Origin of the sequence: Furfurilactobacillus milii (genome assembly GCF_009864005.1) — a bacterium.
Taxonomy (GTDB): Bacteria; Bacillota; Bacilli; order Lactobacillales; family Lactobacillaceae; genus Furfurilactobacillus; species Furfurilactobacillus rossiae_B.
This window is the reverse complement of the sequence record NZ_WEZQ01000018.1, coordinates 1-57,671: the sequence shown is the minus strand read 5'-3', so window position 1 is coordinate 57,671 and position 57,671 is coordinate 1. Positions and strand designations below refer to the sequence as shown.

At 42.8% G+C, this 57,671-nt stretch carries 47 protein-coding genes, 2 pseudogenes and 1 CRISPR repeat array (1 of these 50 running past the window's edge); of the genes and pseudogenes, 32 read left to right on the top strand and 17 right to left on the bottom strand.

Going from position 1 to position 57,671, the window contains the following annotated elements:
- From GB993_RS09900 to GB993_RS09885, 4 genes are all read right to left on the bottom strand, one after another.
- Positions 1 to 49: the 5' portion of an MFS transporter gene (locus tag GB993_RS09900; protein ID WP_161004169.1), read on the bottom strand. The gene continues 1,376 nt to the left of window position 1, outside the view; the window shows 49 of its 1,425 coding nt (coding positions 1-49); its start codon is at positions 47 to 49; its stop codon lies beyond the left edge, outside the window.
- 58 nt (positions 50 to 107) lie between these two features.
- Complete coding sequence (locus GB993_RS09895) at positions 108 to 320, bottom strand: hypothetical protein (RefSeq protein ID WP_017261358.1); 213 nt, start codon at positions 318 to 320, stop codon at positions 108 to 110.
- A gap of 66 nt (positions 321 to 386) precedes the next feature.
- Positions 387 to 968 carry a hypothetical protein gene (locus GB993_RS09890; protein WP_161004168.1) on the bottom strand — a complete coding sequence of 194 codons (582 nt, stop codon included), beginning with the start codon at positions 966 to 968 and terminating at the stop codon, positions 387 to 389.
- A 17-nt stretch (positions 969 to 985) separates the two neighbouring features.
- The gene (locus GB993_RS09885; protein ID WP_017261356.1) at positions 986 to 1,408 is read right to left on the bottom strand and encodes a MarR family winged helix-turn-helix transcriptional regulator; all 423 of its coding nucleotides are present in this window, start codon (positions 1,406 to 1,408) and stop codon (positions 986 to 988) included.
- 353 nt (positions 1,409 to 1,761) lie between these two features.
- On the opposite strand from GB993_RS09885, the gene GB993_RS09880 reads away from it, so the two are divergent.
- Positions 1,762 to 2,715: an aldo/keto reductase gene (locus GB993_RS09880; RefSeq protein ID WP_161004167.1), complete on the top strand. Its 954-nt coding sequence runs from the start codon at positions 1,762 to 1,764 to the stop codon at positions 2,713 to 2,715.
- A gap of 166 nt (positions 2,716 to 2,881) precedes the next feature.
- On the opposite strand, the gene GB993_RS09875 is transcribed toward GB993_RS09880, so the two are convergent.
- Positions 2,882 to 3,439, bottom strand: coding sequence for a TetR/AcrR family transcriptional regulator (locus GB993_RS09875; RefSeq protein ID WP_161004166.1), 558 nt, complete (start codon positions 3,437 to 3,439; stop codon positions 2,882 to 2,884).
- Between the two features lie 114 nt (positions 3,440 to 3,553).
- On the opposite strand from GB993_RS09875, the gene GB993_RS09870 reads away from it, so the two are divergent.
- The 3 genes from GB993_RS09870 (at position 3,554) to GB993_RS09860 (ending at position 9,025) form a co-directional block, all read left to right on the top strand.
- Complete coding sequence (locus tag GB993_RS09870) at positions 3,554 to 4,588, top strand: SDR family oxidoreductase (protein ID WP_161004165.1); 1,035 nt, start codon at positions 3,554 to 3,556, stop codon at positions 4,586 to 4,588.
- Between the two features lie 191 nt (positions 4,589 to 4,779).
- Positions 4,780 to 5,895, top strand: coding sequence for an exonuclease SbcCD subunit D (locus GB993_RS09865; protein ID WP_161004164.1), 1,116 nt, complete (start codon positions 4,780 to 4,782; stop codon positions 5,893 to 5,895).
- A 1-nt stretch (position 5,896) separates the two neighbouring features.
- Entirely contained in the window at positions 5,897 to 9,025 is a 3,129-nt protein-coding gene (locus tag GB993_RS09860; protein ID WP_161004163.1) for an AAA family ATPase, read from the top strand.
- A gap of 65 nt (positions 9,026 to 9,090) precedes the next feature.
- Here GB993_RS09860 and GB993_RS09855 read toward each other — a convergent pair whose 3' ends face one another.
- The 3 genes from GB993_RS09855 to GB993_RS09845 form a co-directional block, all read right to left on the bottom strand.
- Positions 9,091 to 9,678, bottom strand: a complete 588-nt coding sequence (locus GB993_RS09855; RefSeq protein WP_161004162.1) for a helix-turn-helix transcriptional regulator — start codon at positions 9,676 to 9,678, stop codon at positions 9,091 to 9,093.
- A gap of 110 nt (positions 9,679 to 9,788) precedes the next feature.
- Positions 9,789 to 10,883 carry a DNA alkylation repair protein gene (locus tag GB993_RS09850; protein ID WP_161004161.1) on the bottom strand — a complete coding sequence of 365 codons (1,095 nt, stop codon included), beginning with the start codon at positions 10,881 to 10,883 and terminating at the stop codon, positions 9,789 to 9,791.
- Positions 10,884 to 10,959: 76 nt separating this feature from the next.
- Entirely contained in the window at positions 10,960 to 11,865 is a 906-nt protein-coding gene (locus GB993_RS09845; protein ID WP_161004160.1) for a helix-turn-helix transcriptional regulator, read from the bottom strand.
- Between the two features lie 217 nt (positions 11,866 to 12,082).
- On the opposite strand from GB993_RS09845, the gene GB993_RS09840 reads away from it, so the two are divergent.
- Entirely contained in the window at positions 12,083 to 12,514 is a 432-nt protein-coding gene (locus GB993_RS09840; RefSeq protein ID WP_161004159.1) for a nuclear transport factor 2 family protein, read from the top strand.
- 133 nt (positions 12,515 to 12,647) lie between these two features.
- Complete coding sequence (locus GB993_RS09835) at positions 12,648 to 13,439, top strand: class I SAM-dependent methyltransferase (protein WP_161004158.1); 792 nt, start codon at positions 12,648 to 12,650, stop codon at positions 13,437 to 13,439.
- 100 nt (positions 13,440 to 13,539) lie between these two features.
- On the opposite strand, the gene GB993_RS09830 is transcribed toward GB993_RS09835, so the two are convergent.
- Positions 13,540 to 14,073: a PadR family transcriptional regulator gene (locus GB993_RS09830; RefSeq protein WP_161004157.1), complete on the bottom strand. Its 534-nt coding sequence runs from the start codon at positions 14,071 to 14,073 to the stop codon at positions 13,540 to 13,542.
- Positions 14,074 to 14,135: 62 nt separating this feature from the next.
- Positions 14,136 to 15,863, bottom strand: a complete 1,728-nt coding sequence (locus GB993_RS09825; RefSeq protein WP_284142843.1) for an MFS transporter — start codon at positions 15,861 to 15,863, stop codon at positions 14,136 to 14,138.
- A gap of 173 nt (positions 15,864 to 16,036) precedes the next feature.
- Between GB993_RS09825 and GB993_RS13095 the strand changes: the two genes are divergently transcribed.
- The 11 genes from GB993_RS13095 to GB993_RS09775 all read left to right on the top strand — a co-directional run bounded on the left by GB993_RS13095 (position 16,037) and on the right by GB993_RS09775 (position 25,550).
- A complete protein-coding gene (locus tag GB993_RS13095; protein WP_238331651.1) occupies positions 16,037 to 16,468 on the top strand; it encodes an alcohol dehydrogenase catalytic domain-containing protein in 432 nt (143 codons plus the stop codon).
- Positions 16,469 to 16,471: 3 nt separating this feature from the next.
- Positions 16,472 to 16,981, top strand: coding sequence for a zinc-binding dehydrogenase (locus GB993_RS13090; RefSeq protein WP_238331650.1), 510 nt, complete (start codon positions 16,472 to 16,474; stop codon positions 16,979 to 16,981).
- Between the two features lie 267 nt (positions 16,982 to 17,248).
- Positions 17,249 to 17,851 (top strand): TetR/AcrR family transcriptional regulator, encoded by a 603-nt coding sequence (locus GB993_RS09815; RefSeq protein WP_161004155.1) that lies wholly within the window; start codon positions 17,249 to 17,251, stop codon positions 17,849 to 17,851.
- Between the two features lie 288 nt (positions 17,852 to 18,139).
- Entirely contained in the window at positions 18,140 to 19,594 is a 1,455-nt protein-coding gene (locus GB993_RS09810; RefSeq protein ID WP_161004154.1) for a YhgE/Pip family protein, read from the top strand.
- Positions 19,595 to 19,931: 337 nt separating this feature from the next.
- The gene (locus tag GB993_RS09805) at positions 19,932 to 20,096 is read left to right on the top strand and encodes a hypothetical protein (protein WP_161004153.1); all 165 of its coding nucleotides are present in this window, start codon (positions 19,932 to 19,934) and stop codon (positions 20,094 to 20,096) included.
- Positions 20,097 to 20,108: 12 nt separating this feature from the next.
- Entirely contained in the window at positions 20,109 to 20,312 is a 204-nt protein-coding gene (locus GB993_RS09800; protein WP_161004152.1) for a hypothetical protein, read from the top strand.
- A 101-nt stretch (positions 20,313 to 20,413) separates the two neighbouring features.
- A complete protein-coding gene (locus GB993_RS09795) occupies positions 20,414 to 20,578 on the top strand; it encodes a hypothetical protein (protein WP_161004151.1) in 165 nt (54 codons plus the stop codon).
- A 12-nt stretch (positions 20,579 to 20,590) separates the two neighbouring features.
- Positions 20,591 to 20,791 carry a hypothetical protein gene (locus tag GB993_RS09790; protein WP_161004150.1) on the top strand — a complete coding sequence of 67 codons (201 nt, stop codon included), beginning with the start codon at positions 20,591 to 20,593 and terminating at the stop codon, positions 20,789 to 20,791.
- Positions 20,792 to 20,990: 199 nt separating this feature from the next.
- On the top strand, positions 20,991 to 21,449 hold the full coding sequence (locus GB993_RS09785; RefSeq protein WP_161004149.1) for a hypothetical protein: 459 nt from the start codon (positions 20,991 to 20,993) through the stop codon (positions 21,447 to 21,449).
- 301 nt (positions 21,450 to 21,750) lie between these two features.
- The gene (locus GB993_RS09780) at positions 21,751 to 23,523 is read left to right on the top strand and encodes an ABC transporter ATP-binding protein (protein WP_161004148.1); all 1,773 of its coding nucleotides are present in this window, start codon (positions 21,751 to 21,753) and stop codon (positions 23,521 to 23,523) included.
- A 101-nt stretch (positions 23,524 to 23,624) separates the two neighbouring features.
- Entirely contained in the window at positions 23,625 to 25,550 is a 1,926-nt protein-coding gene (locus GB993_RS09775; protein WP_161004147.1) for an ABC transporter ATP-binding protein/permease, read from the top strand.
- A gap of 191 nt (positions 25,551 to 25,741) precedes the next feature.
- Here GB993_RS09775 and GB993_RS09770 read toward each other — a convergent pair whose 3' ends face one another.
- Both GB993_RS09770 and GB993_RS09765 read right to left on the bottom strand, forming a co-directional pair.
- Entirely contained in the window at positions 25,742 to 26,644 is a 903-nt protein-coding gene (locus tag GB993_RS09770) for an agmatine deiminase family protein (protein WP_161004146.1), read from the bottom strand.
- A 214-nt stretch (positions 26,645 to 26,858) separates the two neighbouring features.
- Positions 26,859 to 27,671, bottom strand: coding sequence for a MerR family transcriptional regulator (locus GB993_RS09765; RefSeq protein ID WP_161004145.1), 813 nt, complete (start codon positions 27,669 to 27,671; stop codon positions 26,859 to 26,861).
- A gap of 93 nt (positions 27,672 to 27,764) precedes the next feature.
- On the opposite strand from GB993_RS09765, the gene GB993_RS09760 reads away from it, so the two are divergent.
- The 9 genes from GB993_RS09760 to csn2 all read left to right on the top strand — a co-directional run bounded on the left by GB993_RS09760 (position 27,765) and on the right by csn2 (position 41,551).
- Complete coding sequence (locus GB993_RS09760; RefSeq protein WP_161004144.1) at positions 27,765 to 28,373, top strand: NAD(P)H-dependent oxidoreductase; 609 nt, start codon at positions 27,765 to 27,767, stop codon at positions 28,371 to 28,373.
- Between the two features lie 340 nt (positions 28,374 to 28,713).
- A complete protein-coding gene (locus tag GB993_RS09755; RefSeq protein ID WP_161004143.1) occupies positions 28,714 to 29,631 on the top strand; it encodes an aspartate carbamoyltransferase catalytic subunit in 918 nt (305 codons plus the stop codon).
- Complete coding sequence (locus tag GB993_RS09750; protein ID WP_161004142.1) at positions 29,615 to 30,934, top strand: dihydroorotase; 1,320 nt, start codon at positions 29,615 to 29,617, stop codon at positions 30,932 to 30,934. Before GB993_RS09755 ends, GB993_RS09750 begins: the two co-directional genes overlap by 17 nt.
- A complete protein-coding gene (locus GB993_RS09745) occupies positions 30,921 to 32,006 on the top strand; it encodes a carbamoyl phosphate synthase small subunit (RefSeq protein WP_161004141.1) in 1,086 nt (361 codons plus the stop codon). The genes GB993_RS09750 and GB993_RS09745 overlap by 14 nt, the downstream gene beginning before the upstream one ends.
- Positions 31,999 to 35,175 (top strand): carbamoyl-phosphate synthase large subunit, encoded by a 3,177-nt coding sequence (carB, locus tag GB993_RS09740; RefSeq protein WP_161004140.1) that lies wholly within the window; start codon positions 31,999 to 32,001, stop codon positions 35,173 to 35,175. The genes GB993_RS09745 and carB overlap by 8 nt, the downstream gene beginning before the upstream one ends.
- A 192-nt stretch (positions 35,176 to 35,367) precedes the next feature.
- Positions 35,368 to 39,489 carry a type II CRISPR RNA-guided endonuclease Cas9 gene (cas9, locus tag GB993_RS09735; protein WP_161004139.1) on the top strand — a complete coding sequence of 1,374 codons (4,122 nt, stop codon included), beginning with the start codon at positions 35,368 to 35,370 and terminating at the stop codon, positions 39,487 to 39,489.
- A gap of 208 nt (positions 39,490 to 39,697) precedes the next feature.
- On the top strand, positions 39,698 to 40,603 hold the full coding sequence (gene cas1 / locus GB993_RS09730) for a type II CRISPR-associated endonuclease Cas1 (RefSeq protein ID WP_161004138.1): 906 nt from the start codon (positions 39,698 to 39,700) through the stop codon (positions 40,601 to 40,603).
- Positions 40,581 to 40,886 (top strand): CRISPR-associated endonuclease Cas2, encoded by a 306-nt coding sequence (cas2, locus tag GB993_RS09725; RefSeq protein WP_017261329.1) that lies wholly within the window; start codon positions 40,581 to 40,583, stop codon positions 40,884 to 40,886. The genes cas1 and cas2 overlap by 23 nt, the downstream gene beginning before the upstream one ends.
- Entirely contained in the window at positions 40,883 to 41,551 is a 669-nt protein-coding gene (gene csn2, locus GB993_RS09720; RefSeq protein ID WP_161004137.1) for a type II-A CRISPR-associated protein Csn2, read from the top strand. The genes cas2 and csn2 overlap by 4 nt, the downstream gene beginning before the upstream one ends.
- A 29-nt stretch (positions 41,552 to 41,580) precedes the next feature.
- A CRISPR array of direct repeats spans positions 41,581 to 43,002; the repeat unit is 36 nt; unit sequence GTTTTAGATGTATGTCAGATCAATAGGGTTAAGAAC.
- A gap of 47 nt (positions 43,003 to 43,049) precedes the next feature.
- Here csn2 and GB993_RS09715 read toward each other — a convergent pair.
- A complete protein-coding gene (locus tag GB993_RS09715) occupies positions 43,050 to 43,928 on the bottom strand; it encodes a DMT family transporter (protein ID WP_161004136.1) in 879 nt (292 codons plus the stop codon).
- A gap of 170 nt (positions 43,929 to 44,098) precedes the next feature.
- Between GB993_RS09715 and GB993_RS09710 the strand changes: the two are divergent.
- Positions 44,099 to 44,460: pseudogene (locus GB993_RS09710) on the top strand (bacteriocin immunity protein).
- Positions 44,461 to 44,555: 95 nt separating this feature from the next.
- Here GB993_RS09710 and GB993_RS09705 read toward each other — a convergent pair.
- The gene (locus GB993_RS09705; protein ID WP_017261324.1) at positions 44,556 to 45,728 is read right to left on the bottom strand and encodes an iron-containing alcohol dehydrogenase; all 1,173 of its coding nucleotides are present in this window, start codon (positions 45,726 to 45,728) and stop codon (positions 44,556 to 44,558) included.
- Between the two features lie 267 nt (positions 45,729 to 45,995).
- Positions 45,996 to 47,240 (bottom strand): peptidoglycan bridge formation glycyltransferase FemA/FemB family protein, encoded by a 1,245-nt coding sequence (locus tag GB993_RS09700; protein ID WP_161004135.1) that lies wholly within the window; start codon positions 47,238 to 47,240, stop codon positions 45,996 to 45,998.
- A 269-nt stretch (positions 47,241 to 47,509) separates the two neighbouring features.
- On the opposite strand from GB993_RS09700, the gene GB993_RS09695 reads away from it, so the two are divergent.
- The 5 genes and pseudogenes from GB993_RS09695 (at position 47,510) to GB993_RS09675 (ending at position 54,626) form a co-directional block, all read left to right on the top strand.
- Positions 47,510 to 49,750: a glycoside hydrolase family 3 C-terminal domain-containing protein gene (locus GB993_RS09695; protein ID WP_161004134.1), complete on the top strand. Its 2,241-nt coding sequence runs from the start codon at positions 47,510 to 47,512 to the stop codon at positions 49,748 to 49,750.
- A 5-nt stretch (positions 49,751 to 49,755) separates the two neighbouring features.
- A complete protein-coding gene (locus tag GB993_RS09690) occupies positions 49,756 to 51,126 on the top strand; it encodes a PTS transporter subunit EIIC (RefSeq protein WP_161004133.1) in 1,371 nt (456 codons plus the stop codon).
- A 242-nt stretch (positions 51,127 to 51,368) separates the two neighbouring features.
- Positions 51,369 to 51,965: a helix-turn-helix transcriptional regulator gene (locus GB993_RS09685; protein ID WP_161004132.1), complete on the top strand. Its 597-nt coding sequence runs from the start codon at positions 51,369 to 51,371 to the stop codon at positions 51,963 to 51,965.
- A 415-nt stretch (positions 51,966 to 52,380) separates the two neighbouring features.
- Positions 52,381 to 54,037: pseudogene (locus tag GB993_RS09680) on the top strand (peptide ABC transporter substrate-binding protein).
- 124 nt (positions 54,038 to 54,161) lie between these two features.
- A complete protein-coding gene (locus GB993_RS09675; RefSeq protein WP_161000705.1) occupies positions 54,162 to 54,626 on the top strand; it encodes a MarR family winged helix-turn-helix transcriptional regulator in 465 nt (154 codons plus the stop codon).
- A 152-nt stretch (positions 54,627 to 54,778) separates the two neighbouring features.
- On the opposite strand, the gene GB993_RS09670 is transcribed toward GB993_RS09675, so the two are convergent.
- Positions 54,779 to 56,476: a hypothetical protein gene (locus GB993_RS09670; protein ID WP_161004131.1), complete on the bottom strand. Its 1,698-nt coding sequence runs from the start codon at positions 56,474 to 56,476 to the stop codon at positions 54,779 to 54,781.
- Positions 56,477 to 57,250, bottom strand: coding sequence for an ABC transporter ATP-binding protein (locus tag GB993_RS09665; RefSeq protein ID WP_161004130.1), 774 nt, complete (start codon positions 57,248 to 57,250; stop codon positions 56,477 to 56,479). It abuts the gene before it with no gap.
- Positions 57,251 to 57,671: the final 421 nt, after the last annotated feature.

The following is a 57,671-nucleotide window of genomic DNA, read 5'->3' as shown; positions in this document are numbered from 1 at the left end:
ATGAGCCGAGAATACTTAAAATAAGCCATCTTTTAAGCAACGGTCCCACTTCCTTTCTTTCACCTATTTTTTAAACAGGATTGTGTAAAGTGGACGGGGACAGGCGGTTATTCGCCGTCTTCATCGAGTTCACGTTCCAGTTGGCGAATCTGCTGCTCGAGATCCTTGATGGTGTCCCGAACTTCATCCAGCGTTAGGCCTTCTGAACTGTAGCCCTTGTAGTAAGCGGTGACGTAATCGTTGTCTTCGAGACGTTGCAGTTCATCCCGCAATTGGCCTAAGCGTTCGACATCGTAATCGTACTTATCTTCGTTTAACATGATGATGCCTCCTTGGAATTGTGTGGTTTCAAACGGAAAATAGTGAGCGGAGCAGGGCCGATGGTGCTAGCCCAATGGCTGTGGTGCCGGTAATTGCCGGCGTTTGCCTTCACGAACCAAAACCCAGTCGTCAAAGTTCCACTCTTCGGTTGAACGGCGGGAGAGTAGGTAGTTCCAGCGGGAGTCACGCTCAACTTCAACGATTTGTCCGCCGGGCCCTACAGAAACCCAGTTATATGAGCCATTACGGTGTGAGAATTTGACCCAGAGAATTGGTGTTTGAACGGTTCGGCCACCTTCTGTAAACGTTCGTGTTTGCTTATCAATGCGCATGAAGCGCAAATGGCGAGCAAAGTTCGGATCAATCAATTCAAAGGTTTGTTGTGCAATCTGTAATGCTTCTTCGCCACGTGGCAACGGTGCGTCACTATCGATACTGAAGTTGTTGTAGCTTAGTAGCCGACCGTCGTTGCCGAAGATGACTGTGACGTGGGCATTGTTTGGAACGACTTTGCCAGCACGTTGATAGCGAATTACCGTCACGGTTTTGTGATTTCGTGGGCGTAGATCACGGGCGACTTCCACGAAGTCATCTGGTAACGTCAACATCTTGTTTGGTTCATGGTGAATATCAACAAATTTTGTCATCAGGTATGCCTCCTTAATTACGTTAAACTAACGGCAATTTGGACTAAAGACTCTGTAAACGCGTCCACCTGTGCTGCAGACAGGGCGCCTAAACTTTCCTGATTAATGTGGGCCAACACATGTTTAAGAGCTGGAATCAAACGAGTGCCTTTGTTGGTCAAACTGATATTCCAGGATCGTTTATCATCTGTGGCCCGGGTCTTTTTGACTAGTCCCAGCCGGATCAGTTCATCCAAACGACGCGTGACGTTGCTTGGACTGAGATAAATCTGGTGAAATAACTGATCCTGTGTCATTTGTCCTACCAGGTTCAGTTTTAAGAGAAAATAGTAGTTACTGGCGGTTAGTTGAAGCGGCATGAGTTCATTGTTTAACTGCATCTGCAACTTGCGAGAAACAATATTGAGTTGTGCTAAAATCCCGTCATCTGTTGCCAGCATTGGTTTCACCTTCCTTACCTTTTTAGTGTTTAGAATTATAAAGCCAAAGATTTATTTGCGCAAGCAAGCAATTATCAAAAACTTCGCAAATACAAATCTTTTTGTATTTGGCGATGTTCAGTTTACTTATTAAGTCAGTTAATGATTCATCACGCCTTGATGGGACGGCTTTTTGACGGTTTTCTATTTGGCTAACTAGAGGGGACTGTTTTTAACAAGGTTAGTTACGGCGTTGAAATCGGTTTGTTGATTTAAAGGTTCCATAACAGGGGCAACCACTTGACCGCCCCCCCCCATTGTTAGTTTTATAGTTGAGGCGAATACACAATAACTTTTGATTTGGAGGAAAAACTATGAAACAACGCAACATTGGCGGTACCGACTTTAAGGCATCCGCAGTCGCCTTGGGAATTATGCGAATGGAAGCATTATCCGCTGACGACGCTGCAAAAACGCTAGACAGTGCGTTTGACGCTGGCATCAATTACATTGATTCAGCTGATATTTATGGGATGGGTAATTCTGAAAAGGTCTTCAAACAGGCTTTGGCAAAGTCATCTGTCAAACGTGATCAGCTCTACATTCAATCGAAGGGTGGGATTATTTTTGATCCTGCTCGCAGTCATGGCAGTTTTGTGTTTGGCCAACGTTATGATTTTTCAAAGCAGCACTTGATTGAATCAGTTGATGGTATCTTGGAACGGATGGGCATTGATTATTTAGATGCCTTTCTGTTGCACCGGCCAGATCCACTGATGGAGCCTGACGAAGTGGCAGCTGCCTTCGATGAACTGCAGGCCTCTGGTAAGGTGCGTCATTTTGGTGTATCAAACTTCAATCCTGAACAAATTGAAATGTTGCAAGCAGCAACGAGTCAACGTTTGCTCATCAACCAATTACAGTTCAGCATTATGCATTCTGGCATGATCGATGAAGGATTGCACGTCAACATGACGGACGATCGCAGTGTAATGCATGATGGCGGACTGTTAGAATATTCACGTCGTAAGCATATGACTGTCCAGACATGGTCACCATTCCAGTACGGTTTCTTCGATGGAACGTTCATTAATAACGATAAGTTCAAAGAGTTAAATGACAAACTACAAGAACTGGCTGAAAAGTACGATGTTTCTAAGAATGCTATTGCCACAGCCTGGATTTTACGTCACCCAGCTAACATGCAAGTGTTGTTAGGTACAATGACTCCGGCACACATTGTTGATAGTGCCAAAGGTGCCGACGTCGATCTCACTAAGCAAGAATGGTACGACGTATACTTTGCGGCAGGAAATGATTTGCCATAGGATAGCGTTATGTAAATAAGCGCAAAATAAACCCCCATCATTCGCCAATAATGATGGGGGTTTGACGACGCATTTCAATTTTAGTGTGATAATACCAGCGTTATTATGGAAAAGCAATCATTAGGCTGATCATTGATTGACATCCTTGGACGACATAGAAAGGTTTTTACTCTTTAAGGGCCGCCAACGTTGATTGTTGAAACTTTGCTAGAATTTCATGAATTGTTTCTATAGATTCCCTTTGTCCGTTACTCAGCCATTCACGCCAGATTGCGTAGACGCCGGCGCTCATGAACTTAACCCAGTAGGTTTGTTGGGCAACGCTAATATCATTCCAATTGATGGTCTCCTTATAGAAAGTGGCCATGTTTTCGTTGAACACAGTTTGAATAATGGGTTCAAATCCACGTTTGACAGCCAGATTAAAAGTATCAGTCATGTCCGTAAAAAATTGTCCTAATGCGGCTATTTTCTCCTTTTGTGGCGTGTTGGTCATGATGTCATTAAAGCGTGCGTCAATCTGCGGTTTAAAATACGCAGTCAGAACATCCGCTAGTGTTTCAAAGTTTCGGTAGAATGCCATGCGACTGACGCCGGCTCGGCGGACGACCTGAGCGATAGTAATCTCAGCTAGGTCTTTGGTTTCCAACAGTTGCAGTAAAGCTGTGGTGAGATATTCTTGCGAGTCCTGTTTGATTTGTTGCGCATGTTTGGTGGCTGCCATTACAATTCTCCTATTCTGTCACAGATGCCTGTTTTTGGCTTGTTTAGCTATAAGAAACACTCTACAATTCCTCTACATATGTTACAAGTATAACGTAAGCGGAGGAATTCAAAAATGAATAAGAAATTAGTTGTTGTTACAGGTGGTAGCGGGTTTATCGCTGTTCATATTATTTTGCAATTATTGCAGCAGGGTTATGCGGTTCGGACAACTGTTCGATCAATGAAGAAGACTGACTTAATCCATGAAATGTTAACAAACGGTGGTGTGACGGATTTTAGCGATTTATCAATTGTTGAAGCTGATCTCACGAGTGATGATGGTTGGGCCGAGGCTGTAAAGGGTGCAACCTATGTGATCCATCCCGCATCACCAACGCCAACATTAAACTTTAAAAATGAAGACGAAATGATTCGTCCGGCCGTGGATGGCGTACTTCGCGTTATGCGTGCCTCACGTGATGCTGGGGTCAAACGTTTTGTATTGACCTCCGCTTATGGCGCGATTTTTGCCGGTCACAAGAACCGGACCACACCATACACCGAAAAGGATTGGACGGATCTGTCGGCCAAGAATATTCATCCTTACCAAAAGTCTAAGACAATGTCTGAACACGCGGCGTGGGATTTTATTAACAGTGAAGGTAATGGGATGGAACTGGCCACGGTTAACCCAGTTGGTGTTATGGGCCCCGTGTTGTCCTCAGATTACTCACATTCAAACATTCAAATTCAAGATTTATTAGAAGGTAAAATCAAAGCTGTACCAAAGGTTGATTCTGGTTATGTTGATGTTCGTGATGTCGCTAGTCTGCATATTTTGGCGATGACATCACCTAAAGCCGCGGGTGAACGTTTCTTAGCAACGACGGGTGAAACATTGTCGATGTTGGATGTGGCAAACATTCTTCGTGAGGCCTTTCCACAATTTGCGTCAAAGCTACCAACGAAGACAATGCCAAACGCACTGGTGAAAGCTGCTGCACTGACTAATCCGATGTTGAAGATGATTGCCTTGCTGGTTGGACAATATGCGGGTACGAGCAATGAAAAAGCAGTGACATTGCTTGGCTGGCATCCACGTTCAGCTCGTGAAGCAATTATTGCCACCGCGCAGTCAATGATTGATTTAGGAATTGTGAAGGCTTAATTTAAATAGCAACGCAGGCAAAATCTGAAAAAAGATTTTGTCTTTTTTAGTTTGGCAAACATTGCGCTATCAAAATGCGTATGTAAATGTGTAAGAACCTAAATTACTCGACGTAAAAAGACTGTTCCACGATATTTGGGCTTGGGTGTAAACTTGTAGCACACGATTAACTCGGAAAATAGGAGACCATTATGAAATTTTTGCACACGGCTGACTGGCATATTGGTAAAAAGTTGCATGGTTTTGATTTACATGAAGAACAGGACGATGCGTATCAACAAATTTTACAAATTGCGTTAGCAAATAAAGTCGATGCGGTCGTTGTTGCAGGCGATTTATATGATCGATCATTGCCCAGCGAAGACAGTGTCAAACAACTGAATCATATGTTGATTGATTTAAATTTAACTAATCATTTTCCGGTTTTGGCGATTAGTGGTAATCACGATAGTGCCACACGTTTGCATGTCGGCAGTGAGTGGTATGCCCAAACCAATTATTTCTTAAATACCGAGTTGGCGGATGCATTCGAGCCAGTTGAACTGGGCAATACGCAGTTTTTCTTGTTGCCATATTTTGAGCCCTGGCAAGCTCGAAATGTGTTTGAAGACGATAGCATTAAGACGGTTGAACAAGCGATGACATTGGTCGTAAATCGTCAGCAAAAAGCGTTTAAAGCGGGGATGAAACACGTCCTAATCGCCCATTTCTTTGCCGCAGGAAGTAGTCAAACGGACTCTGAAACGAAAGTCGTTGTTGGTGGGCTTAACGCGGTGCCGCTCGATTTGTTGGGTGCATTTGATTATGTTGCACTTGGGCATTTACACAATCATCGAGCGCTAACCGACGACAAGATTAAATACAGCGGTTCACCCGTCAAGTTTTCATTGTCAGAGGCTGACGAGCAAAAAGGCGTTTGGATCGTCGACACAGATGCGAATACAACAACGTATGTGCCAATTAAACCGTTGCGAGATGTCGTTAATTTAACGGGTTCTTTTGAAGAATTAACCGATCCGGAAACGTATGACAAGCTGGATCGGGATGCCTATTATGGTGTGACACTGACAGACAAAGCCATTATTCCAGATGTCATGAATCGCTTGCGTCAGGTTTATCCACGAATTGTTAGTTTAGATCGACAGAATGGCCGTGATGAGCTACCGACCGTCCAAACAGTGGACCCAACCTTGGCACCAATGGCGTTGTTTGGAAAGTTCTTTGAGCACGTTAATGATGACGAAATGAGCGAGCAACAACAGAAGTGGGCAGAACAAGGCCTGCAGGAAGCTGAACACGAGGATTAAAATGCGACCATTACGAATTCGCTTAGTAAATTTTGGTCCTTATAAGGACCAAACAATTGATTTTGAAGATTTTAATGATGCCCCATTGTTTCTGATTAGCGGTAAAACGGGGAGCGGTAAAACAACCATTTTTGATGCAATGTGTTTTGCACTGTTTGGTCGTTCCTCTGGTGGTGATCGCAATCCCGATGAAATGCGCTCGGACTTTGCTGACCAAACGGAAGAGACGTTTGTCACATTCATTTTCGAGCATCATGGTCAACAATATGTGATCAATCGCAAACCGAAGCAGATTCTTGCTAAAAAGCGCGGTACGGGGACGACTGAACAAGTTGCCAGCGTAGATTTGACCGTTACTGATCGGGATGGTAAGGAACAAAGCTGGACGAAACGGGGAACGGTGGATCAGAAACTATTTGATTTACTCCACCTGACGCCGGCACAATTTACTCAGATCGTCCTGTTACCTCAAGGCCAGTTTAGACATTTCCTTGAGGCAAACAGTAATGATAAAGAAGCCTTGTTGGCCGATTTGTTTGGGACCGATTTATACAAACGCTGGGCCAATAATTTGAATGATCAGTTAAAGGCCATGCGTCAGGCATCAAAAGACCAGAGTACGCAATTGGCGACGTATGCAAAAATGATTAAGTGGCAAGATGATACAGAAATCCCAGTCGCCGATGCGCCAGCAACAGACATTTTGGCCGCTCTGATTCGGCAAAATGAAGCGATGGAGCCGGAGTTAGCACAAAGACGGCAAGTAAACGACAAGGAATCAGCCCGGTTGAGCCAATTGACTACCCAGGTTAAAACCGAAGAAAGTTTGCTAGCTATCTTTAATCAACGTGAGCAAGCACAATTGGCGCTGTCCAAACTCAATCAACAGATGGCTTATATGGACAAACTGGCAGCTCATATGAAACAGTTGGAGTGGGTTCAACAAACCTTGCCACTGCAAGAAAAGGCAGTAGAAACGAAACAACAGGAAACGCGGACCACGGAACGGTTGGCATCGACTAAAACTAGTTTGATCACTGCTCAACAGACATTGACTGACGCGGTAGCGGTTGTTGAACAGTTAAATGCGCAGAAACCGGAAGAGGCTAAACGACAATCTGAACTGACACGCCTCAAACAGGTGCGACCATTGTTTGAAACCGTGGCGACGTTGAGTAAACAGCAAGTGGCACAACAGCAGCAGTTAAAGGCAGCTCAAACAAACGCTGAGCTAACGACTAAGCAACTCAGCGAGCAACAGCAGTTACGTGATCAGCTGGATCAGCAACTCACGACGTTACAATCATTAGACGCTAAGCAGTTAACAGTTAGAGATCAACAGCATGCGTTAAAAACATTAACTGATCAACAAGCAGACCTCGATCAACAACAGCACGCGTTACAAATGCGACATCAACGAACAGATAAAACAGCGCAACAATTGGCTGAACTGATCGCCAAGCAAAAAGATGCGGCGGACCGTTATCAACAGTTAGATCACGATTGGACTGTCGGGCAAATTCAGCGTTTGAGTGCGAAATTAGAAGATGGTGAACCTTGCCCTGTATGTGGTTCTACAGAGCATCCTAAGGTTGCGGTAGCGACAGTAACAGACGTAACCGAAGATGAACTGAAGGAAGCGGATAAACAGCGACAAGACATAAATCAGCGTGTCGCTAATGTTACAGGACAGCTCAATGAATTAAAGGCAGCGCAAGAAAAGGATCAGTCTGCTTATGAGGAAAACGAGTCAAATTGGGCAAAACGTATTGCTCAGTTAACAGACCAGTCTGTGACTACTGATAATGCCCGTGATGTATTGTCACAATTTAAGCAACAACTAGCCAATGCAGTTCAGCAGCTGAACGATGCTTTGGAGCACCGTACGCAACTCCAACAACAATTAGCCGTCGTCAAACCGCAGTTAGAAACGTTGACCGCTCAGCGCGATGAGGCCAATAAAAAGGTACAACGTGTGCAAACGGAATTAACTACCGTGACGGCACAGCTTGCAGACCGCCGGCATGATCTTCCGGACCAATTCAACGATTTGGCTTCCTTGGATGCGCATATTAAGCAAGTTGAACAGGCAAGTCAGTCTTATATAGAGCAGACGACCAAACAACAAACTGTCCAAAATAAGGCACAACAGAACGTTACACAATTACAAACTCAGGTAACGAGTCTGACTCAGACTCAAGCCGAACAGCATAAGAATGCCGTGGCCGCACAGCAAACATTTGATGAGGCCTTGAATAAACATCGTCCTGTTGTGGAACTGGCAGCGTTCAATCAATTGGCAAATGAAGTTACTGAACTTGATGAGCAACGAAAAGTTCATCAACGCTTCCTAACCGATAAGAGTCGGGCTAGTGCACAAGTTGAAACACTGACGAAACAGATTGGTGACCAGACCAAGCCAAATGTGGAAGAAACTGTCAAAGCCCGTGAAGCACAGACTGAAAAGCAACGCACTGCACAGCAAGCATTCTATGAATTTCAACAGATGGTCCAAAGCAATGAAGATGTGGCCACCAAGATGAAGACGCTGATGGATGAAAGTCGTGAAGCGCAACAGCAATTGGCCGAAATGGCCGAGTTAGCTGACACCGCCACTGGTAGAAGTGACATGCACCTGAGTTTGGAACGGTATATTTTACAAACTTATCTTCAGAAAGTGCTGACAGTGGCTAATGTTCGGCTAGCTGTATTGACGAATAAACGCTATCAGTTCCGGTTGGACACGTCAGCTGGTTCACGGGCTACAGATACTGGGTTAGAGATCAACGTGTTTGACGATCAGGCTGGCAAAGTCCGTAGCGTGCATACCTTGTCCGGTGGCGAAAGCTTTATCGCAGCATTGTCACTGGCCTTAGCACTAGGCGAGGTTATTCAAAGCGAAGCGGGCGGAATCACAATTGAAGCACTCTTTGTGGATGAAGGCTTTGGCTCACTGGATGGTGAAGCTTTGCAGATGGCGATGGAAGCTTTACAGACCATTGAAGGCAATAATCGGATGATTGGTATTATCAGCCACGTGACAGAAATGCAGGAACAAATTCCTGATCAACTGCAGGTTGTTTCGTTAGCGAATGGGCAGAGCACGATTAAGTATCAGCATGAGCTGTAGTTAAAGATATTTCCCGGGAAATAAAAAATCGACCAATTTGAGAAAATTGGTCGATTTTTTGAATTCTATTTTAAGAAAATTGACTTAAAAAGAAGGATTACGCCTAGATAACCATCTTTTTCACTTTGCATGATACCAGCCCACATTCCTGAAATCATATCATGAATAGACTGCGTTATGCTCGGAATAAGCAGAAATGTTAAACAGAGTCCGCCGATTATTAACGTTTTCTTTGACAAGATTCGGTTCATTTGTGTCCAGTTGATTGTACAAAGAAGCCAAATCAATGTCACAATGAAAGGCAATTCTAACCAATCACGAAGGTTACTAGCAGACATGTGAAGCGCTAGGCCAATCAAATACCCGACAATAGATAGGCCTGCAACGCTAAGAACGAATTTGCTTAGTCTAGATAACGGTTCTGGCTCATGTGACTCAAAGTTGTGAATCAACTTATCATCGCCCTTAATCAAATCATCTAATGATAAATCAAAAAGTTCGCCTAATTTAATGACGTTGGTGAAACTTGGTAACGCAGTGTCACTTTCCCATTTCGAAATAGATTCGCGTGAAATATTCAAACGTTTAGCCAGATCAGCTTGTGACCAATGTCGTTGTTCACGTTGTTGCTTGATTTGTTGACTGATTTTCATACTCTTCGCCCCCTCAATTTCTCCTATGACCTAAGTGTAAAGAGTATTTCGCAGAAGAGGTAGGACTTTATAGTTACATCAAGCTGTTATTGATATAAAAAATTAGTTAACTAGGAAATTGTTAAATCAACATTTGTGTCGGCGACTGGCACTGTATTGACCAGTAGCTCAATGTGATGCACCCCTGCATATAATGTGCGGGTGGTAAGCTGCTTCCACTTCATTGAAAAATGCCCGTTTATCGCTTGTTGTGTCTTTAAGTTGACACGTTTGATAAAGAAATCCTTGGCAGATGTTTGCTGGTTCTTCTTAACATAGTGTACGCGGTAACCGAGATAAAGTGGTAAATCGCTCTTTGTTGAATTCGTGAGCTGATAGCTAAAGTCAGAATTTTGATTTAGGGAAACGGTCGGTGAGGATGTTGTTAACGAGATGTTTGTCAGTAATGCTGCATCACGTTGGCTGTAGCCCAGCAGTGCCAATACATCCGGATGTCCCGCCTTAAACAGCGTTCGCAGGGCTCGGTTAATAATCCAGTCTGTCGTTTGGGAGTCATGCCAGTGTGTCTTACAGAAATCGATGACCAACTGGGGATGATCTTTGCTAATGTCATTTAGGTTATTAGCGACACTTTTTTGAACGTACGTGCTTTGATCGTTAATTAAATTTTCTAGAATTGGGAAAATTGGTGTTGGATTTTCCACAAACTGTTTGAGACGAATTCCCCATGGTAGACGTGGCCGAATGCCTTCACTAGCAAGGCGACGCTGATCTTCATTTTGACTCTGAGACCAAGTGACCATTTGCTGAATTGTTTGTTTTGGTGAGTCGACTAGAAAGGGACGGATGGCAAATTCTGCCGAGGATGTTTTGGTCAGAACGCCCAGCGTACTCATGGAGGTTTGCCAATCGTTGCGGCCATAAAGCGCCACGTAGTTTGGCAGACATAGTGCGGCAAAACCCGTAATAGTTGTACTAATATCACACAGGATACCGGCGACCTCTGTAAAGTCGCTTGGCAACTGATGGTGCAGCGCCCGTGTTATTTGGTCGCGACGTTCCATCAACTTGAGTGCTGGCCATTGCTCATCAACGGTATCTCTGATAAAAGTTGGAACATCAAACGTTGAATAATGTTGTGTGATTGCTGTGCCTAGCTGAGTTAAGAAAGATGTCGAATATACATCCTTTAGAGCATCTGCCATGGTTTATCCTCCATAAAATGTCAATTATATATCCTGATTATCATACAGTACAAAACATGACATCCTTTGTCAGGTTTTAATAATGATTCAAACATTTCTGAATTTCATCTTTCATTCGCTGCCGTAGCGAACTTGGTTGTACCACCGTTAAGTGTGATCCAAAAGACAACAAGTAAGTAATTAACCAGTCATCGTCATTCATCTTTGTGTTAATCAGATAATCACCGTTTGATTGTTGCACAATTTGATTTGTCGGAAAGGCTTCAAACAAGCGGTATTTCAAGACTGCATCTGCGTGCAATTGAATGTCAATTTGGTTGGCCGCGCTAGACTGCTGAGCAGAATGGTCTGTTAACCACGGTTGTTTGCCCTCGGCCAACGATTGTTTGTTCGTCACGCGTAGATGATCAATTCGTGACAGCTTAAATAATCGATCTGCTCGACGCTCTACTGAGTATCCCCGTAGATACCATGCCTTATCTTTAAAAATGACTTGGTATGGAAATACTTCACGGGGCAAATATTCATTTTTAGCGCTTAAATAATTAAACGTAATTAGCCGAGAATGAATAATCGCATCGCGAAGCTTAGCTAGTGTGCTCTTTTGGTTTCGAGAGTCAGACCATGTTGATGGGTCGATCGTGATCCAGGCAACGGGCTGTTGATGAAACAGAGCCGATAACTTTTCGACCGTTTCATTGTTATCGACGCCGAGGTTTTTTAAGCCATTCAAGGCGGCTAAAATGTTCGTTTGTTCCTGCTTATTAACAATCGTATTGTCGATTTTATATTCCGGCAGGAGAGCAATGCCACCATTGCGACCTTGTAGGACATAGATCGGGACACCGGCGGCCGACAAGTCATCGACATATCGGTATACGGTTCTGACCGAAACATCCAGTTGCTCAGCTAGAGATGGTGCATCGACTTTATTATGGTTCATTAGTAGATAAATCATTTGGAATAATCGATTGGACTTCATGGGATTAAGCCTTTCTATACAGGATAGGCATCATTAATCTGCGTTAAATTGACTGCGATAACGGAGACAAATAAAAGTAAACTTGCTCAATTAATTTTGCGTTTTTTTTGTAAAACATGACAGTCTATTGTCAGGTTTATGTTGATAAGCTGAATTCAATCAGTAAGGCAGCGTTCGTTTGACACTAAGCCGACTGAAAATTTAGGAGGAATTAGTTATGAGCAGTGAACAATTTGCATATAAATCAGGCACCGAGGCATTTTTCAATATCGTCATGGAAGGCCTAAAAGGTGAAGTGGACACGGATAATTACTGGGAAGCCGTTGATGAAAATGCTGTTTTTGAATTCATGTACAATATTCCTGGATTCACCAACAAAATTGAGGGGCGTCAGGCCTATATGGATTGGTTTGCTGGTTATTCAGCGGTGTTGGATAGTGCAGATGGTTTGCGAGTTTACAAGGATGCTGACAAACACGCGGTGATTTTAGAATATGCTGTGCACGGCGTGGTACCCAGTACAGGCAAGAAATATGACAACAATTTTTGTTCCATCGCAATTTTGAAGGATCGTAAAATTGTCCACTGGTACGATTACATGGACACGATGGCCGTCATGCTTAGCAACACGCCGGAAGATAAGAAATAATTGTTAACTTTGTTCTGAAGTAAAAGGAATTATTGTCTTGCAGGCAGCTTACCAAAAGGTGATAGTTAGACTATTAAAAACGAATATAAGAATATGAGTATGCTATTATTCGTTAATTTAGGAGCGAGCCTACATGACAATCCAGAAGTTAGAAGACAATGCACAGTATCAAACGGATAATAACTTATCAATTCGACAGCGCCTGCATCAGCAATACAGTACAAATAAACAGGGACTAATGCCATGGCTGCGCCAACAAATGACCATTCATGCAGGTGATCGCATCTTAGAGTTAGGTTGTGGCAATGGTAGCTTGTGGCAAGGATATTTGGATCAACTGCCTTCAACGATTACGTTAACGTTGTCCGACTATTCACAGGGGATGGTCGATTTAGTGACAAACCAGTTTGGAAACAATCAACGAGTCAACTGTATGAAAATTGACGCACGATCAATCCCTTTTCCTGATGAATCATTTGATACTGTTATCGCGAATCATACGTTGCACACTGTTCCTGATATTGCACTGGCTATTCGTGAGATTGCTAGGGTATTGAAACCACACGGAACCTTTTATACCGCGGTTAATGGCAATCAGGGGATGGAACATTATCTGCATGGAGCGATTCAATCAATTCAACCGACGAACATGGCGTTTGCCGAGCAGTTAAGTTTTAATTTGCAAAATGGCGTGCCACAGTTAGACAGGGCTTTTAGTCAAGTTCATCGACGGGACTATCCCGACAGTCTGCATATTACCAAGACACAAGATTTAATCGCATGGATCCAGTCGACTAACATGGCAGATGATGGGATTGACGATAAGTTACTGCAAGAGCTGACCGTTTATTTTGAAACGTTAAGACAGCGCAATGGTGCGATCGATATTCCCAAGCAAGTTGGGTTATTAATTGCTGAAAAATAAACTAGGCTTAACAATGCTTGACTAAACAAATAGGCTGACGAGGAAATTAATCTTCGCCAGCCTATTTGCTTATTCAGTTTGATGCTTAAAAACGAGAATTTTACTTACCATCTGGATGTTCCTGCAACCATTGCTTCAAAAAGGCAATTTCTGTTTTGCTCGAATTAATGCCGTATGCAAAGGCTAATTTTTGTCCAGTCGACATGCACCGATTATGTGATGGCAGATAGTCGCTAAGTCGCTGTTGAAGCTGCTCAATTTCTTCCGTTTCCTGCTGGATTTCATCCTTAACGATTTGTACGATTCGTTCTGGATCGACAAATTCGCCAAACATTAACCGTGCCAAAAAATCGGATTTGACGCTTTCTGCCTCTACTGGTGAATGAAGATACTCGGCAAATTCCGCTTCACCTGCTGGCGTAATTGAAAAGACGTTTTTATCAGGTTTGCCCTGTTGTGGAACAATTTCCTTAGTGACCATTCCGTCTTTTTCGAGTTTTCGTAGCGCAGGATAGACCATGCCAGCCGAGCTATCAAAGAAGAATGCAAAACTTGTTTGAAACAGTTGGGTGATGTCATAACCTGTTTGAGGACCGCTTTTTAAAATACCGAGGACGATTTGCCGACTTTTCATGGTCTATTAACTCCTTTAGTGATTAAGTACAGGTTATCATATAATCTTCAAGAACCGCTTTTTTATCGCGCAATTTTAACATCGTGCTTGATAATCGCCAAGTAATCTTTGCGCCGGTAAAATAAGAGTTCTACGAAAATGAAGCTAATTGCAAATGGAAAGGCGTGCTGATATAAGACTAAAAAGGCCTCCGATATCAGCGATTTAGTGTGCTTAGCAATACTGTCACCAGTGTGTTTGATTTCGTGATTATCCTTTTTCACAATCGCGACAACCTTCTGTGTTACCCGTTCTTGAATTTGTTTACGTACAATAATTTGCTGTTGAGTAGGAAGCTGGTTAACGTGCGCTTTTTGGGTCGCAAGTTTTGTTTCCCGGGAAATAATCTGTGCCTGTTGGTGCTTGTTGATACCATTACTTTGATGAGTTGAGGTCTTAGCGCCAGTGCCTGTGAAACGTTGTTGAGTGGCTTTTAGCATTTTTTGCTTGGTCGTTTGAGAGAGGGAGATTTGCTCAATTCGGGTTTGCGCGTCATGCCAGGCGGTTGTTTTAGCCGTGCTGATGTTACTAGTAAGCAGTGAGACAAAGATGGCGACAGCGAGAACATTGCCGATTTGACGTAGAACGCCCATCACAGATTGAGACGCAGTTAGCTTTTCACCTTCAAAGTCGGAAGCGGCTAAGACGGTGATTGGGCCGATAATCACACCATAACCAGTGCCAAGCAGCATGAGCCCAATTAATGTTTGCCAGTAGTGGTCGGGGTTCATAAAACCAAGGATGCCGTAACCGATCGCCATAGAAAGAAAGCCGAGTCCAATGATCAAACGGGGCCCAAAGCGTTCAATTAGATTGCCGGCGATTGGTGACATCACAAAGATCATAAATGAAGTCGGCGTGATGAGTAATGCGGCTACTAGCTCTGTTTTCCCCTGAACCTGCGTAAAAAATGTTGGCATGATTACCATGACTGACACTAACAGTAGGCCAGCCAAGATAACGGTCAGGGATGCGCCGGAAAACTGCCGATCTGCGAAGAGATCTAGCCGAACCATAGGCGATTTGACACGCGATTCTAGGAAAATGAATGCGACAAAGGTAATGATGGTTAGCCCGGCAAGAGATAAAATACGAACACTTGTCCACCCCCAGTCAGTGCCTTGCGTGAGTGATAGTGTCAATGAAAATAACGTGATCATTAAGAGAAACATGCCGCCAAAGTCGATTTTAGCGTTGGTTCGTGGTTCGTGTCGCAGTGGTAACTGCAATGTCACACCAATAAAAGCAATGAGTAATAATGGCAGGTTAATGTAGAAGACCCAGCGCCAGCCAAGAAACTCTGTTACGACACCACCAATGGTTGGCCCTAAAGTTGATGCCAGTCCTTGAGTTAGGCCAATGGTAAGCAGTGCCGTTTTACGTTTGGACTGAGAAGTTGATGCAATGGCGATGGTCATGCTAGTTGGGAAAATGATGGTAGCTCCAATACTTTGGATACCACGACCAATGATCAATGTTGCCGGAACGTTGGCGTCTCCAGAAACAAATGAACCAATCGCAAACGTCAACAACCCAATCAGATAAACTTTGTTGCGACCGAAAATGTCGGCAATCCGTGCTAGTGGAATTGTGAGCACGGCAAACGTAATTGTGTAAATGTTAAGCGCCCAAGATAAGCGGTCTAAAGGTACGTTCATGCTAGTCTGAATTGCTGGGAGCGCAATGTTCATTACCGTTGTATCTAACATGCATAAGAATGTTCCGATACACATGGTTAGGATTAGTAGCATATTTTTATTTTTCATATTCAATGTCACTTTCATATTAACAATTATAGTATTGTTCGAACGCTTTATACTATAATTGTTAATAGTAACATTGTCAATATAAAGTTATTTTCCTTAAATCAAGAAAAGGCTTACAGTAGAAGTGAACATTAAACAAATCGAATGGGGGAGTTAAGATGCGTTCAGTTGTTATTAATGAACCAGGGGATTCAAGTGTCTTAAAAATTGAGGAACGGCCAATTCCTAAGGCAGATGCAACGCACACCGTAATTCACATCAAGGCTTTTGGGATTCATCGCTACGAAGTATTGACGCGGGCTGGTGGTTCTCCGTCGGTAAAGTTTCCACGGGTTATCGGCGTCGAGGCTGTTGGGGAAGTGTCTGAGCCAGCGGAAAACTCAAAATTCACGAAGGGACAACGTGTTCTTGTTATCAATGGTGGTTTTGGTCGTGAATTTGATGGCAGTTATCAAGAGTACGCATTGGTTCCAGATGATTTATTGTTCGCTGTTGATTACGATGTTGACTGGCAAATACTGGCACAGTACCCAGAAAACTTTTACACAGCATTTGGTGCTATGAAAATGACGCGTGTGAAAAAGGGTTAATCATTGCTTGTTCGAGGCGGGACTACAGCTGTCGGCATGGCAATGATTGGACTGGCAAAGTCACTTGGAATTGAGGTTTCGGCAACCACAAGAAAGCCAGAACGAAAGCAATTGTTGCTGGATCAAGGAGCCGACTATGTGGTCCTTGATAAGGATAATCAACTGCAAACAAGCGAAAAGTATGATGGCATTGTTGATATGGTTGGCACGGTCAGTTGTCAAAACTCAATTGAACACGTCAAACGTGGCGGTGTCTGCTGTATGATTGGTTTGTTAGCTGGTGAATGGGTCTTTAAAGAGTTTGACCCCTTCACATTAGGTGGTGCATATTTGTCTGTGTTCGACGGTGGCGAACCGAGTCAGGCATTGTTTGATGAAATTTTCGATTTGATCAAACGTAATCACCTCAGCATTCCTATTTCCAAAACGTTTAAACTGTCGGAAATTGCTGTTGCGCAAGATTACGTCATGGCCAATCCTCAACCAGGACAAGTGATTGTCACTACGGAATGATGCTATTTAGGTCAAAAAATAACGTGTAATCCATTTAAACTTGGATTACGCGTTATTTTTTTGATTAAAGAGCGTTGGGGCGAACTTGAATACAACAATATAAAACTGGCAAGTGCGTTTGAATTTCCCCTTCAATTGCTTTGCAAAGGCGGACTTATCCGTTATTGTGAGGCCGCGACTTCTTTTGACATAGGGCTCCTCTGGGGTTTATTCGCAAAAGTGAGTAAAATAAATATATTAGGATGCATCAGAAAGAGGGCGTTGGCAATGACGGAGAGCACTAAGGAAACAAATACAGAATCAGCACTTAGAAAGGCCTTTATTAAGCTAGTGGCCGCTAAGAGTTTTCGTAAAATGACCGTCCGTGACATTGCTACGACGGCACACGTTAGTCGAGGGACTTTTTATCTGCACTATGTGGACAAATATGCCATGCTGGATGCCTATGAAGATCAATTGGTAACGGGAATCTCACAAATATTTGATACCTATGTAAAGACTTCTTGGAAAGCCGGCAGTCGGGTTGAGAATAATGTCTTTTATCACATGTTTGTTTACCTCAATCGGCACAAACAGATGGTGCAAACGTTGTACCGAATTCCGGAATCTGACGTAATGCGGAAAATGACGGCTTTTATTACTGCCGAGGTTGCCCGCGAGACAGTCGCATCTGTTTCGAGTCCAAATGGTAAAGATATCCCACTAGATTACGCGCAAGCTATCCTTGTGCAGAATGTTTCCGGCATCATTACCCAGTGGTTTCAAAAGGCGCAACCGGAATCGCCCCGTGAGATTTTTGCCATTTTCATGAATAGTCGAACGTTATCGCCGGTCGATTTAACGTTACTCGTTCAGGATAAGAATCAATAAGTTGCTGCCAGTTAATCTTGGCCGCAACTTATTTTTAGTCTAGGGACGTGCAGCGAGCACAAACAATGAGCATTTGGGTAAAAAGTGTTCATTTGGCGTTGTAACTTGAAAATATGAAACGGTTCATAACGCTGACATAGCAAGTATTTATGCCATTTGAGTGATTAATTAAACCGGTGCTAAATTGACACTTTCGGCTATCTTGCACATTGATTGGCCTTCTTTTCTCACTTAATATCGACAACCGAAATGAGTTACGAATTTCAGCTGAAGGAGAATTTAAGAGAGATGGTTAAAAAAGAATGGCAGCAATTATGGCACAGTCGCAGGATGCTCATTGGATTGATATTAATTGCATTGATTCCGGCAATTTATTGCCTTTTATACCTATCGTCAATGTGGGATGCCTACGGGAAAATGGATCGTATTCCAGTTGCAATTGTGAATCAGGATCAGCCGCAGAACTATCGTGGCAAACGGATTGCGATTGGTAAACAATTAACAACTAAACTATGTCGTTCGGATTCGCTTGATTATCATGTGACAACGGCTAAGACAGCCGCAGCGGGGATTCGAAACGGTAAATACTACATGGTCGTCACGATTCCTAAACGGTTTTCTAGTGACGCGACAACATTATTAACAAGTTCACCACAACGTTTGCATATCCGATACACAGTCAATTCTGGCCGTAACTTTGTTGTTTCCAAAATGACCGCTGGGGCGGCAACGGCGATTCAATCGAAGGTTTCAAACCAGGTCAGTACGATGTACGTCAGTGCTTTGCTAACGACAATTGGTCATGTGCAAACGGGGATGGCAAACGCAGCTAAGGGCAGTAGCCAGGTAACAACTGGATTGACCAGTCTAACTAACGGCATTCAGCAAGTTGGTGTGGGAACAACTAGTTTGCAGCAGGGATTGCACGCTGCTAACGTATCATCACCAGAGCTCGTTGATGGCGTGGATAGACTGAATGCGGCCCTAGCAAAACTGCATGACGGTAGTTCGACGCTCACTCTAGGAAGTACGCGACTCACCACCAGTCTTGCAGGTAGTGCTCACCAATTACAACAATTACATGAGCAACGTCAGACAGCTGACGACATTGCCTCGCCAGTGGTTGCTGACACAACAGACGTGGCGAAAGTGCCCAACAACGGAACAGGCATGGCACCATTCTTTATTGCCATCGGTTTGTTTGTCGGCGGTATTGGTTTAGGAACTATGTTTGATGCCTATTTACCAAAGTCACGGCCTAAGTCTGCTGTTGCTTGGTGGCTGTCAAAATTTTCAGTTATCGGAGCACTTGGTGTTGTACAAAGTGGTTTACTCTTATTGGCGTTGACTTGGGGTAATCACTTAATGCCGACTTCTCAGATTAAATTGGCCAGTATGCTGTTGCTAGGTTCGCTGACCTTTTTGTCCTTAATATTCTGTTTGCGAATCGTTCTTGGTGGTTTCGGTACGTGGTTAATAACAATTATCTTGGTGCTTCAGCTGTCTGCCTCGGCCGGCGTGTATCCGGTCGAACTGACAAGTGGTTATGCCCGAATTATCAATCCGTATCTTCCGATGACTTATCTCATTGACGGGCTGCGACAGTCAATTTCACTCAATGGCAGTATTGCAACGGATGTACTTGTTTTAGGTGTAATGATGATCGTCTTTAACGGGTTGATTATTATGAAGTACCGATCTGACTTGCGGCGAGATGTATTTAAACTAGTCGATTTTGCATAATTCCATCAAAAAAGCACGGGCCGGTTGGCTCGTGCTTTTTTAATTGCACAAGTATGAATACTAGGAGGCAGTCATCAAAAGTCGGCAAAACTTAGGAAGCTTAGAAATACAGTAGGTCACTTATTGCGACCAGAAAAATATAGGTATCGAACGTCTTGACGCGTGGCATTCGATGACTTGTTCAGCTGTCCGAAAAGACGTTGTCTAGAATCAAAAAGGAAAAAAGTTCAAAAAAAGAATTGACAGTATATATAACATGTTATATAGTTGTCACGTTGTCAGATATATAACATGTTATATACGAATCAAACTACATTAAAACAAAGGAGATCTATTTATGAATACTGCTGTAATTATCGGAGGAGGCACCCTCATCCTTTGGATTATATCTTCAATATTTATCTACGTACATTATGGTACAAAACCAGATCAACGAATGAATATTACTAAACTTGCTGGACTATACACTGCCATTGCAACTGCTGCATGGCTGATTATCTAAGGAGAAAAGAATATGAAAAACGCGATTAAACTTAGTAAATATGCTGGTATTAGTTGGGCTACACTGAGTGCTGCCATCTATTTAATTTATGGGAATAAACCGGACCAGCTATCAAATATTGGGGAACTAGCCCTAATTATCGGTGCAATTTCAAGCATAGCGTGGCTATCAATTGACGCACCAAACGACAAGACGTTAGCTCAAGAAAACAAATAAAAAGTTGACAATGTATATAACATGCTATATAGTCCAAAGCATCATTTAATATATAACATGTTATATAAAACACTACATGATGAAAAAAAGGAGATTTATTTATGAACACTGCTTTAATTATTGGAGGAATTACGCTCATTGTTTGGATCCTATCGGTTATTTTTATTTACGCACGCTATGGTGCGAAGCCGGATCAACGAATGAACATTACTAAACTTGCTGGACTATACACTGCCATTGCTGTTGCTGCATGGCTTGTCATTTAAGGAGAAAAAATTATGAAAAACGCTATTAAAATTGCTATGTATGCTGGTATCAGTTGGATTGTATTGAGTGCTGCTATCTACTTGATTTATGGAAATCAACCGGACCAACTATCAAATATTGGAGAACTAGCTTTAATCATTGGTGTGATCTCTGGTGTCGCGTGGTTATCAATGGATGCGCCAAAAGATAAAAAGGCGATTAACAAAAAGTAATTGTGAAGGCTTCAAAACAATGTCCGTGCACCCTCGTGTTTTTGGGCGCCATTAACTTTAGCCGTTGACTGATATACCGGAATTAACCTGATCGACTGTTTGATTTTGGGTCGCTTACACTAATTATTTGTGGTATTTATAGTGTAACCGAGTTATTAGTGAAGGCACTCTAATTTAAAAAAGCAAAGGATGTTTCAATATGGCAGTGACAGAAGCTCAAAAACGGGCACAAAAAAGGTACAACGAAAAGAATAAAAAACGGCTAAAGGTCGCATCCTATCGTAATTCCGCTAAGACATTTATTCGAACTTATGCAAGTGATGCAGAGCTCGACGAACTATCCGATCTTATAACCGAGCGTCGGCGCATTAATCAATTACTGACAAATCTTGATCAGATACGGGCATTTATTAACGATGAAGCGTTTCTTGAAAAGCATGCACTCAAGGTTGAAATTTGGCGACGGCCAAAAGAGCTGTTGAAACATCGAAGTGAACAAACAGATGATGTTACAGCCGTTCAAGCCTGGTTTGATGAAAAAATTGCGCCTCGATTTAATAAAGAAGAACCCGTTGTTGAGATCAATCAGCAAGGTCATAGCGAATTCTATGATGGAAATACGGGTGTTAAAGTTTTAAACGAATTTGCTCAAAAATAAAAAATCGTCTCAATGAAGCACAAACCCTCAAGGTTGAATGACATTCGGCCTTGAGGGTTTGCTTTAGGAAGGGTTTTTAAACACTAAAAAACTTACGATTCACGTAGGCTTATTTAGTTGTATGTCTAGATGGATGAAAATAGTGCGAAATACGAACATTAAGCACATTTTGAGATTCATTAATTTCCATTAGTCAGGTGAGGCGACACCGACTGACTAATGAAGGTGTGGATTAAAACCACACTTGAAGTACGGAAACTGAGCGTAAAAGAAAAATTAAGTAATCATTGGAGAAAACATCATGGAATTAAGGACTGATAGATCGAAAGTCGCAAAAGTTGATCGGTCACGGAAAAGATTCGACTTTACCGGCTTTCTACAGCTAATTCGAAATACTCAACCGAAGTATTGGCAACTCTGGCTTGGACTCTTTTTAGGGCTGATTGCGACAAGCGCACAACTAGCAGTTCCTAAGCTAGCTCAAAGTTTGATAAATGATTTGAAACATAACTTAAATACACAGTTGTTAGCAACCGTTGTTATCTTATTTCTACTCAGCGCATTGATTAGTGCAACTTCAGGGGCAATATTAGGTGTTTTTGGAGAGAATGTCGTGGCTAGGCTACGCGAAAAATTGTGGAAGAAGCTCGTACGTTTACCAGTAAGTTATTTCGATAGTGTGAAAACTGGAGAAATGACTTCACGTTTGGTCAATGACTCGACACAAATTAAAGACCTACTTGCCAATTCATTTCCACAGATGGCCACGTCACTACTGCAACTGGTAGGGGCTTTAGTAATCATGGTCCTCATGGACTGGAAAATGACCGTCATTATGTTTGTTGCCATTCCACTACTGATGCTTTTTATGTTACCGATCATGAATCAGACCAGTAAAATTGGCCGTCAACGACAAGACGCGTTGGCTCATTTTAATGGAACGACTGGCGAAACCCTGAGTGAAATTCGGCTAGTTAAGTCTTCTAACGCAGAAGAATACGAGACAAGGACGGGATTTAACCAAATCGACAATCTATATCATATCGGTTTACGTGAAGCTGTTTATGACGCAATGGCTAATCCCATTATGTCTGCAGTAACACTGGCACTTTTAGTTGGATTACTGGCATATGCTGCAGCGCGTGTTTCAAACGGCACCATGAGCTTGGGAACGATGTTGTCACTCATGATGTATTTGTACCAAATTATGGATCCGATTGAAAGTCTGGGTCAATTTTTCACTGCTTTATCAAAGACAAGTGGTTCTACTCAGCGAGTTCGTGCTTTGCTTGAGGAGCTAGAAGAAACATTTCAAATTGGCAAACCACAATCTGTTACTAACCAAACATTGGTAATGAGCCATGTTGACTTTGCGTACGCTGATGACAAACAAATGGTCCTTCACGACGTTAATTTTGAGGCAAAACCTAACAGTGTTGTGGCATTTGCTGGCCCATCGGGTGGCGGTAAATCAACTATTTTTGGAATTCTTGAACGCTACTATCAACCTACAAATGGGCAAGTTACTATCGGTGGCAAAAGTATTACGGACATTAGTCTGAAAGATTGGCGTTCGCAAATCGGTTATGTCAGTCAAGACTCTGCCATTATGGCCGGAACGATTCGGCACAACTTGACTTATGGCGCTAGTCAAAAATATTCGGACGATGAATTGTGGCATGTTTTGCGGTTGGCCTACGCCGATCAATTTGTACGCGATATGCCAAGAGGATTAGATACACAAGTTGGTGAACGCGGTGTGAAAGTCAGTGGTGGTCAACGACAACGTTTGGCTATTGCCAGAGCATTTCTTCGCGATCCAAAGATTTTGATGTTGGATGAGGCAACGGCCAGCTTAGATTCTGAATCAGAAGCGATGGTTCAAAAAGCCCTTGGAGAATTAATGCATGGTCGGACAACTTTCATTATTGCTCATCGATTAAGCACCATCGTCGACGCCGATAAAATCTATTTTATTGAACATGGACATGTCAGTGGTAGCGGTACTCACAATGCATTAATGAACACACTGCCGCTATATCGTGACTACGTGAAAATTCAATTCAAAAAATAGCAGATTGTCGAGAGTTGAACGTAAAATGATTCATTTTACCGATTCCAATCGCAAGTTTAATTGGAGTCGATTGCCAAACAAACGAAAATGAGGACATCGTATTGAACTTCTTAGAATTAAAGAATATCCATAAAACTTATTATGTAAATAAAGAACCATTTCCTGTTTTGAATGGAATTAGTCTTAAATTTGAGCGAGGTGAATTTGTTTCCATATTGGGCGAATCAGGTGGTGGCAAATCAACACTGATGAACATCATCGGGGGATTAGACCACGCATATGAAGGGGATGTCTTGCTAAACGGGAAGTCTATGCACGATGCTACTGAACAAGCCATGGACAGTTTTCGCCGTCAAACAATAGGCTTTATCTTTCAAGGCTTTAACCTGATTAGTCATCTAACGTTGCTAGATAACGTCATGATCAGCCTGGAAATGACTGACCTACCCCATTATGAACAGGTTAAACGGGCAAAAAAATTATTAAAGCAGGTGGGGTTGGAAAATCACATCAGTAAGTATCCAAACCAAATCTCTGGAGGTCAAAAACAACGTGTTGCCATTGCACGAGCGTTAGCATCTGATCCAGACATTATCATTGCAGATGAACCGACTGGTGCTTTGGATGCAGAAAATACTCAGGAAATTTTGGAGCTAATGAATGACATTGCTGAGAATGGCAAACTGGTTATTTGTGTTACGCACAGTCAGAATGTTGCAAACTATGGTACACGGATAATTCATATGGAAAATGGAAAGATTGACGAAGATCGTCAATTAAAGCCTTCTTTTCGAGAAGAGGGTAAACAACTTTCAGTTAAGACAAGGCATCTGAGTTTTCGGTCAACGCTGAAAATGAGCTTGCAGCACCTGCGTTACAATGCCAAAAGGAATTTATTAATTGTGGTCGGCGGCTCCATAGGCATTTTTAGCGTCATCTTAATGCTTGCGTTAGGCAATGGCGTTAAAGGATACATGAATAAACAGATTATGTCGCACATTAACCCGACCACAATTCAAGTGACCAAAAAAGTTAGTGGTGATGTCACTTCCGAGCAAGACCTAGAAGTGACTAAGGCAGATCGTGATCGAATCCAAAAAGTTAATAATGTCACTCGGGTCGTGCCAGGATACCAAAGGGACAGTGGTGTTCAAGTGAAATACAGAGGAAAGTCACAGCAGGTTAAACAATTTCAAACATGGAACAAAACAGAAAAGGTTAGTGATATCAAGACAGGGTCGCGACCCGAAAAAAATGAAATTTTGTTAAAAAGAGAAACCGCTCAAAAATTTGCTAAAAATTACAAGTCATTGGTTGGTCAAAGCGTGAATTTCAGCATCGCTGCTGTGGATAATAATGGGCAGCCAATTACAGTTACACGGAATATGCGTGTTTCCGGCATTATCAATTTTGGCAAAGACACTGTTAACTACAATAGTTTGAAGGACATGTATAAGCAAAGTGGGGCAACGTTACGATCTAACTTCGTGACTGTTTCCACAAAAAATATCCAAACAACGAAACGTGCTCAAAATGAAATTAAGGATATAAAGGTTAATGGTAAACTAGCTTTTTCCCTTACCGGTGTTGGCGCGATGTTGGGGACAGTGAATACGTACATTTCGTTAGCATTTTATGTATTAGCAGGCATTGCGGCTATTTCACTACTGGTCTCGGCCATCATGATTATTGTTGTCCTGTACATCAGTGTTTCGGAGAGGACGAAAGAAATTGGTGTGATCAGAGCGTTAGGCGTTCGTCGACGTGATATACGGAATTTGTTCGTGTCGGAAGCATTTTTTATTGGATTATTCAGTGCGACACTTGGAGTCGTCATTGCAGGGTTGGCACAGCTATTAATTAATCATTTTGCAGTCCCTGCCATTCACTTCAGCATCATTCAGATGAGCGTAAGCTATGCCCTTTTTGGACTTTTTGCTGGTGTAATAATTAGTCTGGTGTCAGCAATGGCACCGGCCCACCAAGCATCCAAATTGGATCCAATTGAATCGTTATCGGTCGAATGATAGCTTATTAAATTACTCAAATAACTTTTTATAGTGGCTTTTAATGACGTAATCGCTGCTCATTTAAAAGAACCAAAGCCAAAAGCACTCACGTGATCCGTGAATACTTTTGGCTTTTTATGTCATCACGTTTTTACTAATTGATGAACTTACCGATATATACTATCTGAATTGTTACACGTGAAACGCGGCTATCGTTTTGGCACAAACTTCGCTGGCACATCCCAGGTAGTGCAATGAATCGCGCCACCAAGCGTGGAAACCTTGGCGATGGGGATGCCGATGACGCGTTTAGACGTGTGTGCTTGGATGGCATGAAGTGCTTCTTTATCGCTGGTCAAATTGAACTGTGGCACATAAATCGTGTGTGCTGTTTCCAGCATGTTGATATACAAACCGCGGGCAGACGCGATTTTTTTGTCATATTGTCCGGCATCAGTATAGGCCGATTTGAGCGTAATCAAACGGACGTGGGGGAGTGACTTTTTAACAATCTGTTTGAATTTGTTTTGGAAAGCTCGATTACCTTCAAAATCACTTATAAACGCGGTGTTTGGTGTCAGGAACTTGATCATGCCATCGGTGTGGGCAAGCGTATCACCCGGCTCTGCAGGCACAATGACAACTTTGCTGACGTTAAGCTGGTGTTTAAGCTCGTTGATGATGTCATGATGTGACCAGTGTGGGTTATCTTTAAACACCCGATTGGTAATTACTACTGCATTATCTTTATTCCACTGAACGTTGCCACCATCTAAGACCAACTTAGATGAGTGATAGTCGAAATGTGATTGATTCAGCCAATTGGTGAAGCTCGTATTCAAGTAACTACTGTCGGCTTTGGGCAAATAGGCAGGTGAGTATCGGAACTTCGCCATTGTTGTCGTGATAATTGGTGCCACATCACGGACCCAAATATCGTCATACGTGTAAGGAGTGGTTGCAAACTTGCCACCCTGATTAGATTCGGTAAGGCTGGTAAGTTGATCGTTGCTAGCCAACCGTCCAGAAAATGTTTGATTGTATTGAATTAAATCTGGATAAATACGGTGGTAATAGTGATCCGATTGTTTGGGCAGGGCTGTGTAAATCATGGTTGAATCTCCTCTTGCGGACATTGGCAGGAACAATAATAGACTTGCCAACAGGATGCTGAACGCGAATGTGGATAATCGTCGATACTTCATATATCTGACCACCTTTCAAGATGGCCTAAGTCTAACATGAGGTTTGGTTTATATATTTATATAAAAATATAACCCCGACAGGAGTGGAAAAGGTCGGGGTTGACAGGTCTGATTTATATTTTTAATTAGCAACTAAATATTCCAGTCGTAGCACCGCAGGGGTGGCTTCCGGTAAACGGATATCTTCATCCATATTAATCTGCCACAGTGGGCCACGGAGCGTGAGTTCATGTGCGATAGCGTATTGATGAATCAAATCGATCCCGTTACAAATGGCGGCATCATCGTTATCGATATCGATGGCAAGATAATCGCCAGCCGGTCGATTGACCGTGGTAATGAACGCGTTATTAATATCCGTAGTCGCTTCCTTAATCAAACGAAAGGGGGCATTGATGAATTGGGCTGCGTTTGCATTTGGCAGATCGAGGATAAAACCCGAACATTTACCATTAATACTAACGAGTGGATCTAGTCGTTTGTAAAACTCGGCAAAGGCCTCGGCAATTTGTTGGCGAGAACAGTCATGCAACGTCGTCGATTGCCAAAAAGATTGCTTTTTATGTTCATGAATATACGGCGCGTCGCAGTGAATCGGCGTCTCTGAGTTAATAGCAGTCATTCTGCTGCCTAACGACTGTTTGACCGATAGTAAGTCATGAATTTGCTCATCAACGCGGGACTGCAAGTTCGTCAGTAAAGCGTTGGGCGATTTCTTACTGTCGGTCGAACTAATTTGCTTGATCTCATCGAGCGAGAGGCCGAGTTTGCGTAGCGTCAGAATGAAGGATAACTCGTACAGTTGATCATAATTGTAGAATCGGTAGCCTTCATCGCTAACCTCGGCTGGTTTGAAGACGTTTTGCTCATCGTATAAAATCAACGTTCGCCGCGTCGTTTGGGCAAGTTTAGCAAACGTACTAATCTTCAACATAAAATTTCTCCAAATAATTTGCACTTTCGAATCGACTATAACGTAGCGTGACAGTTTAGTGTAGGTTACATCAGTTAGAGGAGGAATTCAATTATGAGTGACAAGGAACAAGTGACGATTATTTATGTGCACCCGTGGGACGGTAGTTTTTCGCATGCTGAACTAGAGCAAGTGACGCAAACGTTGGCTGCACGCCAACAGGATTACAAGCTTATTGATCTCTATGCGGATGGGTTTGATCCTGTTATGCGCGCCACCGACCTTTCCGTTTATGGCAAAGGTGACTTTAAGGACCGGATGGTGGCTAAATATATTGACATCATTCAGAAAACCAATAAGGTCATCGTGATGTTCCCAATCTGGTGGTTGAGCACACCGGCAATGTTAAAAGGTTTCTTCGATAAGGTCTTTTTAGCAAACCGGGTTATCAATTTTGTTGATAAAAAGGCAGTTCCACACACGGCAGTGAACAGTGCCATGGTATTATCCACTTCGGAACTAACCAACGATGAACTCTTCAAGGGTTATGATGGTTCTGTTGAAAAAATTGTGAACTTCCCGTTGGAATCGATTGGTGCAAAACAAGTGACGTGGCATAACATGGGTGATATTATTGTTGCCAAGCGTCCAGCATTAACGGATTATCTCAAACAGATTCCAGGTTTTGTGAACGCATTTTTGAACGAAGACGACACTAAGTAGTGATTGACAGTTTTAAATTAAGCACTTCAAATTCAAGATGATGTGGCCAAGTTGGCCCATCATCTTTTTTATAATTCCGTATGTTGTTTTAAATAATCAGCAAATTCATTCGTGAAAATTGAATTTGCCTCTTTGCAAATGAAAATGACAGTGCTACACTAAACCAAATTAAATAACCTTTAATTAAGTCCGAGAGGCTTAAAAGGAATTCGGTTTGGCTGCGGTACTGCGTGACAGTACCCGCAGACCATGGATAAGCAAAACAGCGAAGCCCCTGGAAGATTCTCGGAATTTTTCAGGGGCTATTTATTTGCCAAAAAACAAATAAAGGAGCTGCAATATGAATCAATTTACGAATTTGAATACGTTGACGAACGAAGAGGTTATGCAGTTAATCGAGCAGGCGATAGCCTTTAAACAAGGTACCGCAGAGATTCCTGAACAAAAACGAACCGTTGCTAATTTGTTTTTCGAAAACTCGACGCGGACTAAAAGTAGTTTTCAGATGGCGGAACTTAAACTAGGTTGGTCTCAGATTCTTGTTGATCCAAGTAGCAGCTCAACAGCAAAGGGTGAAAGTTTGTCGGATACACTCAAAACTTTAGGCGCGATTGGTGTTGATGCTGTCGTTGTTCGCCATCGACAGACGGACTGGTATGAACCCTTGCTACATGACGAATCAGGACTAATGCCGATTTTGATTAACGCCGGGGATGGTTCTGGACAACATCCTTCACAAAGCTTGCTTGATCTCATGACGATCTACGAGGAATTTGGGCATTTCAAAGGATTACATATTCGCATTGTCGGCGATTTGAGCCACTCACGGGTAGCGCGCTCAAATGCTGAAATCTTGCAACGATTGGGCGTAACCGTTAGCTTCGCCGGCCCGGCCAGTTGGTATCCGGCCGATTTCAATCAGTTTGGCCAGCGTGTAGAGCTTGATGATGATCTATCAACAATCGATGTGATGATGATGCTCAGAGTTCAACACGAACGATTGTCGGAAGCTGCCGATGAGCAGTTTGACGCGGCATCTTATCATGAAGCTTACGGCCTTACAGTAGCTCGGTATGAACGTTTGGCACCGCAAGCTATTATTATGCATCCGGCACCTGTGAACCGTGGTGTGGAAATTGCGGATAGTCTGGTTGAATCACCGAAATCACGGATCTTTAAGCAAATGGCAAACGGTGTCTTTGCACGGATGGCCATTTTGACAAGTGTCACGGAGGCCAAACATGCGGTTACTAATTAAGAACGCCACAATCATTGATGAAACGGGAGCAGAGGCTCGCCGAAATGTCCTAGTTCAAGGTGGCAAAGTAGTGGCAATTACGGATCACGATCTTGATGCAAACGATGACGAGCACGTTATTGATGCACAGGGAGTGCTACTAATGCCCGGCTTAATTGACGTTCATGTTCATTTTCGTGAACCAGGATTCGAGGACAAAGAAACAATTGCCACAGGGAGTCGAGCTGCTGCACGAGGTGGTTTTACGACTGTGTTGGCGATGCCGAACTTAAATCCAGTGCCAGTAACAGCCGCATTATTACAACAACAATTGCGTCGTAACAAAGAATCAGGATTGATTCACGTGAAACAATACGGCGCCATTTCCGCCAATCTGACGGACGAGACGGTGAGTCCTATCCAAGAACTGGCAGCGGCTGGGGCTATTGGTTTTACGAACGATGGCAAGGGGGTTCAAAGTGCCGCCACAATGTTGGCTGCGATGAAAGCTGCTAAGGCTGTTAACCGGCCACTCGTTGCCCACCTTGAAGATCAATCGTTGATGAATGGTGGCGTGATGAATAAGGGCGAACGGGCAGATCAATTGGGATTGCCCGGCGCCAATCCACTAGCAGAAACGTCTCAACTGGCGCGTGACCTAGTGTTAGCACGGGCGACTGGCGTTCATTACCACGTTGCCCACCTTTCAACGAAGGTTGGTGTGGAACTTGTCCGGGTTGCCAAGGCGATGGGGGTGCACGTGACTGCTGAAGTTTCACCTCATCACCTATTGCTGGATGAGACGGACATTCAATCTGCTACGCAAACGAACTTAAAGATGAATCCGCCATTACGGACACCGGCTGACCGTGAGGCGGTTATCGCTGGCTTGTTGGATGGCACGATTGATATGGTGGCGACTGATCATGCACCACATAGTGTGGCGGACAAACGTGGTGATTTTCGCACCGCAGCGTTTGGTATAACAGGATTGGAAACGTGTTTCCCACTGCTTTACACCCACTTCATTGAGAGCGGCTTGGCTACCCTGGCGCAGTTACAACAATGGTTAGTGAAAGCACCTGCGTCAGCGTTCAATTTAGATGCACCAACAGTCCTGAAAGTTGGAATGGAAGCTGATTTAGCGATGTTCGATATTACACATCAGCACACTATCGAGGCCAATGAGTTTGCGTCTAAAGCGGTTAACAGTCCGTTTGTCGGCCAGACAGTGACAGGGATGACGCTATTAACGATGGTCGATGGTGAAATTGTGTATGACGCGACGACTGATAACACAGGAGGTCATGATGACAACGAATAAACGGGCACTGGTATTAGAAAACGGATCAGTTTATTGGGGAGAAGGCTTTGGGGCAGACCGTGATGCGATGGGCGAGCTGGTATTCAATACGGGCATGACCGGTTATCAGGAATCCCTAACAGATCTGTCCTACCGCGGGCAATTACTGACGTTTACGTATCCACTAATTGGTAATTATGGTATTAACGCGGTCGATTTCGAATCGCTAAAACCGGCTGCCAGTGCGGTAATCGTTCACGAGGTCGCCACCCAACCATCTAATTGGCGAGCCACGCAATCGTTACCAGAATGGGCACAAACGATGGGGTTACCAGGGCTAACCGGTGTCGATACACGGACGCTGACGAAAGAAATTCGCTCGCTTGGCACAGTGAGGGCGGCGCTGGTTGATGCACCAGCAGATGACATTTTTGAAAAATTGAAGTCGTTTGAACAACCTGACTTAGTTGAACAAGCCACCACAAAATCAGTTTACGTCGCACCGAATACAGGCTTGAACGTTGCCTTAATTGATTTTGGTATGAAAAATTCAATTCTTCGTGCATTAGCCAAACGGCAAATAAATGTCACTGTGTTCCCGGCAGATACAGACGCTGAAACGATTTTGAACACGCATCCTGATGGCGTTTTGCTCTCAAACGGACCTGGCGATCCACGGACAATGACCTCTTGTCTGAAGCAAATTAGAACGCTCGAAACACGCGTGCCGTTAATGGGAATTTGCCTAGGCCATCAATTATTCGCACTAGCCAATGGTGCCGAAACATTCAAAATGCATGAAGGTCATCGTGGCTTCAATCATGCGGTGAAAAATCTAAAGACGGGACATCTTGCTTTTACCTCGCAGAATCACGGCTACGCGGTGGATGCTGCATCAGTGACTGGTACTTCACTGGTAGTTACACATGAGGAAGTCAACGATCATACCGTTGAAGGATTGCGGTTAACGGGCCAGTCCGCGTTTTCCGTTCAATTTCATCCAGATGCAGCGCCTGGTCCACACGATGCTGAAGACCTGTTTGACCATTTTGTTGATTTAATGACGCAGAAAGGAGCTCCTCAACATGCCTAAACGGACAGATATTCATAAAATTATGGTTATTGGCTCTGGCCCGATTGTGATTGGGCAAGCAGCTGAGTTTGATTATTCCGGCACGCAGGCGACGATGGCATTGCGCGAAGAGGGCTATGAAGTCGTACTGGTAAATTCAAATCCAGCGACGATTATGACCGATCCAGAGATTGCCGATAAAGTTTATTTGGAACCACTGACGTTACCTTTTTTAAAACAGATCATTCGTCAGGAAAGACCACAGGCAATTCTGCCAACGCTTGGTGGGCAAACAGGCTTGAACATGGCCAAAGCGTTGGATGAAGACGGCATTCTGGCAGCATTAAGCATCGAATTGTTGGGCACTAAGCTCACCGCTATCGAGCAAGCCGAGGATCGTGAGCAGTTTAAAGAACTCATGGCCAAATTGAATGAGCCGGTACCTGCTTCGGAAACGGTCATGGAATTAGCCCCGGCATTGGCGTTTGCAAAACAAATTGGTTATCCCGTCATCGTGCGGCCAGCCTACACACTTGGTGGCACCGGTGGTGGGATCGCCAATGATGAGGACGAGTTGCGGACAATCGCTGCAAACGGACTGGAATTATCCCCGGTAACACAGGTGCTCATTGAACGTTCAATTGCCGGTTACAAGGAGATCGAGTTTGAAGTAATGCGCGACCATGCGGACACAGCACTCATTGTGGCATCTATGGAAAACGTTGATCCCGTGGGTGTTCACACCGGTGATTCGATTGTTGTCTCACCGGTTCAAACATTGTCTGATCGTGATTATCAAATGATGCGTGATTCAGCGCTAAAAATTATTCGCGCCCTTAATATCGAGGGTGGCGTCAATATTCAGATGGCACTTGATCCAAACAGTGATCATTACGACATTATTGAAGTGAACCCACGGGTGTCCCGCTCATCAGCGCTGGCTTCCAAGGCCACGGGTTATCCAATTGCAAAAATGGCCGCTAAAATCGCGGTCGGGTTGAATCTAGATGAAATTAAAAATCCGGTAACGAATAAAACTGTAGCGGCGTTTGAGCCAGCAATGGACTATGTAGTGGTTAAGATTCCCCGCTGGCCGTTTGATAAATTCCCATTAGCTGACCGTCAATTGGGTACGCAAATGAAGGCCACCGGTGAAGTGATGGCAATTGGTCGGAACTTCGAGGAGGCACTTAATAAAGCAATACGGTCATTAGAGATCGGTGTTACAAACCTAAGAGAGTTGCGCTTTGAGCAGGTAACCACGCCACTCTTGTTAGCGAGTTTAATGCCTGCGCGGGACGATCGACTATTCAGAGTAGCGGAATTACTGCGACGAAATGTGTCACGTGAAACAATTCATAGCAAAACGAAAATTGACATGTTTTTCTTGAGTAAAATTCAGCATGTTGTAGACCTTGAACAGTTGTTAGTTGACCATATTGGCGATGAAACCACGTTACGCCTCGCCAAACAAAACGGAATTAGTGATGCACTGATTGCGTCACTATGGCACTGGTCGTTTGACCAAGTTCGCAGTTGGCGAGAAGAACATCAAGTTACCGTTAGCTACAATATGGTTGATACTGTCGCAGCGGAGTTTGATTCGCAAACACCTTATTATTACGCAACGTATGATGGTGCCAATGAAGCCGTGAAGAGTGGCCGGACGTCCGTTCTGGTGCTAGGTTCCGGTCCCATTCGAATTGGGCAAGGCGTTGAATTTGATTACGCCACTGTCCACGCGGTTAAGGCAATTCAGCGTGCCGGCTACGAAGCGATTATCATGAACTCTAATCCAGAAACAGTTTCGACGGACTTCTCAATTTCGGACAAACTGTACTTTGAACCGCTGACATTGGAAGACGTCTTGAACGTGGTGGCACAAGAACAACCGCTGGGTGTCATGGTTCAGTTCGGCGGGCAAACGGCGATCAATTTAGCTCAAGGGTTGGCCGACCATGGCATCAGAGTTTTGGGCACCAGCGTGACTGACATGAACAGGGCAGAGGACAGACAGGCGTTTGACGACGTGATTAAAAAGCTGCAGTTGCCGCAACCGGTGGGGATGACAGCGACAACGGTAAATGGCGCGGTCAGTGCAGCCAGTGAGATTGGCTACCCCGTGCTGATTCGGCCGTCGTATGTTTTAGGTGGCCGAGCGATGGAGATTGTTGCCGATGAATCGGAACTGCGCGACTACATGGTTCGAGCGGTGCAGGTTTCAAACGACCACCCGGTACTGATTGATTCGTACTTAGAGGGCACTGAGGCAGAATTGGATGTCATTTCAGATGGGGACACTGTTGTTATTCCCGGACTGATGGAACACATTGAGCGGGCTGGCGTGCACTCCGGCGATTCGATGGCCGTTTATCCGCCACAGCATTTGAGTGAGCATGTGAAACAGTCGATGGTGAAAGCCGCCATCGATCTGACCAAGTCCTTAAATGTGTGCGGCATGATGAACGTGCAGTTTGTGATTCACGACAATAAAGCCTACGTGATTGAGGTCAATCCACGTGCGTCACGGACGGTTCCGTTCATTGCCAAAGTGACGCATACACCAATTGCGCAGTTGGCGGCACGCGTAATGCTTGGCGATAAGTTGGCTGACCTCGGTTTCGAAACGGGATTGTTGCCTAACAGTAGTCAGGTTGCGGTAAAAGCACCAATCTTTTCCTTTACCAAACTGCCAGATGTTGATGCATTGCTGGGACCTGAAATGAAGTCAACGGGCGAAGTTATGGGGATGGCACCAACGTTTGAAAAAGCGCTATACAAAGCCTTCGTTGCGGCTGGAATTCAGGTGCCAACGTTCGGTCGCGTACTGATTACCGTTGCCGATCGTGATAAACAGGAAGCATTGGCACTGGCCCGTCGTTTGACAGACCTCGGCTATGATCTGGTTGCTACAAGTGGAACCGGAGCAATGCTTGAACAAGCAGGTATCAAAGCTGATGTACTCGGTAAGGTATCCGAGTCTGACAACAACGCTGTAACCGCCATTCATGCAGGGAGACTACAGATGGTGATCAATACTTCGAGATTAGATGAGTCTGCGCAAAGCGACAGCCTCCAGATTCGTGAAGCCGCAATCGCTAACGATGTGCCGTTATTTACGGTACTGGATACGGTGGCAGCATTGCTGACGGTGCTGGAGTCGCGGAGTTTGGGTGTAGCGGCGATGTAAAAATAACAAAATTTGGCATCATTGATTTGCGTTTTGCAATCAATGATGTTTTTTTATTCAGTTATACATAGATAAAAATATTAATAGATCGAAAATGTATTGGTTCTGAGCAAAAAGTTCTTATTGTAAGGTTTAGTGAATGTAATAAAATGTAATTGTACAGCAATGAAAACGTTTGCGGAGGGATATGTGATGGATAAATCAAAACCATATGGAATTGGCCTAGATATTGGTACAAATTCTGTCGGGTTCGTGGCGACAGATGCTGAGGGGCACCTTATCCGATTGAAAGGAAAGACGGTTATTGGAGCGTACCTGTTTAACGCTGGAATATCGGCAGCGGAAAGACGGGGGTTTCGGACGACAAGACGTCGATTGTCGCGGGTTAAATGGCGCCTAAGACTTCTTCGAGAAATATTTGAGACTCATTTTCAGGAAAGTATGGGAGAAAATGAGGATAATGATTTCTTTTTACGTTTCAAATACTCGAATATTTCACCTAAAGACCCACAATTTTCGACGGCTAAAGGTTTGTTTAATGATCGAACGGATAAGGAATTTTATGATCAGTATCCGACTATTTATCATTTGCGGCGTGCTTTGATGACTGAAAATCGTCAATTTGATATTCGGGAAATATACATCGCAATGCATCACATTGTTAAATATCGTGGTCATTTTTTGAAAGAAGGACGTGCCAAAGACTTTAAGGTTGGAGATTTAAGACTGCTGGATAATTTTAAAATGATGAATGAGCAAATTGACGAAATTAATCCTTTGTGGCAGTTGAAATTACCAACTGATGATGCCTCTATTGAGTCGATAACCGCTATTTTACTAGACAATACTCAGAGCCAAAATGATCGTCAAAAAGCAGTGACGAAAGTAATTCTGGCAACACTTGTTAAAGCGAGTGACAAAGACATTAACGCTGCACGTAAACGGTTTGTTGGCGAATTGAGTAAGGCCATGGTTGGTCTTAAAACAAAACTGTGGGTTCTTGCAGATGTTTCGCAGAATGGTGATTGGGAAATTAAGTATGAAAACTACGCTGACTTTGCGGAAACAATCGGTTCCGGTGAAAGTGACACCATTCAAAGTCTTTTTAACGAGATCAATGATCTATATGGGGTTATTACGTTAGCTGGCATTATTCCCAAAGAAGCTGAGTCATTTTCTGACGGAATGGTCCGCAAGTATGAACATCATCGTAAAAATCTAGATCTGTTAAAAGCTTATTGTGCGGAACAATCAGATGGTAAAAGGGGACGACAGATTCGTCAGACTTATGATAATTATATTGATGGGGTAGATAGCAAACAGTTTACGCAGGAAGACTTTTATAAGGCATTAAGCAAGTTCACTGCGAAGGATGAAGCGACTAGTGAAAATGCCAAATTAATTGCTCAGGAAATTGCAGTTGGAACGTTCATGCCTAAGCTGCGAACAAAGGCTAATGGAACCATTCCACATCAGTTGCACCAAAAAGAACTGGATGCAATTATTGAAAATCAAAAAAAGTATTACCCATGGCTTGGTGAAGTCAATCCCGTTGAGAGTCATCGTCGCGCATTGCCATACAAATTGGATGAATTAGTCAGTTTTAGGATTCCGTATTACGTTGGACCAATGGTTACGCCAACAAAGGGAGATCCAGAAAAAAGTAAATTTGCTTGGATGGTTCGAAAAGAACCGGGTACCATCACACCATGGAATTTTGATCAAAAAGTAGATCGATCCGCGTCTGGTGAAGCGTTTATTCAACGAATGAAAACGACTGATACATTTTTAATTGGCGAAGATGTATTGCCACAACAAAGTCTGTTGTATCAAAAATTTGAAGTACTAAATGAATTAAACAAAATTATGATAAACGGCAAGCCAATTTGCAGGGAACAGAAACAACGGCTTTTTAAACAACTGTTTATGCAATATAAGACTGTGACAGTGAAGAAAGTTCAACAAAATTTAATTGCGAATGGTGAAGAGTCTGAAAATGTACCAATTACTGGCTTGTCAGATCCTTTACGGTTTAATAGTTCATTCAGCACTTATATCGATTACAAAGATATTTTAGGTACAGATGCTGTTAACGATAGCGCAAAGCAAAGCGATATTGAGCAGATAATTGCATGGTCCACAATTTTTGAAGATGCAGCCATTTTCCGAGAGAAATTAAATGATATTAGTTGGCTTAATGACGATCAACGCAATAAGCTCAGTCAAAAACGTTATCGCGGTTGGGGTCGTCATTCTCGCAAATTGTTAGCTGGTCTTCGTGACGGAGAAGGCCAGACTATCATCGAACGGCTATGGAACACAAATGATAACTTCATGCAGATTCAAAACGATAGTGAAATAGCGCGTCAAATTACCGAAGCAAACTCAAGCAAGATGGCCACCGCTGAGGGAACAGACGAAATTATTGATGGCTTCTACACTTCACCCGAAAACAAAAAGGCTCTGCGTGAAGTAATGAAAGTTGTGAAGGATATTCAACGTGCGCATCATGGTCAGGCACCCGCTTGGGTCTATATTGAAAGTCCCCGAGAGGCACCAAGACCCGGTCAGCGGACAGTTAGTCGAGAACAACAGTTAACAGATTTGTATGAGGGTGCAGCAAAGGAAATCGTTGATGATGCTATATCAAGCGAGCTGAAAGACAAGATTAAGTCCAAGGCTAAGTTTAGTGATCGGTTAGTGCTTTACTTTTTGCAAAATGGGCGCGATTTATACACTGGCGAACCATTGTCAATCGATAATTTATCTTCCTACGACATTGATCATATCTTGCCACAGAGCTTAATTAAGGATGACTCTATTGATAATAGAGTACTAGTTCACTCTGCCGTAAACAGAGATAAAAATGCATTATTTGCCTCTGACTTATTTATGGGTAAAATGGGAAAACTTTGGAATCAATGGCATCGGCAAGGTCTGATTTCGAGTAGAAAGTTACAACATTTGATGATGCGGCCAGATCAGATTGACAAATTTGCAACGGGATTTGTGGCACGACAGTTGACAGAGACCCGGCAAGTGATTCGTTTAACGGCAAACGTATTATCGAATTTATATCAAAAAAATGACACTAAGATTGTCATGATTAAAGCCGGTTTAAACTCCGAATTCAGAAAAATATTTGATTTTCCGAAGAATAGAAACGTAAATGATTACCATCACGCATTTGACGCACTATTAACTGCAAAAATAGGGCGCTATTTGCTTGCTCGTTATCCACGTTTGGAACCATTCTTTGTTTATGGAGACTTTGTTAAAAATTCGGATGCGATGAAACGATTGCGGAGCTTTGATTTCGTTGGCCAGTTGGCGACAAAACAGACAAATGGTCAAAAGCAGCTTGTAGATCAGCGAGATTTAGAGAATGTTAAATTAGCGAATAAAGACACTGGTGAAATTGTTTGGGATAAAGCTGCCGAATTGAAAGAATTAGACCATGTTTATAATTTTAAGACGATGCTGATTCAGCATGCGATGGAGCAACAGCATGGGGCGATGTTCCAACAGACCGTTTATAAGGCTAGTGAAAATGGACGTAAGAAACTTATTCCAATAAAGCAAGGTAAACCTACAGATATTTATGGTGGATACAGTAAAGGAACAACTGCATACTTGGCAATCGTTTGGATAGAAAGTCTTAAGAAATACCGTGTGTTGAGTGTTGACACTAGCCAGGCCGATATGGTTCAAAAATTGCGACAAAAGTCAGAAAAATTTGCGAACGAATATTTGCAACGAGTCTTTCTTACTTACTTGAATAACGAATCAAAAAAGCAGTTCGACTCAGCAGATATTAGATTGGTCGTACCCAAAATGCTGATGGATCAAGTTGTACAGGATGAAGGAATGCTTTTTGCAATAGGCACCACTAATTATTACCATAATTTACAGCAACTGTTTCTTTCTCGAAAAGATCAATTGATATTAAGCGCTACCGAACCCAATAGTGATGAGTTTAATGTTGTTATTGAACATATCTTTGGACAAATATCTGAATACTTTAAACTTTATGACGTAAATAAACTTAGACAATCGTTAGTTGAAAAGAAAAAACTAATTGAAGGCTTGCCAATTGAGGATGTGGGTGAAAATATTGGTAGAAAATCGGTTATTATTAGAACGTTAATTGGATTACACGCTAATAAATCATTTGGTGATTTAAAGCCCATTGGCATAAAAACATTATTTGGAAAAATGAATAGAAGCAAAATGTTCTTGAGCCACGATGCAAAGCTTATTTATACCTCACCATCAGGTCTTTTCACTCGTACTGTTCCACTTAGTTCTTTGTAAAACTAAAGGGCGCCATCGAATTTGAACTCGATGACGCCCTTTTACTATGTACGGTCCGAATAGCGGACCCAAAGATTTAAACTTGGCTCGAAAGCCTTGCTTGATTTTAACGCTGTATGTCAGATCAATAGGGTCAAAAGTTGAGGTATGTCGGTCTCAACAACAAAAATATAGCACATAATTTTTTGAACTACAAGGAGGAACATATATGGGGTGGCGTAACGTGGTTATCACACAACATTCAAAGTTATCTTTATCAGCTAACAATCTTGTTGTGCAGACGAATCAGAATGTTTATCGAATACCAATTGATGACATTGACGTGTTACTAATTAGCACTACTCAAGCGGTCATTACAACTGCAGTGATTGCTGCACTGGCAAGTACACACGCTAAAATAATTTTTTCTGGAAAAGATGGCCAACCGGTCGGCGAATTTTGGGGAACTCAAGCACGTAAACGAACAGCCGACTCAATTACAAATCAAGTGAACTGGGAGACCGATAGATGCCAGCGACTTTGGACAAATGTCGTACAGGCCAAGATAACAAGTCAAATGCAGGCGTTAGATAATACGGGAATAGATACAACGCCTTTGGTAGATGAACTAGATCAGCTGGAAGTAGGAGACATCACTAATCGTGAAGCAGTGGCAGCACATAAGTATTTTCCACTACTATTTGGCAACAAATTTTCTCGTCGTCAGTTGGATTCTACAAATGCAGCATTAAACTATGGTTATGCAATTCTATTGTCATTAGTAGACCGTGAAATTGTTAGCAACGGGTACCTAACTTGTATTGGTATGCATCATCGAAGTGATGAGAATCCGTATAATCTGGGATCAGACTTGATGGAACCTTTTCGTCCGATCGTTGATTATTGGTTAAGTCAGCAAAAATTTAATGAGTTAACGCCAGATGTGAAGTTCGGTTTGGTCCAGCTTCTGGATTTAGAAATTCATTTCAATGGGAAAACGATGCTGGTACGAAATGCTTTAAGCGAGCATGTTCGTAACTGTGTGAATTACCTAACTGGTGATGTGGAAAAGGTTGAAATCGATGTGGAGGTTCCAAATGAGGTATCGAGTCATGCGATTAATGGTAATGTTTGATTTACCAATGGATACAACTGAAGATCGTCGGAATTATCGTCATTTTCGAAAGGCACTAATTAACGAAGGATTTTTGATGATTCAATATTCCATATATGTGCGTGTTTGTGTGACACGGCAGTCGGCCGAATTGATGGAAAAAAGAATTGCAATGGTGACCCCATTACAAGGGATTGTTCAGACTTTAATGGTCACCGAAAAACAATATCAAGCGATGAACTTTCTCGTTGGTTCTCCAAAAGAAGATTTGCGAAATTCAGCTGAAAGGACGTTGATTATATGAACTTGGCTTTTGCGTCTTTTAAACCCTTTACTTTGAAGGACAGTACTATTTCAGTAATTGATGTTGCCAGTTCAAACTTATACTTAAAACTGATTCAAAGTTTTAGGGATGAAATCGATTTTGTCCATGTTAGTGATAAGGAATGGAAATTGCTACCAGTGACAAAGCTTTGTGAGTGGACAGGCGATTTAATACTAGATGTGAATCTCGATAAACTATTATTACGAAAGGTACTACTGCATTTTGGAACAGTTATTGGGGATGAGTGGTCAAACATGGCCGATGAAGCTAGGCAACTGAATACGCATGTGCTTGAAGCCAGTTATTTAATGGATTTGCCTTTGGAAGTTAAACCGATACTCGATGTCGAAACAGTGTTGAAGAATACAGGATTATCATTTTCCGATGACGTGTCTAAGGATCCATATGCTAAAATAGAAGCGTTAATTAAAACTTTTTCTGAAATTAATGAGCATCGAATTATTGTTCAAACTAATCTGAGCCATTATCTCAACGTCACCCAGTTTTGTCAGCTGGAGGAGTTAGTGGAAACGATTGGGACCCAATTGCTTCTAATAGAATTCTCAGACCGCGACCGTCACGAGTTGTTTAAGCAATGCGATTATACTTTCATTGATGCCGATTTTGTTGATTGGCGTAGTTAACAAGGTTAAAAAGGCGTGATAGAAAAACGGTTTTAGATGTATGTCAGATCAATAGGGTTAAGAACAATAATTTTTACATTGTTGATCCCACTTAGGTTTTAGATGTATGTCAGATCAATAGGGTTAAGAACAATACGTACTTTGAGCTACCGCTTGATTCAGTTTTAGATGTATGTCAGATCAATAGGGTTAAGAACGACGGTAAAAGTTGAATGGACTTGCGCCGGGTTTTAGATGTATGTCAGATCAATAGGGTTAAGAACACCTGTTTCAACTTTGTTGAGGCATGGTCTGTTTTAGATGTATGTCAGATCAATAGGGTTAAGAACGAGTTAGACCGATACCCTCTTTATCTTCTGGTTTTAGATGTATGTCAGATCAATAGGGTTAAGAACCGTTGTCGCCAAGGTCTGTATATAGCTTGCGTTTTAGATGTATGTCAGATCAATAGGGTTAAGAACTTGCAGATTTAGGCGTAATTCTAAATGCTGGTTTTAGATGTATGTCAGATCAATAGGGTTAAGAACTTTAGGCATCGTCATACCAGCCTTAGCCGTGTTTTAGATGTATGTCAGATCAATAGGGTTAAGAACGTTAACGGACGGTATTCGTTGCCGTGACGCGTTTTAGATGTATGTCAGATCAATAGGGTTAAGAACCAGCCAATCTAGTGCCTGGTCAATCTGCATGTTTTAGATGTATGTCAGATCAATAGGGTTAAGAACAATTATTGCCCGATGTGCGGCAGAAAGCTGGTTTTAGATGTATGTCAGATCAATAGGGTTAAGAACGCAATTGTTGAAATTATTTCATGCGCTGGTGTTTTAGATGTATGTCAGATCAATAGGGTTAAGAACAATTTTCCCCTGGTTTTTGCCATAAAAAATGTTTTAGATGTATGTCAGATCAATAGGGTTAAGAACCTTAGGCATCGTCATGCCAGCTTTTGCGGTGTTTTAGATGTATGTCAGATCAATAGGGTTAAGAACCTATATCGACGTCGACAGTTGGGAACGTGCGTTTTAGATGTATGTCAGATCAATAGGGTTAAGAACGGCTCATAATTAAATTACCAATAATGGCAAGTTTTAGATGTATGTCAGATCAATAGGGTTAAGAACCAATTTCAACAACGAATACACGCGCAATATGTTTTAGATGTATGTCAGATCAATAGGGTTAAGAACGCGCCGGGTAGACTTGTGACCCCTCGGGGCGTTTTAGATGTATGTCAGATCAATAGGGTTAAGAACAATTTGGCAAGGTTGTCATTTACGGAGCTAGTTTTAGATGTATGTCAGATCAATAGGGTTAAGAACTCCACATACGATAAGCACCATCGTCCTTATGTTTTAGATGTATGTCAGATCAATAGGGTTAAGAACCGAAGAAAAGTCTGCAGCGTTCAACGATATGTTTTAGATGTATGTCAGATCAATAGACCTGAGAATAAAGTTTAAGGAAACTACGTACAATTTCGTTGGTTTAGTTTTGTTTGTTAGTTTCTCGCCGATAACACCAACCCACCAATAGTCAGCACGATGCCGACAATCATCGTTGGTGTAATTGGTTCCTTCAGTATGAGCCACGCGGCGATTACCGTGACGACGGGGACGAGGTACAGGTAGATGCTGGCCTGTACAGGACCGAGTTTTTGCACGACAAAGGTCCATAGTAGAAAACATAGCGCGGAGGCGCCCAACCCTAAGAACAGAATGTTGGCCAGGTTTAGTGGTTCTGCTAGGGTGGAAAGATTAATGCTGCCATGGGTCAGCCAGAAAATCGGCAGAATGAAAATGATACCGTAAATAAATGTGCGTCGCGTCATTTGAAACGAATTGTAGTGAAAAGTGTTCATGCGTGTCACAATGTATGAATACAATGCCCAAACGACGGCCGCTAATAATGCCAATATATCACCAATGATACTGCCATGACCGGTGCCACCGGTTCCGTTAAATGAAATGAGTGCGATGCCGGCGATTGCCAATACGAAACCGGCCATGAAACTACCTGATAATCGTTTGTGATCAAGCACAGCGGATAAAATGGCGATGAAGAGCGGAGAAACGGAGACGATGACCCCAATGTTGGCTGCAAGTGTGTATGTCAGTGCTAGATTTTCGCACAAGTAATAAAGTGAAATTCCTAGCAAACCGGCAAGTGCAAACGTTCCTTCACGTTTCCACGACGTAAACTTAAAAATTTTCGGATAAATGAGGAATAATGCGATTGCACCAATGATAAAACGAATGAGTAAAATTTCTACCGGCTGAAAACTGCGTAACAGTACTTTTGTTGAAATAAACGTTGTACCCCACAGAAAAATGGTAATGAGTGCCCCAATATGGCCACTTAATGACGATGTCTTTTTCATGATGCCCGCCTTTTACACTGATATTATTCAACGCTATCATGCTGTTGCTACAATTGTAAACACCGTTTGGGAACATTGCGTCTTTCTCTCTCACTAGAAAACGTTTACAATAGGAAAAGTATAGTTATACAACAATATTTTTCTACTAATACCTAAAAAGGAGCGATTATATGAGTACAGACAAGGATTTAACGGTTAGAGCAAACGCAAAGCAATACATAGATGATTTATACAATCAGTTGATTGTTCGAAAAGATCAGTCTTCGGAATTACGTGATATCACAGATGTGTTATTACGTCATACAAAAAAATGGATGATGTCAAAAATCCCGAAGCGCTGGTTAACAGACTCGTCAACTATATTAGAAGTCAGGCGCTGAAGGCTAAGATTGATTTTCCATCCGACCAAGAAAATCTGGTCATTGAACTGGAGACGATTGGTCAAAAGGCAGGGCTAAATGGCGTCTACATGGCAGATTACTCTGACAAATCACAATTCTACAGTCTGTTAGAAAAGATTCCTAAGCGATAAAAAGTAATTTTGAGGCATAAAAATAGTGGTCATCCAACATTTTGGATGATCACTATTTTCGGTTACTACTTAAATTTAATGTGTCTTGTTAAAACTTATTTAGCGTCGTAAGCTGCTTGGAAGATCTTGATGATATCTTCTTTAGTACCTTTACGAGGGTTGGAGAAGGCGTTCCCATCCTTCAAGGCGTTTTCGGCCATCAATTCAAAGTCTTCAGGCTTTGCACCAATTTCCTTGATGGACTTTGGAATACCAACATCCTGTGACATTTGCTTCATGGCCTTGATGGACAATTCAGCGGCGTCACGAGTTGACAAACCATCAGTGTTTTCGCCCATGATCTTAGCTAATTCAGCAAAGCGTTCTGGGTCAGCAACGATGTTGTATTCTTCAACGTAAGGCAACAGCAATGCACAGCAGACACCATGTGGGGCGTCATATTGACCACCAAGTTGGTGAGCCATGGCGTGAACGTAACCTAAGTTAGCATTGTTGAAGGCCATTCCGGCTAACATTTCAGCTTCAACCATCTTAGTACGAGCTTCCAGGTTGTGACCATTTGCAACGGCTTCACGTAAGGAAGTTTCGATCAATTTGATCGCTTCGATACATTGTGAGTCTGTGATTGGGTTGTGGTCAACGGAAACGTAAGGTTCGATGGATTGAACGAAGGCATCCATCCCAGTTGCGGCAGTTAAACCGGCTGGTACGTCCAACATCAAAGTTGGGTCGTTGAAGGAAACCAACGGAATGTTACGCCATGAAACAACAACGAACTTCAAGTGTGTTTCTTCGTTCGTGATAACGGCATGACGGGTCAATTCTGAACCAGTTCCGGCAGTCGTGTTAACGGCAATCAATGGTGGTAAAGCCTTGTCCAAGGTTTCAATACCGGCCAACTTAGTAATGTCGTCACCGTTTGTCAGGATGATACCGGCACCTTTACCAGTATCATGAGCAGAACCACCACCGACAGTGATGATTGAGTCGGCACCAGATTCTTCATATAACTTCTTAACTTCTTTAATATTACGGATCTTCGGGTTTGGTTCAACATTGTTGTAAACAACGTAATCAACGCCAGCTTTGTCCAATGAAGCCAAAGTTTGTTGAACGGCACCATCTTTCAAACCTTCCAAAAACTTGTCAGTGACGATAACAGGTTTCTTCATGCCTAACATCTTGGCACGGTCACCAATCTTTTCAATGACACCAGGGCCAAAGAAATTAACACTTGGCATTAAGAAATCGTAACTACGTTCAGCCATAACTGAAAAACCTTCTTTCATTATTTGTGAAAACATTTAACAACTCATTCACAAATAAACTATAACTATAAAAGTTACAATTATCAAGACCATTTTTAATGATTCACAAACTCGATTATTGCAAGGGTTATATGCTAGTTATTATCTTGCTGTTTTCACGGAATCGCTTTCATAGATAATAAACAAAATTCACAAGCGTGACTATTTATTTGTTGCGTAATTTAACTGTTAACAAGCAGCACACATTTGAAATAGTGAGGGGAATTTTTAAGAAACGAGCTGTTTAAGTCCTCTTAATGTTGAAATGATTTGGTATTTTGCTGGTCGTAAAATCTTGGTAAATTCCCCAATTTCTTCCGCTGGATAACCATTAAATCCCTTTTTGAACTCAAACACGCCATCAGAGCCATCGAACTCACCGGCAATACCGAGAAAATTGTACGTTTGGATGTGTTGGTTGATTGCTTCGTGCATCATGGCATCCTGAATGAGAAATGGGCCACGAAACATTTTGAATTCTTCGTTTGTGTAACTGAAAACATAGTCCATTTCTTGTGGTTGGCTGATAAACATTGCACCGGCGATATTTAACGTCGTGCCATATTCGTCAGCAAACATTTTAGCCTGGGCGATTTTTCGCGTGTGATTATTTGATTGCCGCTTGAGTTCAGCAATCTTGGCTTCGTTGTAACCTTTACGTTTGGCGATAAGTTCACTTATTTGTGCATCGTTGTGCGTGATTTTTTTCTGATAAATGGCAATATAATTGTCCAAATTCAGTTCAGCCACGACAAACTGGACGCGGTTGCCATACGTTTCAAAAGCATCTTGGTAATAAGCGAGTGGCTTGTCTTTAAAGTGCAGCCGCTCAGCCGTTTTATTGGTGTTGTATTTAAATTCACTGAGTTCATCAAACGGAATTTGTCGGAGGGTGACGCCAAACTCTTTGGCTTTATTAAGGTTATAGCGTGCTTTAGAACTATAACTTTTGGTCAAGGTATCAGCGTTCAAGTGACTTAGATCCTTTTTATAAACGTAGTGATTAGCATGCGCAGCGGTCTTATACCCAGCTGACTTGAAGTTAGCGTAACGGTAGCCGATTTCGGAGAGCGCTTGCGTTAGTGCTTCATTTTGCGAATCAATGATTGTACCGTCGTTATCCAGAACGTGACAGTCTAGATTCGGCACGAGCTTCAATTCGAGTCCTTGATGCTGAAAGGCATATTGCTCCAAGTCGGCAAGAAAGACGCGTAGTCGGGCGACACTGACTTTGTTCGGTGCAATCACTGGTCCACCGTATACTTCGAACCGATAACCGAAATGAATTTTTCGACCGACCAATAGTGCGGCCATAATTAATTCATCGTCTTCATATAGGCCACGAAACGTGGTGAGGTTATGTTCCCGTAATAAGACTTGTTGTTGCCAGATGGTTTGATAAAAATTCCCGGTGGGACAATGTTGTTCAAACGACATAAATTCGGTAGGATCGATTTCTTTTACAGTTAACATAGGCAAACCTCCATCAAATCAAGATTAGCCTCACTATCAGGGTTCGACCTTTAAAAGGCCTTAAAGTTGATTATTAAAACGGTAACAGGAATTTTTCTTAAGAAAGTTATCAGTAGTTTTAAAAGATGGTGACCTAACTATGCCCCGGAAATATTAATACTGTTATTTATTGAAATGAAAACGTTTTTAATGCGAGCGCCGTTTGCTGCGGTTTAGCATGTGTCTGAAAAGACGATTGTTAAACATATCTGACAAATGAGGTGCGAAAAATGAAACAATTTAAAGTTGATGAGGCTTTTGTCGATCAGTTAACACTGGCTGAAAAGGCCGCACTAGTTTCTGGTAAAGATTTTTGGTACACCGCTGGCGTTCAGCGGCTCAATGTTGGGCGGATGATGATGACAGATGGGCCTTCTGGATTGCGCAAACAGGAAGAAGGAACTGATGCGACGGGCGTTAATAAGAGTGTAACGGCCGTTAATTTTCCTGGGTCGGCGCTGGCCGCTAGTACGTTTGACCGCGAGATGATGCATGACACCGGTAAAGCGCTCGGCACTGCCGCCAGTCACGAGCAGATCAGTTTATTGCTGGGGCCTGGCATGAATATCAAACGAAGTCCGTTGGCTGGCCGCAACTTTGAATACTTCTCTGAAGATCCATATTTGACGGGAGAAATAGCAGCCGCGTATGTGCGGGGTGTTCAAGAGATGGGCGTGGGTGTCAGCATCAAACACTTTGCGGCCAATAATCGTGAAAGCCAACGTTTTACCAACTCCTCCAACATGAGCGAACGGGTACTGCGAGAAATTTACCTCGAAGCGTTTGAAAAAGTCGTGGCCGATGTGCATCCAGCTAGTGTAATGGTGTCGTATAACGCCATTAATGGGACATTAAACTCCCAAAATCAGTGGTTATTAACGGACGTTTTGCGGCACGAGCGGGGATTTGATGGCCTAATTCTGTCAGATTGGGGTGCTGTGGTTGACCAAGTGGCAGCCTTGAGAGCTGGCTTGGATCTAGAGATGCCAGGTCACTCACCAGAATCAGAAGATGCTGTAATCAACGGTGTCAAAAGTGGTGAACTAAGCATAGCAACCTTGAATCGGGCAGTGCTGTACGTCTTAAAGACCGTTGAAAAATGGGGAAATACCCAAGAAGTCTCGCCGTATCCGATGGATGAACAACATACTAAGGCCCGTGAAGCAGCTGACGATGGGCTCATTTTGTTAAAGAACGAGTCAGACATGCTGCCGATCAAACCGCAAGATCGGCTAGCCATCGTCGGTGCGTTTGCTAACCAACCGCGTTATCAAGGCAGTGGTAGTTCCCACGTGAATGCTTATCAGGTCGTCACACCATTGGATGCCGCCCGTGCTTTGCCAAACGAAATCACTTATGCGCCCGGGTACGCAATTGACGGCGACGACGCAGACCAATCCATGATCGATGAAGCGGTGGCCAATGCGCAAAATGCAGATAAAGTCGTGTTCTTTGCCGGTTTTCCAGAGTCAATGGAATCTGAGGGATTCGATAAAACGACGATGTCCTTGCCAGAAGCACAAGTAGCCCTGCTTCAACGAATTTTGAGAGTCAATCCACATGTCGTTGTTGTACTTGAAAACGGGTCTGTTGTTGAAATGCCATGGGCTGATAAGGTGCCTGCTATTTTGGAGACTTATTTAGCTGGCGAAGCGGTTGGCGAGGCAACCTGGGATGTTTTATCCGGAGCAGTGAATCCATCTGGTAAATTAGCTGAGACCTTTCCGTTAAAGTTGGCGGACAATCCCACCTATGGCACGTTTGCTCGCAGTTACAGTGAAGAAAACTATCATGAAGGGCTATTTGTCGGTTATCGCTATTATGACGTAAAACAGCAGCCAGTCAGATTTGCGTTTGGTCACGGCCTTAGCTACACGACTTTTAAGTACTCTGGATTAAAAATCGTAGACCAAGGCGATTCAGTTGCCGTGACATTTAAGCTCACGAACACTGGCAAACGAAGTGGTCGCGAAGCTGTTCAAGTTTATGTAGCCAATCATGCCAGCACCGTTGAAATGCCGGTTAAAACGCTGGCAGGGTTTGAAAAAACAACGCTGGATGCTGGTGAAAGCCAGTTAGTCAGCATAACATTGCCGCGTCGTGCATTCAGTTGGTATGACGAAAGTAAGCCAGGGTGGCGGGTCGACAACGGCAGTTACGACATTCTGGTTGGTTCTGCCTCAGACGACATCCGCCTGCAGAAGACGATCCAGTTGAACTGGGGCGCCGCACAAGACCGGGTAACATTAGATAGTTACATCAATGACGTGATGGATGATTCGTCACTGGCCCCGGCCGCTGCCAAATCAGGCTTAGATGTCGTGTTTGAAAAGTTACGGGCTGCAGGTCCAGGGGCGGCATTTCTGATGAATATGCCAATACGACATGTACTGACACTCGGTGCTACAGGTGATCAATTATCGCAATTTTTGAAGTTTGCTAATCGTTCAACTCACAGTAAAAGGGAGTGATTCTGATGGCAAAGAAGGAAACGAAATTTGATTTTGATCCCGTCATTTCCGCGCTTGGTGGGCGGGATAACGTGATGTCGGTCTCAGCGACGACAGATTTAATGAAAATCACCACGAAGACCAAACTGACGGAGGAGCAAGTTGCAGCGTTAAGAGCAATCCCAGTTTGGGACGATGTTAGCCTTAAGGGCACGGATCTAAAGTTGGTACCGAATGACGACATTGAATTTGACGATTATGGTAGCCAGCTGACACGAGCGTTAACGCGGAATAACGCTAATATTAAAACGAAAAATGTGGTCGGCAGAGTGCTCGACTTTGTTTCTCAAATATTCATTCCAATTATTCCGATGTTTGCTGGTTCGGGTATTCTGCGTGGTTTACTGGTTCTCTCAACTGAACTCCATTGGCTAAGCGCGAATAGTAGTACTTACCACATTCTGTATGCGGCTTCTAATGCAGTATTCTACTTTCTGCCAATCCTGCTGGCATTTTCAGCAGGAAGAGCTTTCAAGGTTGACCAGATTAGTAGTGCTGTGATCGTAGCGGCATTGATGGAGCCAAATATTGTCAATTTACTTCACCACGGTGCGACCACCGGGATAACACACTTCTTTACCATTCCAGTGGTTCTGCAGCAATATTCTTCAACCGTGATTCCTGCATTCTTAGCAATTTGGTTATATAGCTATGTTGAGAAAGGTCTCAAACGAATTATCACGCCTAACCTTCAAGTCATTTTTGTTCCGCTACTAGCGTTAGTCGTCGTTGTGCCTTTGGTTCTGATTGTTGTAGGTCCAATCGGCATTTACCTAGGGCAAGGATTAGCCGCAGTTATGGCTTGGCTGGTAAGGGCAAACTCCACGATTACTGGAGCAGTTATTGGTGGCTTGTGGCCGGTCTTCGTTATCTTTGGCCTGCATTGGTCAATTCTTCCGATTATCTGGCAAAACTTGGCCAGTGCGGGTCACGATTTTATCATTCCAATGGCAGCCACCTCTAACTTTGGTATTGCCGGTGCCGCAATGGGTGTACTGATTCGAGCACGGATGGCTAAAACACGTTCTCTGGCTAGTTCAGGTTTAATTTCGCTACTGGTAGCGGGAATTGGTGAGCCAACTATTTGGGGATTTGCCATTCCAATGCGTCGGCCGTTTATCGCCGCCTGTTTAGGTGGTGCGACTGGTGGCGCCGTTATCGGATTTTTCCACGTTGATGGCGTCGCTGCAGTTTTCGGTGCTTTGACTACGCTTCCCGGCTTTGCTACACCAACCTTCATTTGGTACGTTGTTGGCATTTCAGTGGCCTTTATTGTCAGCACCTTATTGACGGTAATCTTTGGCTTCGATGAGAAAAAGCTAGGCGTTAACAAATAGGCAATAGTACGAAATATGCTGTGTCGGGTTGGTATATTTCCTGGGAAATAATTAAAAGTGCCAGTTGAATGCTGGCGCTTTTTTCATGTTTGCAGCGCCGCAATAGAATGCCCAAAAAGTGTGAGAAAGTGAGCTATAACTACTGACAAATGGCAATGTAAAAACGATTTAGAGTGACTGATAAACATCTTAGATGGTAAAATTTGCGTATCCTGAGACAATTCAAAATGAGAGGTGCCAACATGCATATTGGTAATCAGATTCAGTCTCATCGTCAGCAACTAAAATTAACCCAAGATGAGCTTGCCGAGAGACTATATGTGTCGCGACAAACGATTTCTAACTGGGAAAATGGACGACATTATCCGGACATTGAAAATCTGCTACTGCTTAGCAATCTGTTTGACACCTCTCTAGATGAATTAGTGAAAGGAGATGTGACGGTGATGCAACATAAAGTGTATACCGACAAAACAGATCGTGATGTGAAATGGATGCTTGGATTGACAGTTGCTGGATTTATTGCGATAGTGCCATCAATGTTCTTACCAAGAGGAGGATGGGTGCTTCTGGCTCCCGGATTTTTCTTTATTGCGGCTTTCCTGGTCAGTTGTCATATAGAGTATCTAAATCACAAAGCTGATGTGCACACATATAAAGAAATTATCGCTTATATGAATGGCGAAAATGTTGATCGGTTACGCCAGCAACGTAATCGGTGGCGTGATGGGTGGGACGAAACAAAAATTGTCATGGCCTTTACGCTGTGCGGTCTAATTTTAGCGTTAGTTGCAATGGTTCCGTATTTTATTTACCGTTTTATAGTTCAGTTAAGTTGATTGCTGGGTGTTTAACTTTTCAAATTTCGAAATCTCATAAAAAATCGTTGACGCGCTGAACTGAAATGGTTATGCTTACTTTCAGTTAGTCATGGACTAATAAATTTTAAGCAAAAGGAGTGCCAAACATGTCATTAAAACAATTCTGTTGTTGTCAAAACTGTTTATCAACCAAGTCGATGACCATGGTGAACAATGTCTGTTGACACAACGGGATTTCTTTAGTGACGATGGCACGCTAGTTTGAAGTTTGGCGGTCAACGTAAAAAAAGAATCATGTGACAACGCATTTTGTCCATTCGTGGATAAGATGCGTTTTTTGTGTATACTGGACGATTTAAAAATATTGTCGTTCATGTTTCACTGATGCAAATCTTATCCACATCAATTAATAAATTTGAGGGGTATGACAAGCATGAAATTACTTTTAAAGCGACGTGGAAGAGTTCTCACGTTAATGACGGTATTGCTGGCACTTATGGCATTGGTACTAACGGCATGTGGCAAGAAAAACACTAGCAGTGATCGGCAGACCCTTAAACTGTCGGCCCAAGCACCACTAGATACAATTGATTTGTCTAAAGCTACTGGTTATGGTCAAACCGGTAACGTATTCGAGAGCTTTTATCGGTTAGGCAAGAAGGGCAGTCTTACGCCCGGTTTGGCAAAATCCGCTGAGGTTAGTCAGGATGGGAAAACTTACACTTTTCATTTGAGACCAAACTTAAAATGGAGTAACGGCGACACGCTGACTGCAAAGGACTTTGTTTATTCATGGCGCCGTACGTTAACACCATCGACTAAGTCACAATATGCTTATTTATTTGATGGTATCAAGAATGCTAATCGTGTAAATGCTGGTCAAGCATCTGTTAAATCGTTGGGAATCAGTGCACCGGATAAAAACACGGTTGTTGTGCAGTTAGAGCGGCCAATTGCGTATTTTAAACTGTTGATGGCGTATCCGCTATTTGCACCGCAGAACCAACGAATCGTTGATAAATATGGTAAGAAGTATGCCACCTCTTCAAAGTATATGGTGTACAGTGGTCCGTTTAAGATGACGGGTTGGAACGGCACCGGCAACCGCTGGCAGTTCGTCAAGAACAATCAGTACTGGGATAAAAAAAGTCGTTAAGTTACACAAAATTACGTACCAAGTTATTGGTAACAACACGACTGGTGTAGAAATTTTTGATCAAAAGAAATTAAGTTTGACGTTATTGTCTAACCAGCAGGTTAAAAACTACAAAGATGACCCGCGATTCCGTCAGTATCCATATTCTTACATGACGTATTTGAAATGGAATTTTCATGATTCTGATGCCACAAATAACAAGGCAACAAATAATTTAAACATTCGTCAGGCGGTCGCACTGTCTGTTGACCGAGCTCAGTTGACTGAGAAGGTTTTGGGTGATGGTTCACGCGTGCCAACTGGGTTTGTTCCAGGTGGATTAGCCACTGATGCCAAGAACAAAAAGGACTTTGCTAGTGAGCAGAAAGTTGCCCACACAGTCGCTTATGAACCGGTATTAGCCAAGAAAAAGTTTGCCACAGGTTTGAAAGAAATTGATCAGAAAAAAATCACACTTACCCTGCTGTCAACGGATGACGATGGCACGAGCCCGATGGTGGCACAATTCCTTAAGAGCCAGCTTGAGAAAAACTTGCCTGGACTGACGTTGAACATTCGCTCAATTCCTTCTAAAGCTGCTAACCAGCAAGGTCAAAAGGGCGATTTCGATATCATGCTTTCGGGTTGGGGCGGTGATTTTAATGATCCAATTACCTTTTTACAAATCCCTCAGACAAATACGGCGTATAATTACGGTAAGTGGTCAGATACAAAGTACGATGATTTGATTGATCGTGCCCAAAATACAGACGCTAACGATTCTGAGAAGCGGTGGCAAGATCTGATTCAAGCCAGTCAATATTTAAATCAGGTACAAAGTTTCACACCATTGTATCAGGCAAACTATGCTTATTTGCAACAAAACAACGTTCGGGGAATCATTCATAACACGGCTGGTACTCAGTGGAACTACAAGTACACTAGTATCAAGTAATAAAAGTCTGGCAAATGTCATGAATGATTCTCAATTATGTAACTGGATTTTTAAGGGTCCTGTGTGATAGTCTTGTTGATATTAAAAAGGATCTTTAAGTGGCATTGTAAATGGAGGAATCACCATGGCAGCAGACGTTAAACCACGTTTGATCGACGACCAGCTTTGTGTCGCCGTTTATAACGCGAATAAATTATTTAATCATTTTTATATTGAAACACTGAAGCCTTACGGACTAACATTCCCACAATACATTGCCCTATGTGTGTTATGGGAACAGGACAAGTTAACGGTCAATGAAATTGGTGAACGTGTCAGCTTGGACAGCGGTACTTTAACGCCACTGTTACGCCGTTTGGAAGCCAATGGTTGGGTCAAACGGACACGGTCAAAGGTTGACGAACGTCAGGTTGTCGTTAAATTGACGGCTAAGGCGAAGTCCAAACGCGATGAAATTTACCAACATGTAACTGATTGTCAGGATTTGCTGAATTACGATGACGATACCTACGTAAACTCACGTTCAGCAATGTTTGATTTGTCAGATCGGTTAAAAGCTGTCGAAGGCGAAGATTTGTCCGCTAAGTAGTTGCTGGCGACAGTCAGAAATAAGTTATACAAAAACGCTGTGTAAGAAAATGGGTCACTAATGGCCCATTGGCTTGCGCAGCGTTTTTTTGTGGAATCGAGTGGTAGGCGAAGTTATTTCAGACTGCTACTTTTCAACTTTTTGTATTTTGGCTACCCTTGAGAACTGATAGTAACGGCCTTATTTGATTGATGTAATGCGAGGTCCAAAATAATTGGCCACGCCACAGTAATTAAGAAGTTGCCCCAACCGAATTTTGGAATTAAAGCGACTGCATTAAGACCAACACCGGGGATGAGGACTAACACGGTTATAAACGAGTTGGCTAGGCCAAGACTACTGGATTGACTGGCTGTATATACAGCGGCAAACGGCAATTTCATGCTTTGCCCAGCAATAATTTGAGAAATTAATAGCGAATAAAGCGTTGCATTAATATCCGTGATTAAGGCCTGCCAACCAAGTAATGGGGTTAATAACACCGCAAGTAACAGCGCCTGTGGGATTAATAATCTAGCAACAACCATCCAAATAGTTGCTTGACGAAAGACCTGTGCATGAAACTCAGGAATAACTTTAAAAACATTCATAGCTTCGGGGGTACTACTGTATCGAAGATTAATAATCAGTTGTGGAATACTAAAAGACATTGCGTAAACAGTCAGCGTTAGCCAACGATTCTGCAAAAGTGCTTCCCAATGACCGCCGTCGATACCGAATTCGACAAGAAAAACGAATACGATGACCACGGTGAGCCCTAAAACAGGATATACCCGCAGATGGTAGTCGCGTTCGGTTTGGTTGAGCCGCCAGGCTAGGTTGAAATACTCACGTTTGCGAAGGTTATGACGGTACGGCCAGGCCATTAATTGTTGCCAAACGCCAATACGTGGTGTTTTATCCGAATGAACGGCCAATTTTTCTAACATAACTTCAAATTGACTACTGATGTGAAGGTAGTAGATAACACTTAAGATTAACCCCAGGATAGCAAAGCTGGTGAAGATGATTAGACTTGGGGTCCATGCGCTTTGCCACGCAGCTAATGGGGCGGCAAACCAAAATGGAAAAGCAATGATGCTCCACCAGTGCCATATTGGCGAAATCGTAAAACTGACATCGAGATTGTCCAGCAAGTTTGGCAACTGGGTAGCCGCATAGATTAAAATCATAAAAGCAACTTGAAAAACGTTAATCATATTGCGGAGCTTGTCGCCATTAAACGTATGAAGAATGACAAAGTATAGCAATAAGGCAACAAACGATGTGAAAATTGTGAACAAAACGACATCGATTAAAAACAAGATGGCAAATACTGGGGATGCTCGCCAAATCAATATTAGAAACGCCGGGCCAACAAGCAGAAAAGCGATAATGCCAACATAGTAGCTGATGTGAATCAAACGCGCTGCATTCAGCGTTTGATTGTTAACGCCACGAACGCCAATAATCTGTCGATCTCGCGGATCAAGTAATACGGACGAAAAACTCGATAAAATAGTGGTGAATAATATCATGAAATAGGCGAGAAAAAAGTAGCACATGGCCGAAAATGAAGTTCCGAATAATAGCAATAGTCCAAAAATTACGCCATAGATACCGTAATACCACAGTGACCGTAAAAGCCCACGCGCAGTGGGAATCTCGTCATCTTGCTTAGTGTTGCTTGTTTGCATCTGCATAAAGACAGTGAAAAATGACGTGTCACGAGTGTCGAGCAATAGCTTATATTTCAAAATGAGTCGTAGTTGCCTGTAATTGACGTTGCGTTTGGCAAATAATGATTGAAAGCGATCCAAAAAAACAAGTAGCCCACTTTCTTTGTTGGTTTTACTTTTTTTATAGAGCATTTAGGACACCCCCAATACGTCAATGAACGCTTGGGCCTTTTCACCATGTTCTTTGAAACCGGTCATGTCGTTGAACAGCTGTTGAAGGGTAGTGTCAGCGCTATTGGATAGGTCGGCAAACGTTCCATGGGCTGCTACCCGGCCATCATGAAGTAATAAGATTTGGTCACTAACAGCCTGGACGACATCTAAAATATGAGACGAGTAAAAGATGGTTTTGCCTTGATTCCGAAGTTTACCCAAGACCTCTTCAATAATTAGGACAGTATTGGCGTCGAGCCCATTTAGTGGTTCATCCCAAAACAGTAAGTCGGGATTGTGTAGCAGACTCGCGATAATCAATACACTCTGCCGCATGCCTTTCGAAAAACTGCTGATGGGTTTATTGAAGCTATCCCCATTGCCCAAAATGGTGAGCAACTGTTGCGCTTTGTAGCGAGCATCCGCCTCCGTTAACCCATAGAGTTGTCCAATAAAACTAAGGTATTCGTTGGCCGTGAGCGCTTCGAAAATATCAGCATTTTCGGGTACATAACCAATTTGCTGCATAAGTGCATCACGTTGATCGTGTAGCGACTGGCCTAAAATAGTTATCTCACCGTCGCTGGGTTCCTCTAGGCCAAGAATGATTTTTAAAGTGGTACTCTTACCAGCACCATTTTGACCGATATAGCCGACGATTTGACCCGCTGGAATTGCGAATGTCACGTCTTTTAGCACCTGATGATTTTCAAAGTGTTTGGCCACGTGGTTCAACGATAAAACATCTGTCATGTTAAACGCCTCCCATGAAATAACTTTTCTCTTATTTTACCGTAAGACAGGTTTTAAATGGCAAAAAGAGAATTGTCTAAAACTGTTATCTAAAATATATGAATTGAAGTTTTGACTGGCTGCTAATTCTGTTTCACGTGGAACAAATCGTCAAAATTTGTGAAAACGCGATAAACGGGCTACTCCCACAAATAAAGAGTTGTGTTCTCGTCATTAGCGACTGATTTTTATGAAAAGTCGTGTAAATATTAGTATGACAGCTTATTCAATGCATGATTTGTTAATGTTTTCACAGCTTGACAGATGAAAAAGATACTCTTACGGTAGATTGTAAAATTAATCCGAACGCTGTTCGGACAAAAAAGATCAGCTTCCTTTAAAATGGTGTTTACCACAAACCCATTTTTTAGGAGCTGATCTT

Excerpts from the sequence above, each read along its gene's own strand:
- GB993_RS09895 (WP_017261358.1), bottom strand. The coding sequence starts at position 320 with ATGTTAAACGAAGATAAGTACGATTACGATGTCGAACGCTTAGGCCAA.
- GB993_RS09890 (WP_161004168.1), bottom strand. The coding sequence starts at position 968 with ATGACAAAATTTGTTGATATTCACCATGAACCAAACAAGATGTTGACG.
- GB993_RS09885 (WP_017261356.1), bottom strand. The coding sequence starts at position 1,408 with ATGCTGGCAACAGATGACGGGATTTTAGCACAACTCAATATTGTTTCT.
- GB993_RS09880 (WP_161004167.1), top strand. The coding sequence starts at position 1,762 with ATGAAACAACGCAACATTGGCGGTACCGACTTTAAGGCATCCGCAGTC.
- GB993_RS09875 (WP_161004166.1), bottom strand. The coding sequence starts at position 3,439 with ATGGCAGCCACCAAACATGCGCAACAAATCAAACAGGACTCGCAAGAA.
- GB993_RS09870 (WP_161004165.1), top strand. The coding sequence starts at position 3,554 with ATGAATAAGAAATTAGTTGTTGTTACAGGTGGTAGCGGGTTTATCGCT.
- GB993_RS09865 (WP_161004164.1), top strand. The coding sequence starts at position 4,780 with ATGAAATTTTTGCACACGGCTGACTGGCATATTGGTAAAAAGTTGCAT.
- GB993_RS09860 (WP_161004163.1), top strand. The coding sequence starts at position 5,897 with ATGCGACCATTACGAATTCGCTTAGTAAATTTTGGTCCTTATAAGGAC.
- GB993_RS09855 (WP_161004162.1), bottom strand. The coding sequence starts at position 9,678 with ATGAAAATCAGTCAACAAATCAAGCAACAACGTGAACAACGACATTGG.
- GB993_RS09850 (WP_161004161.1), bottom strand. The coding sequence starts at position 10,883 with ATGGCAGATGCTCTAAAGGATGTATATTCGACATCTTTCTTAACTCAG.
- GB993_RS09845 (WP_161004160.1), bottom strand. The coding sequence starts at position 11,865 with ATGAAGTCCAATCGATTATTCCAAATGATTTATCTACTAATGAACCAT.
- GB993_RS09840 (WP_161004159.1), top strand. The coding sequence starts at position 12,083 with ATGAGCAGTGAACAATTTGCATATAAATCAGGCACCGAGGCATTTTTC.
- GB993_RS09835 (WP_161004158.1), top strand. The coding sequence starts at position 12,648 with ATGACAATCCAGAAGTTAGAAGACAATGCACAGTATCAAACGGATAAT.
- GB993_RS09830 (WP_161004157.1), bottom strand. The coding sequence starts at position 14,073 with ATGAAAAGTCGGCAAATCGTCCTCGGTATTTTAAAAAGCGGTCCTCAA.
- GB993_RS09825 (WP_284142843.1), bottom strand. The coding sequence starts at position 15,863 with ATGCTACTAATCCTAACCATGTGTATCGGAACATTCTTATGCATGTTA.
- GB993_RS13095 (WP_238331651.1), top strand. The coding sequence starts at position 16,037 with ATGCGTTCAGTTGTTATTAATGAACCAGGGGATTCAAGTGTCTTAAAA.
- GB993_RS09815 (WP_161004155.1), top strand. The coding sequence starts at position 17,249 with ATGACGGAGAGCACTAAGGAAACAAATACAGAATCAGCACTTAGAAAG.
- GB993_RS09810 (WP_161004154.1), top strand. The coding sequence starts at position 18,140 with ATGGTTAAAAAAGAATGGCAGCAATTATGGCACAGTCGCAGGATGCTC.
- GB993_RS09805 (WP_161004153.1), top strand. The coding sequence starts at position 19,932 with ATGAATACTGCTGTAATTATCGGAGGAGGCACCCTCATCCTTTGGATT.
- GB993_RS09800 (WP_161004152.1), top strand. The coding sequence starts at position 20,109 with ATGAAAAACGCGATTAAACTTAGTAAATATGCTGGTATTAGTTGGGCT.
- GB993_RS09795 (WP_161004151.1), top strand. The coding sequence starts at position 20,414 with ATGAACACTGCTTTAATTATTGGAGGAATTACGCTCATTGTTTGGATC.
- GB993_RS09790 (WP_161004150.1), top strand. The coding sequence starts at position 20,591 with ATGAAAAACGCTATTAAAATTGCTATGTATGCTGGTATCAGTTGGATT.
- GB993_RS09785 (WP_161004149.1), top strand. The coding sequence starts at position 20,991 with ATGGCAGTGACAGAAGCTCAAAAACGGGCACAAAAAAGGTACAACGAA.
- GB993_RS09780 (WP_161004148.1), top strand. The coding sequence starts at position 21,751 with ATGGAATTAAGGACTGATAGATCGAAAGTCGCAAAAGTTGATCGGTCA.
- GB993_RS09770 (WP_161004146.1), bottom strand. The coding sequence starts at position 26,644 with ATGATTTACACAGCCCTGCCCAAACAATCGGATCACTATTACCACCGT.
- GB993_RS09765 (WP_161004145.1), bottom strand. The coding sequence starts at position 27,671 with ATGTTGAAGATTAGTACGTTTGCTAAACTTGCCCAAACGACGCGGCGA.
- GB993_RS09760 (WP_161004144.1), top strand. The coding sequence starts at position 27,765 with ATGAGTGACAAGGAACAAGTGACGATTATTTATGTGCACCCGTGGGAC.
- GB993_RS09755 (WP_161004143.1), top strand. The coding sequence starts at position 28,714 with ATGAATCAATTTACGAATTTGAATACGTTGACGAACGAAGAGGTTATG.
- GB993_RS09750 (WP_161004142.1), top strand. The coding sequence starts at position 29,615 with ATGCGGTTACTAATTAAGAACGCCACAATCATTGATGAAACGGGAGCA.
- GB993_RS09745 (WP_161004141.1), top strand. The coding sequence starts at position 30,921 with ATGACAACGAATAAACGGGCACTGGTATTAGAAAACGGATCAGTTTAT.
- carB (WP_161004140.1), top strand. The coding sequence starts at position 31,999 with ATGCCTAAACGGACAGATATTCATAAAATTATGGTTATTGGCTCTGGC.
- cas9 (WP_161004139.1), top strand. The coding sequence starts at position 35,368 with ATGGATAAATCAAAACCATATGGAATTGGCCTAGATATTGGTACAAAT.
- cas1 (WP_161004138.1), top strand. The coding sequence starts at position 39,698 with ATGGGGTGGCGTAACGTGGTTATCACACAACATTCAAAGTTATCTTTA.
- cas2 (WP_017261329.1), top strand. The coding sequence starts at position 40,581 with ATGCGATTAATGGTAATGTTTGATTTACCAATGGATACAACTGAAGAT.
- csn2 (WP_161004137.1), top strand. The coding sequence starts at position 40,883 with ATGAACTTGGCTTTTGCGTCTTTTAAACCCTTTACTTTGAAGGACAGT.
- GB993_RS09715 (WP_161004136.1), bottom strand. The coding sequence starts at position 43,928 with ATGAAAAAGACATCGTCATTAAGTGGCCATATTGGGGCACTCATTACC.
- GB993_RS09705 (WP_017261324.1), bottom strand. The coding sequence starts at position 45,728 with ATGGCTGAACGTAGTTACGATTTCTTAATGCCAAGTGTTAATTTCTTT.
- GB993_RS09700 (WP_161004135.1), bottom strand. The coding sequence starts at position 47,240 with ATGTTAACTGTAAAAGAAATCGATCCTACCGAATTTATGTCGTTTGAA.
- GB993_RS09695 (WP_161004134.1), top strand. The coding sequence starts at position 47,510 with ATGAAACAATTTAAAGTTGATGAGGCTTTTGTCGATCAGTTAACACTG.
- GB993_RS09690 (WP_161004133.1), top strand. The coding sequence starts at position 49,756 with ATGGCAAAGAAGGAAACGAAATTTGATTTTGATCCCGTCATTTCCGCG.
- GB993_RS09685 (WP_161004132.1), top strand. The coding sequence starts at position 51,369 with ATGCATATTGGTAATCAGATTCAGTCTCATCGTCAGCAACTAAAATTA.
- GB993_RS09675 (WP_161000705.1), top strand. The coding sequence starts at position 54,162 with ATGGCAGCAGACGTTAAACCACGTTTGATCGACGACCAGCTTTGTGTC.
- GB993_RS09670 (WP_161004131.1), bottom strand. The coding sequence starts at position 56,476 with ATGCTCTATAAAAAAAGTAAAACCAACAAAGAAAGTGGGCTACTTGTT.
- GB993_RS09665 (WP_161004130.1), bottom strand. The coding sequence starts at position 57,250 with ATGACAGATGTTTTATCGTTGAACCACGTGGCCAAACACTTTGAAAAT.